The 57671-nt window shown below is 51.8% G+C and carries 45 protein-coding genes and 1 tRNA gene (1 of these 46 running past the window's edge); 34 read left to right on the top strand and 12 right to left on the bottom strand.

All coding sequences use genetic code 11. The features are described 5' to 3' along the window. Window positions 1–786: the 5' end (the start) of a DUF4153 domain-containing protein gene (locus tag NGM62_RS14105; RefSeq protein ID WP_262248872.1), read on the bottom strand. Its footprint begins 1038 nt before the window's first position; the window shows 786 of its 1824 coding nt (coding positions 1–786); it begins with the start codon at window positions 784–786; its stop codon lies beyond the left edge, outside the window. A 78-nt stretch (window positions 787–864) separates the two neighbouring features. Here NGM62_RS14105 and NGM62_RS14100 point away from each other — a divergent pair, with 78 nt between their 5' ends. The 5 genes from NGM62_RS14100 (at window position 865) to NGM62_RS14080 (ending at window position 5549) form a co-directional block, all read left to right on the top strand. Continuing rightward, on the top strand, window positions 865–1461 hold the full coding sequence (locus NGM62_RS14100) for an RNA polymerase sigma factor (protein WP_262248870.1): 597 nt from the start codon (window positions 865–867) through the stop codon (window positions 1459–1461). Window positions 1462–1463: 2 nt separating this feature from the next. Further along, window positions 1464–2213 carry a HEAT repeat domain-containing protein gene (locus tag NGM62_RS14095; RefSeq protein WP_262248868.1) on the top strand — a complete coding sequence of 250 codons (750 nt, stop codon included), beginning with the start codon at window positions 1464–1466 and terminating at the stop codon, window positions 2211–2213. Window positions 2214–2233: 20 nt separating this feature from the next. Beyond that, entirely contained in the window at window positions 2234–3169 is a 936-nt protein-coding gene (locus NGM62_RS14090; RefSeq protein ID WP_262248866.1) for a hypothetical protein, read from the top strand. A gap of 37 nt (window positions 3170–3206) precedes the next feature. Then, entirely contained in the window at window positions 3207–4181 is a 975-nt protein-coding gene (locus NGM62_RS14085) for a DMT family transporter (RefSeq protein ID WP_262248865.1), read from the top strand. Window positions 4182–4388: 207 nt separating this feature from the next. Continuing rightward, window positions 4389–5549, top strand: a complete 1161-nt coding sequence (locus NGM62_RS14080; protein WP_262248863.1) for a MalY/PatB family protein — start codon at window positions 4389–4391, stop codon at window positions 5547–5549. A gap of 13 nt (window positions 5550–5562) precedes the next feature. On the opposite strand, the gene purD is transcribed toward NGM62_RS14080, so the two are convergent. After that, window positions 5563–6837 carry a phosphoribosylamine--glycine ligase gene (gene purD, locus NGM62_RS14075; RefSeq protein ID WP_262248862.1) on the bottom strand — a complete coding sequence of 425 codons (1275 nt, stop codon included), beginning with the start codon at window positions 6835–6837 and terminating at the stop codon, window positions 5563–5565. A gap of 56 nt (window positions 6838–6893) precedes the next feature. On the opposite strand from purD, the gene NGM62_RS14070 reads away from it, so the two are divergent. From NGM62_RS14070 to NGM62_RS14040, 7 genes are all read left to right on the top strand, one after another. After that, the gene (locus NGM62_RS14070) at window positions 6894–9608 is read left to right on the top strand and encodes a TonB-dependent receptor plug domain-containing protein (RefSeq protein ID WP_262248860.1); all 2715 of its coding nucleotides are present in this window, start codon (window positions 6894–6896) and stop codon (window positions 9606–9608) included. Window positions 9609–9613: 5 nt separating this feature from the next. Next, window positions 9614–10378 carry an enoyl-CoA hydratase/isomerase family protein gene (locus NGM62_RS14065; RefSeq protein WP_262248859.1) on the top strand — a complete coding sequence of 255 codons (765 nt, stop codon included), beginning with the start codon at window positions 9614–9616 and terminating at the stop codon, window positions 10376–10378. After that, a complete protein-coding gene (locus NGM62_RS14060; protein ID WP_262248857.1) occupies window positions 10378–11250 on the top strand; it encodes an SDR family oxidoreductase in 873 nt (290 codons plus the stop codon). Before NGM62_RS14065 ends, NGM62_RS14060 begins: the two co-directional genes overlap by 1 nt. A gap of 78 nt (window positions 11251–11328) precedes the next feature. Beyond that, entirely contained in the window at window positions 11329–11742 is a 414-nt protein-coding gene (locus tag NGM62_RS14055) for a c-type cytochrome (RefSeq protein ID WP_262248856.1), read from the top strand. Window positions 11743–11804: 62 nt separating this feature from the next. Next, window positions 11805–13544, top strand: coding sequence for a phospho-sugar mutase (locus NGM62_RS14050; RefSeq protein ID WP_262248855.1), 1740 nt, complete (start codon window positions 11805–11807; stop codon window positions 13542–13544). A gap of 1 nt (window position 13545) precedes the next feature. Next, window positions 13546–14088, top strand: a complete 543-nt coding sequence (locus NGM62_RS14045; RefSeq protein ID WP_262248854.1) for an NUDIX hydrolase — start codon at window positions 13546–13548, stop codon at window positions 14086–14088. A gap of 165 nt (window positions 14089–14253) precedes the next feature. Next, window positions 14254–16626 (top strand): ABC transporter permease, encoded by a 2373-nt coding sequence (locus NGM62_RS14040; protein WP_262248853.1) that lies wholly within the window; start codon window positions 14254–14256, stop codon window positions 16624–16626. 6 nt (window positions 16627–16632) lie between these two features. On the opposite strand, the gene NGM62_RS14035 is transcribed toward NGM62_RS14040, so the two are convergent. Next, the gene (locus tag NGM62_RS14035) at window positions 16633–17892 is read right to left on the bottom strand and encodes an MFS transporter (RefSeq protein ID WP_315975873.1); all 1260 of its coding nucleotides are present in this window, start codon (window positions 17890–17892) and stop codon (window positions 16633–16635) included. Window positions 17893–18218: 326 nt separating this feature from the next. Here NGM62_RS14035 and NGM62_RS14030 point away from each other — a divergent pair, with 326 nt between their 5' ends. Continuing rightward, entirely contained in the window at window positions 18219–18884 is a 666-nt protein-coding gene (locus NGM62_RS14030; protein WP_262248852.1) for an ABC transporter ATP-binding protein, read from the top strand. A 9-nt stretch (window positions 18885–18893) separates the two neighbouring features. On the opposite strand, the gene NGM62_RS14025 is transcribed toward NGM62_RS14030, so the two are convergent. Then, window positions 18894–20474, bottom strand: coding sequence for a S41 family peptidase (locus NGM62_RS14025; protein WP_262248851.1), 1581 nt, complete (start codon window positions 20472–20474; stop codon window positions 18894–18896). A 132-nt stretch (window positions 20475–20606) separates the two neighbouring features. On the opposite strand from NGM62_RS14025, the gene NGM62_RS14020 reads away from it, so the two are divergent. Next, complete coding sequence (locus NGM62_RS14020) at window positions 20607–21173, top strand: hypothetical protein (protein WP_262248850.1); 567 nt, start codon at window positions 20607–20609, stop codon at window positions 21171–21173. Window positions 21174–21191: 18 nt separating this feature from the next. Here NGM62_RS14020 and idi read toward each other — a convergent pair whose 3' ends face one another. Both idi and NGM62_RS14010 read right to left on the bottom strand, forming a co-directional pair. Then, window positions 21192–21701, bottom strand: coding sequence for an isopentenyl-diphosphate Delta-isomerase (idi, locus tag NGM62_RS14015; protein ID WP_262248849.1), 510 nt, complete (start codon window positions 21699–21701; stop codon window positions 21192–21194). A gap of 7 nt (window positions 21702–21708) precedes the next feature. Further along, window positions 21709–23022, bottom strand: a complete 1314-nt coding sequence (locus tag NGM62_RS14010) for a nicotinamide mononucleotide adenylyltransferase (RefSeq protein ID WP_262248848.1) — start codon at window positions 23020–23022, stop codon at window positions 21709–21711. A gap of 146 nt (window positions 23023–23168) precedes the next feature. On the opposite strand from NGM62_RS14010, the gene kbl reads away from it, so the two are divergent. Together kbl and typA are read left to right on the top strand one after the other, a co-directional pair. Beyond that, window positions 23169–24365 (top strand): glycine C-acetyltransferase, encoded by a 1197-nt coding sequence (gene kbl / locus NGM62_RS14005; RefSeq protein WP_262248847.1) that lies wholly within the window; start codon window positions 23169–23171, stop codon window positions 24363–24365. 81 nt (window positions 24366–24446) lie between these two features. After that, window positions 24447–26252: a translational GTPase TypA gene (gene typA / locus NGM62_RS14000; RefSeq protein ID WP_262248846.1), complete on the top strand. Its 1806-nt coding sequence runs from the start codon at window positions 24447–24449 to the stop codon at window positions 26250–26252. 57 nt (window positions 26253–26309) lie between these two features. Here the strand turns inward: typA and NGM62_RS13995 are convergent, their stop codons facing one another. After that, window positions 26310–26516, bottom strand: a complete 207-nt coding sequence (locus tag NGM62_RS13995) for a hypothetical protein (RefSeq protein ID WP_262248844.1) — start codon at window positions 26514–26516, stop codon at window positions 26310–26312. 79 nt (window positions 26517–26595) lie between these two features. On the opposite strand from NGM62_RS13995, the gene NGM62_RS13990 reads away from it, so the two are divergent. The 8 genes from NGM62_RS13990 to NGM62_RS13955 all read left to right on the top strand — a co-directional run bounded on the left by NGM62_RS13990 (window position 26596) and on the right by NGM62_RS13955 (window position 43232). Next, window positions 26596–30606 (top strand): hybrid sensor histidine kinase/response regulator transcription factor, encoded by a 4011-nt coding sequence (locus NGM62_RS13990; RefSeq protein ID WP_262248843.1) that lies wholly within the window; start codon window positions 26596–26598, stop codon window positions 30604–30606. Between the two features lie 183 nt (window positions 30607–30789). Then, a complete protein-coding gene (locus NGM62_RS13985; protein WP_262248841.1) occupies window positions 30790–33651 on the top strand; it encodes a glycoside hydrolase family 31 protein in 2862 nt (953 codons plus the stop codon). Window positions 33652–33699: 48 nt separating this feature from the next. Next, window positions 33700–36771, top strand: coding sequence for a SusC/RagA family TonB-linked outer membrane protein (locus NGM62_RS13980; protein ID WP_262248839.1), 3072 nt, complete (start codon window positions 33700–33702; stop codon window positions 36769–36771). A 19-nt stretch (window positions 36772–36790) separates the two neighbouring features. Beyond that, window positions 36791–38380, top strand: coding sequence for a RagB/SusD family nutrient uptake outer membrane protein (locus tag NGM62_RS13975; protein ID WP_262248838.1), 1590 nt, complete (start codon window positions 36791–36793; stop codon window positions 38378–38380). 1692 nt (window positions 38381–40072) lie between these two features. Next, window positions 40073–40462 (top strand): hypothetical protein, encoded by a 390-nt coding sequence (locus tag NGM62_RS13970; RefSeq protein WP_262248836.1) that lies wholly within the window; start codon window positions 40073–40075, stop codon window positions 40460–40462. 15 nt (window positions 40463–40477) lie between these two features. Then, complete coding sequence (locus NGM62_RS13965; RefSeq protein WP_262248835.1) at window positions 40478–42193, top strand: cellulase family glycosylhydrolase; 1716 nt, start codon at window positions 40478–40480, stop codon at window positions 42191–42193. Between the two features lie 74 nt (window positions 42194–42267). Next, window positions 42268–42744, top strand: coding sequence for a DUF4293 domain-containing protein (locus tag NGM62_RS13960; RefSeq protein ID WP_262248833.1), 477 nt, complete (start codon window positions 42268–42270; stop codon window positions 42742–42744). Beyond that, a complete protein-coding gene (locus NGM62_RS13955) occupies window positions 42741–43232 on the top strand; it encodes a hypothetical protein (RefSeq protein WP_262248831.1) in 492 nt (163 codons plus the stop codon). Before NGM62_RS13960 ends, NGM62_RS13955 begins: the two co-directional genes overlap by 4 nt. On the opposite strand, the gene NGM62_RS13950 is transcribed toward NGM62_RS13955, so the two are convergent. Beyond that, entirely contained in the window at window positions 43233–43772 is a 540-nt protein-coding gene (locus tag NGM62_RS13950) for a DUF2892 domain-containing protein (RefSeq protein WP_262248829.1), read from the bottom strand. It lies immediately after the preceding gene. Between the two features lie 120 nt (window positions 43773–43892). On the opposite strand from NGM62_RS13950, the gene ung reads away from it, so the two are divergent. Next, window positions 43893–44564, top strand: coding sequence for a uracil-DNA glycosylase (ung, locus tag NGM62_RS13945; protein WP_262248827.1), 672 nt, complete (start codon window positions 43893–43895; stop codon window positions 44562–44564). 2 nt (window positions 44565–44566) lie between these two features. On the opposite strand, the gene NGM62_RS13940 is transcribed toward ung, so the two are convergent. Next, window positions 44567–45037: an Lrp/AsnC family transcriptional regulator gene (locus tag NGM62_RS13940; protein ID WP_262248825.1), complete on the bottom strand. Its 471-nt coding sequence runs from the start codon at window positions 45035–45037 to the stop codon at window positions 44567–44569. Window positions 45038–45325: 288 nt separating this feature from the next. Between NGM62_RS13940 and sufB the strand changes: the two genes are divergently transcribed. The 3 genes from sufB to sufD are packed head-to-tail and all read left to right on the top strand — an operon-like array spanning window position 45326 to window position 48929. Continuing rightward, a complete protein-coding gene (gene sufB, locus NGM62_RS13935; protein ID WP_262248824.1) occupies window positions 45326–46777 on the top strand; it encodes a Fe-S cluster assembly protein SufB in 1452 nt (483 codons plus the stop codon). A 32-nt stretch (window positions 46778–46809) separates the two neighbouring features. Next, entirely contained in the window at window positions 46810–47562 is a 753-nt protein-coding gene (sufC, locus tag NGM62_RS13930; protein WP_315975872.1) for a Fe-S cluster assembly ATPase SufC, read from the top strand. A 38-nt stretch (window positions 47563–47600) separates the two neighbouring features. Continuing rightward, window positions 47601–48929: a Fe-S cluster assembly protein SufD gene (gene sufD, locus NGM62_RS13925; protein ID WP_262248823.1), complete on the top strand. Its 1329-nt coding sequence runs from the start codon at window positions 47601–47603 to the stop codon at window positions 48927–48929. 523 nt (window positions 48930–49452) lie between these two features. Here the strand turns inward: sufD and NGM62_RS13920 are convergent. The 3 genes from NGM62_RS13920 to NGM62_RS13910 form a co-directional block, all read right to left on the bottom strand. Next, the gene (locus NGM62_RS13920) at window positions 49453–49890 is read right to left on the bottom strand and encodes a PIN domain-containing protein (RefSeq protein WP_262248821.1); all 438 of its coding nucleotides are present in this window, start codon (window positions 49888–49890) and stop codon (window positions 49453–49455) included. Continuing rightward, window positions 49887–50039, bottom strand: a complete 153-nt coding sequence (locus NGM62_RS13915; protein ID WP_262248819.1) for a hypothetical protein — start codon at window positions 50037–50039, stop codon at window positions 49887–49889. The genes NGM62_RS13920 and NGM62_RS13915 overlap by 4 nt, the downstream gene beginning before the upstream one ends. Before the next feature lie 69 nt (window positions 50040–50108). Further along, a tRNA-Gly gene (locus NGM62_RS13910) sits at window positions 50109–50184 on the bottom strand. 186 nt (window positions 50185–50370) lie between these two features. Between NGM62_RS13910 and NGM62_RS13905 the strand changes: the two genes are divergently transcribed. The 6 genes from NGM62_RS13905 to NGM62_RS13880 all read left to right on the top strand — a co-directional run bounded on the left by NGM62_RS13905 (window position 50371) and on the right by NGM62_RS13880 (window position 57612). Further along, complete coding sequence (locus NGM62_RS13905) at window positions 50371–50565, top strand: hypothetical protein (protein WP_262248818.1); 195 nt, start codon at window positions 50371–50373, stop codon at window positions 50563–50565. 978 nt (window positions 50566–51543) lie between these two features. Further along, window positions 51544–52206 (top strand): carboxypeptidase-like regulatory domain-containing protein, encoded by a 663-nt coding sequence (locus NGM62_RS13900; RefSeq protein ID WP_262248816.1) that lies wholly within the window; start codon window positions 51544–51546, stop codon window positions 52204–52206. Next, window positions 52197–53447, top strand: a complete 1251-nt coding sequence (locus NGM62_RS13895; protein ID WP_262248814.1) for a hypothetical protein — start codon at window positions 52197–52199, stop codon at window positions 53445–53447. The genes NGM62_RS13900 and NGM62_RS13895 overlap by 10 nt, the downstream gene beginning before the upstream one ends. A 12-nt stretch (window positions 53448–53459) precedes the next feature. After that, window positions 53460–54395: a TonB-dependent receptor domain-containing protein gene (locus NGM62_RS13890; protein ID WP_262248813.1), complete on the top strand. Its 936-nt coding sequence runs from the start codon at window positions 53460–53462 to the stop codon at window positions 54393–54395. A gap of 222 nt (window positions 54396–54617) precedes the next feature. Beyond that, on the top strand, window positions 54618–56021 hold the full coding sequence (locus NGM62_RS13885) for a hypothetical protein (protein WP_262248811.1): 1404 nt from the start codon (window positions 54618–54620) through the stop codon (window positions 56019–56021). 37 nt (window positions 56022–56058) lie between these two features. After that, window positions 56059–57612, top strand: a complete 1554-nt coding sequence (locus NGM62_RS13880) for a hypothetical protein (RefSeq protein ID WP_262248810.1) — start codon at window positions 56059–56061, stop codon at window positions 57610–57612. Window positions 57613–57671 lie beyond the last annotated feature (59 nt).

Below are 57671 nucleotides of genomic sequence, written 5' to 3'. Positions count from 1 at the left end.
GGCCACGATCCCCTTTGGCATTTCCCATTCGACCAATATCTTGACTTCGTACACCAGCAAAATGGCCAGATAAATCGTCATTAAGGGTATGAGCACGTATTGCGTAAATATCTTGAGCCCTTTTGGATAGGATCCCGCCGCTGGCGTGGTTTCAAATGCCGTGGGCACCCCTGCCAGAAAAAACAGGGTGTTGAACCCGATAGCTACCAAAACGAAAAGGCGCCCATAGGTTTCTGAAGGCACATCGAGATTAAAAAGTTCTTCGATGCCAAATAGGGCTACCGCGAGCCCGGCGTATAACGATACCGAGTAGAGCACAGCGGTGAGGAAACGGAGGAATAACACCTTGTTGAAGTTCCAGAAGTCGCTGTTGCTGCCGCGCTTGATAAAGGGGGCGAAAGCCACAACTTGGTGGAACGCAAAAATAAATAGGCCGAATCGCACCATATCTGTTTGGTATTCGGCAGGGTCAAGCACCGTGTACAGCAGGCCGCACACGACGAATACCGCTGCCCGAAGGCCCCATTTGCGGATGCCGTTGAATGCCCTCGATTCGGCAAAAAGGTCGGTGGCGAGGCCGAGTGTAAGCAATAGATCGCACGTAGCCAATAATTGCCAAAGCTGATGCTCCACCCCATCGTCTAACGGGGGATCGCCCATTAAAAAGTACGCTAAAGCTGTAGCGAACACCACGACAACAAACAGCGTAGGGAAGCGTTTGAAAACGGCGACCGAATTTCTTGAAAGGCTGATAAGGGAAGGGAATTTCATGGTGCGTAGACTCATTAACCGATTACAGGAGTTAAAAATAAACATAAACCAACAATTATTTTTACCTTGATGGGAAATTGCCATGCAACATTTTTGAGCACTCCGCGACTTAACAATGAATCACATAAGGAAAAACTCTTGCAGCCTACGGATAAAAAGGACGAAATTGAATTAGTTGCTCTGTGCCATCATGGGCACGATACCGGCTTTACCACGTTATATAACCGATATGCCCGGCCGGTCTATAACTCCATCTGCCGTATCGTATCGCATACCGCCGAGGCCGAAGATATCTTGCAGGAGTCGTTCTACCATGCGTTTTCCAATATTCACCGGCTGCAGAATGCCAGCAGTTTCGGTTCTTGGATCCATCGGATTGCCTTAAATCGTTCGATTACCCACCTGCGGAAAAGGAAAATTATTTTTTTCGATAACGATGAACTTGATGTGGCGGACGAGGAAGCGTACGACCTAGAGGCAGACCAACTATTTGATTGCAAGGTTGAGGATGTCAAACTGGCTATAGATCAATTGCCCCAAGGGTATAAAACCATATTGAACCTGTATCTCTTTGAAGATATCCCGCAAGAGGAAATCGCTGGGATGCTGGGCATTTCACACAGTACGGTGCGGACGCAATACCACCGTGCCAAGAAAAAAGTAATACAATCACTGAAAGATAGGACATGATCATGAATGACCCGCTAAAGAAATTCGTACAACAGCACCGCGAGGCGTTCGACGGACTGGAGCCGCCCACAGGTGTGCTGCGGCGCCTGCAGATGCAGCTTAAGCCGGAAAGGCGGTATCGGCGTGCAGCCTGGCTGGTTGCAGCGTCGCTGCTGATCGGGCTGGTCTGTACATACCTGTTTTTTGATGGTGAGGCGATACAGCGCCACAGCGAACCTCAAATCGTACATCAGCCTGTTGAGCCCGCACCACGTACCGCCGATTCCTCCGTTACTGCTCAAGTAGAGCTACCGGTGGAGGCGCCCGTGGAGGAGCAGCCACAAGAAGCCCGTCATAGGGTCGCGCCCCGGGAACCGGCACCGGTACCCCTCGCTGTTCGGCTGGCCGACAGCACATCGGCAAGCACGCGGCTGGCGGCCATCTTGGAAATCGAGCAATCGGGGCGGATGAACGGACGTATCGTAGCCATGCTATCGGAAACCATGAATCGCGACGGAAACACGAACGTGCGCCTGGCTGCCCTAGACGTACTCAGCCGCCGCATCGACGATCCGCAAGTAGCCGACCTGCTGGCCGCTGCGCTCACCACACAGGATGACCCGCTGGTGCAGTTGGGGATTGTACGGATCGCCGCACGGATAGATCACGTAGGAATTGAAGAAGCGTTGTTTGCGGTGGCGCGCAACCCGTATACGTTTGAGGCGGTGAAAGACGAAGCCTATGCCGTATTGTTATATCAAGAGAAACTTTAAACATACTTAAAAAGAATACAATGAAGAAGCAAACAATCACTTGGACACTCCTTTTGGCCCTTAGCCTTCCGGCATTGGCGCAGAAGGAATATCGGGTCGACAAGCCTGCCGGCAAACTTTACCTTAACCTTAACGGCGCCCGTATCGAGGGTTATGCCGGAAATGAAATCGTTTTCAGCAATCAGGGCGTTCCTGAGGAGGAAGATGAACGGGCCAAAGGGTTGCAAGCCCTGAGCAGCTCCGGTTTTACCGATAACACCGGCTTGGGGATCAGCGTAACCAAAAAAGGGAGCGATATCGAAGTAAACCCTGTGGGAAACAGCAGCCGTGGTGATATCTTGTACATCCGGGTGCCCAACGCCTTAGACATTGTTTTCAACAACAATAAGTCCATCTTCGCCGACACCTTGTTGATCAAGAACATAAAAGGGGAAATTGAAGTCTCCACGTCGTATAATGATGTCGTCCTGGAAAACAATAGCGGGCCCATGAACATTAAGAGTCTTTACAAAAATATTGAGGCCACTTTTGCCAACGATGTCAAGGGCCCCATATCCATTGTTTCAGTCTATGGGCATGTGGATGTGGCTATGCCGGCTTCAACGAAGGCCAACCTGACCATGGGTACGAGCTACGGCAAGCTATATGCCGCGAGTGACTTCAATATCGCTATTAGGCCCGAAGCAGCTGATGAAGAAAGAGTTGCTATCAAGGCCCCGGATCGTGTGACAAGCGTTGAAGGCGGAGAGGTCAAGGTGGCCGAAGGCATTGCCGTTCCATTGGATTCCATGCGCGATATCCTGATTGCATCACCGCCGTCATCGGGTACGGGCATTTCTATCGCAACCATATTCCGCGGCGGGATAGGGGAAAACATCGAAGGCACCGTCAATGGCGGAGGCATCGATCTCATTCTGAAGTCGACCTACAAGAACGTGTATTTGCGTACCGACTGAAAAAAGCGGGCCCTACTCTGGATAAAAAATCGGACATTTGTGCAAAAAAGTTCAGGTGCATCCGGTATATCAGAAGTGGGGCCTGTTGGCCATTCTCACCCTCACTTGGGGGAGTTCTTTCATTCTTATCAAACAGGGACTATTGGTATATACACCCATGGAAGTGGGTGCTTTGCGCTTGTGCGTGGCAGGGCTGGCCCTAGTGTTCTTTGGTGTAAGGAGTTTTAAGCATATCCCGAAGAAGCTGATTCCCTGGGTCATTGCCGGCGGGGGCATGGGCAACTTCATTCCGATGTTTCTTTTTCCCTTGGCCCAGGAGCGGGTGAGTAGCTCTATGGCAGCCATCCTCGATTCCCTTGTGCCGATGTTTGTCCTTTTATTCGGGTTTCTGTTTTTCGGGGTCCGGAGCCGGTTATGGCAGGTTGTGGGAGTCATCATCGGCTTTTCCGGCGCAGCCTTATTGATCGGTGCCGACACCGATGGCGGCCGGAGCGACGTATCACATTCGCTGCTCATCATATTGGCTACTGCCTTTTATGGCATGAATGGCTTAATCATCAACCGGTATCTTTCGGGCATTCCGTCGTTCAAACTTTCTGCCGCCGTTTTTACCATCTGGTTCGGTCCTGCGCTCATCATACTGGGGTTCACTGATTTTTTCTCCACGTTTGCCGGTACACCAGCGCAGTGGAAAGGCCTCGGATATGTGGCCATACTCGGGTTGGTGGGCACGGCCCTGGCGATGATCCTTTATTACAAGCTGCTTCAGCTTACCTCCGCACTGTTTGCGTCGATGGTTACCTATCTCATACCCATCGTTGCTGTGATGTGGGGGGTGCTCGATGGAGAACGGCTGGGGTGGTCGCATGCCCTGGGGGGCATGCTGATCTTGCTGGGGGTCTACCTGATCCAGCGGAAACCCAACACAGGCCCCGCAACCCTAGTGGCAGCCCCCTCGGTGCCCGATGAAGCACTTAGCCAAAGAGATAACCCAGCAAGTAATAGAGGATAATAAAAATGATGATGGTGCCGAAGCATCCGAAGCCCATTTTTTTCGCGCCCCACCCGGCAATCAGTGGCCTGAATAATTTGTTCATAGTCGTTACCTAATTGGGCTTATAACAACAAAACGGCGATAAGGTTTTGGTTGGGTGCCGCTGGTAGCCTTGCTGTTTTATATGCTTAATCCTATATTAGCCGGCATAGACAGCGAAGAACCATGGATAATCATTTTGATGAGTATGTAGACAGAAAAGGAACCGATAGCATCAAGTGGGATGCCGCCGGACACGATGTGTTGCCCATGTGGATTGCGGATATGGATTTCAAGACTGCGCCAGCCGTCCAAGCGGCTTTGGAAAAACGGGTGGCCCATGGCGTCTTTGGCTATACGCAGACCCCCGACCGCTTCTTCGATGCCATTATCGGCTGGTGGCAAAAGCGGCACGGCTACATGCTGCAGAAAGAATGGATCCGACCGGTTACGGGGGTAATACCCGCCTTGTCTGCCATCATCAGGGCACTTACAGGCTCTGGCGGGAAAGTGTTGGTGCAACCGCCGGTTTACAACCATTTTTATATAGCTATTGCCCATTGCGATCGGGAGGTGGTCGAGAATACGTTGCTTTTCGAAGATGGCCGATACCGCATCGACTTCGGGGATTTGGAAGTAAAAGCGTCAGACCCAGCAGTGAAACTCTTGATGTTATGCAACCCCCACAATCCCGCGGGACGTGTGTGGACAGCGGAAGAACTCACCAGAATAAGGGAGATATGTGCACGGCACGACGTATTGGTTCTATCGGATGAAATCCACTCCGACTTGGTTTACGACGGGTATAAGCACATTCCGTTCGCCTCATTGGGCAGCGGCGACGGACTCCGGTCGGTTACGGTCAGTTCGCCGAGCAAAACGTTTAACCTAGCTGGATTGCAGGTTGGCTATTTATTTTGTGAGCACCCCGACCTTATGAAGCGGATTCAGCATGTGCTCACCGTACAAGAGAGGGAGCTGTTGAGCCCGTTTGCGATAACGGCATTGATTGCGGCATACGAGCAGGGGGAAGCTTGGCTCGATTCGCTCAAAGCATACCTCAGCAGCAATTTTGCTTATTTGACGGATTTCTGTTCGGAGCGCCTGCCCCAGATTAAGGTCGTACCCTTGGAGGCTACTTACCTGGCGTGGTTGGACTGCCGTGCCGTCCTCACTTCGTCGGCAGATTTTTCCGATAAACTGGTAGGGCAAGAGAAGGTGTGGCTTAATCCGGGCACGCTGTACGGCAATGCTGGCGAAGGTTTTCTGCGCATGAATATTGCTTGCCCCCGGCCGTTGCTCGAAGAAGGGCTTGAACGCCTCGCCAAAGGCGTTAAAAAGGCCTGATCCCCAACCGGGGTTATATCAGATCAAACCCGATATCCCGGCGGAAGTTTTTGCCCTCGAAATAGATGCGCCCCGCATCGGCAGTGGCTTGCTGCAGCGCATCGAACAATGTGTCTTCCAATGCGGTGACCGCGATTACACGTCCGCCAGCAGTCTTTACCACGCCATTTTCCGTGGTCGTGCCTGCGTGGAAAACGATGGAATTTTTCACACTTTCGATGTTGTCGATTGTCTTGCCCGATTCGTATGTGCCGGGGTATCCGCCCGACACCAGCATCACGGTTGCCGCCGTTTTGGGCGAAAGCGTGAACGAACGGTCCTGCAGGTTCCGCTGAGCCACTCCCTGGAGTAGATCTAACAAGTCGCTTTCAATACGGGGCAATACACTTTCGGTCTCGGGGTCGCCCATACGCACATTGTATTCGATTACGTAAGGCTCTCCGCCCACATTCATCAGGCCGAGGAAAATAAACCCTTGGTATGGGATGCCGTCTTTTTTCAGGCCCTCAATGGTCGGTATGATTATGCGTTCTTCGACTTTGTCGAGAAATTCATTATCGGCAAACGGTACGGGCGATACGGACCCCATCCCCCCGGTATTGAGGCCGGTATCCCCCTCGCCGATGCGCTTATAGTCCTTGGCTGCCGGCAGTACTTTGTACGTATCGCCATCCGTGAGCACAAACACAGACAATTCGATACCGGAGAGGAACTCCTCTATGACTACCGTACTGCTTGCCTCGCCGAATTTGGCATCGGCCAGCATAGCCTTCAGCTCAGTACGGGCTTCGTCGAGCGTCGTACAGATGAGTACGCCCTTTCCACCGGCCAGCCCGTCGGCTTTCAGTACGATGGGAAGCTTCTGCGTTCCAAGATAGGCCAGGCCTTCCTCCAGGGTGGTCTGATTGAATGATTGCGAGGCAGCAGTAGGGATACCGTGGCGCACCATGAATTGCTTCGCGAAGTCCTTGCTCCCCTCCAGTTGGGCACCCGCCCGCTGTGGGCCGATGACCGGAATGTGGCGCAGGTCCTCCCGTTCGAGGAAATAATCGTGGATACCTTTTACCAAAGGCTCTTCAGGACCAACAAGCACCATGTCGATACCATGCCCGAGCGCAAAATCAGCAATACCGTCGAAATCGGTCACTTTAAGGGCGATATTCTTTCCATAGCGGCCTGTACCGGCATTACCCGGTGCAATATACAGCTGGTTAAGTTGCGGACTTTGGGCTATTTTCCAAGCGAAGGCGCTTTCCCGGCCGCCTGAACCTACGATAAGGATATTCATCTTGCAAAGATATTTTTTTTACCTATATTTACCATATTAGGTTCACCAAATGAATTATGGGCTTACATCGTTTTCTTTCGATATTGGTGATATGTTGGTTTACCACACCGATGGCCTCTGGACAAGGCACCCCCATAATCGAAGAAGTCTTGTCCAAGCTGGAAAGCCATGCCAACCGATACCCGCAAGAAAAAGTTTACCTACACTTAGATAAGCCTTACTATGCCGTTGGTGATGACATCTGGTTTAAAGGCTATGTAACCATAGGGGCCTATAACCAGCTTTCGGGCCTGAGCAAAATCCTATATGTCGATCTGGTTGGGCCTGAGCAGACCGTCGTGCAATCCGTCCGGTTGCCGCTTGTTGCCGGGGTGACCATGGGCGATTTCCAACTGGCTGATTCGCTTAGCGAAGGAAACTACCGGATACGTGCGTATACCAATTGGATGCGCAATTTTGATACCGATATTTTCTACGACCGCATACTGCCTATCGGCAATGCCCGCACCGATAATATTGTTGCCCATAGCAGTTTTTCTTTCGAAAACTCCCCGGAGCACCAAGTCCATGCCGAAATCAAGTTTACCGATCTCCAAGGTGGCCCCTTTGCAGATATGGATGCCAACTACCAGGTGGTGATGGAAGGGCGGAACATTGCCCGCGGGCGGGAAACAACCGACGGTGACGGACGTATCGCGTTTGACTTCGTCAATAAACAGCCCTTCAACCTCAAATCGGGCGAAGTGCTGCTCCGGCTGTCTACGGCCGACCGGCGTACGGTACATAAACGGATACCCTTAAAAACGACATCGAACACCAATAGCATCCGTTTTTTTCCGGAAAGCGGCCAAATGCTGGCCGGCAACCTCACCAAAGTGGCCTTCAAGGCACTGGCATCCGATGGTATTGGGATCGGCGCGGCTGGCTCTATCTACGATGGTGCAGGCACCCGGATAGCCGAATTCGAAACGGACTACGCAGGGATGGGAAACTTCAGCTTCATACCAGAGGCCGGGGCCCGCTATACTGCCAGCATAATGTACGCCGATGGGAGCGAGAGCAAGGTAGACCTCCCCGAAGTGCAGATCTCCGGATATGCCCTAGCGGTGAACAACCAGCTCGATAGGCAGCTCATTGTGCAGGCCTACGCATCGGACGACCTTGTACAGGGGCAACAGGTTTCCGTCGTCCTCCACCGGAATGGCGAGGTGTTTTATGCGTCGACGAATAAGCAGGCAAAAAACGAAGCTGTTTTCGCCATTCCAAGGGAGCATTTGCCCGCAGGGGTTATCCAGATAACGCTGTTTGCCAACAACCGGATACCGGTGGCCGAGCGTACCATCTTTAATACCAACGATGCTTCACTGTTGCCACTGACGATTGAAACGGACTGGGAAACATACCGCCGGAAAGAAAAGGTAACCGTAAAGCTCACTGCCGGGCAGCCTTCGGACACAAGCCGTATTGCCGCGCTTTCTGCCGCTGTAATCGATATGGCCCGGGTACCGATCGATAGTGGCGTGCATGAAGGGAGCATATATCCAAGTCTATTACTCAGCGCAGATATTAAAGGATATGTTGAAACACCGAACCGTTATTTTAAAGATCCCGATTTTGCCCGTGGGCTGCAGCTCGATAATGTGATGCTTACCCAGGGTTGGAGCCGCATCGATTGGCAGGACCTGGTGGCAGGTAAAAGCCCAACGGTTACTTATTCACCCGAGCAAGCCCTACGGATTAGTGGTGTAGTAACCAAACGAAACGGTAAAATACCCGTGCCCAATGCCAAGGTAACCATATTGTCTACAGGGAATGTGCTGGCGGTGGTGGATACGGTGACCGATGCTGAGGGTCGTTTCAACTTTGATCGGCTGTTGTTTTACGACGATACAAAATTCGTTGTGCAGGCACGGGATGAGCGTGGCCGAAAAAATGTAGACGTTGTGTTGGACGAAGTGCCCCGGCAGCAAGTGACACGCAGTAAAAACGCACCCGACGCCACCGTCGATGTGAACCAATCGATCCAAACGTACCTCAAAAATACCCAACAGCAATTTGAAGAGCTGGAAAAATACGGACTCAAAGAGAAGACCATCCTTCTGGAAGAAGTAAAGGTTACCGAGCGAGCCGAAAAGAAGGTCAAGCATTCAAGCAACCTGAACGGACCGGGCAATGCCGATCAGGTCATCACCGCCGAGGAGTTGTCCATGGGTTGTTCTACCTTGGATATTTGCCTGCAAGGACGGTTGCATGGGGTGATTTTCCGGAATGGGGTACCCTATTCGACTCGCTCACCCAACCAGCCGATGCAGATCGTCTTGGATGGCATGTATATGGAGGCTGAGGCCCTTCCGATGATCAATCCGTTTGATGTGGAAACCGTGGAAGTATTGCGCGGTATCGGTAATACAGCCGTTTACGGAAGTATGGGCAGCGGTGGCGTAATCATCATCACTACGAAACGGGGCGACAGCGGGGGGTATGGCCGCGATATATACACCCCCGGTATTGTTACCCATAGCCCGCAGGGGTATTATGAAGTACGTGAGTTTTATGCACCAGACTACAGTGTCTCGGCCGATTCGCTGGCAGCGATGAAAGACCTACGTACCACCATCCATTGGGCCCCCAGTATCGTTACGGGTGATGATGGGATGGCATCTTTCGAATTTTATACCGCCGAGTCGCCGGGTGTATACCGTATTATGGTGGAAGGGCTGGATATTTCCGGCCGATTGGCACATGCGGTGCACTACATAACCGTTGAATAGGAAAAATGGACTTTATTAAAACAACAGCTGAAGATCGGATATTGCACATTTACCTCGACCGTGGCCGGTCTAACGCGCTTCACCAACAGATGCTCGAAGAGCTTAGTACAGCCGTGACCGAGGCACAGAATGACCCGGCTATAGAAGGGTTGATTTTGCATGGTAAGGAAGGGTTTTTCAGTGCGGGGCTGGATCTCATTTCCCTATACGATTATAACGAGGCGGAAGCCCGTCGCTTTTGGCATACCTTTATGGACGTAATCCGGCAACTTGTGGCGTTTGATAAACCCGCTGTGGCTGCGATCAGTGGACATAGCCCTGCGGCAGGATGTGTGCTGGCGAGCTGCTGTGACTACCGGGTGATGGTTGAAGGCGATTTCATTATCGGTCTTAACGAAGTGCCGGTGGGCCTCATCGTGCCCGAAAGCATCTTCCAATTATATGGATTCTGGCTTGGTCCGGCCCGCGCATACCGATACTTGCTGGAAGGGAAGTTACTGAAACCGCAGGAAGCCCTCGAAGCGGGACTGGTGGATGAGTTGGTCGACAGCCGGCGTATCCGGTCGGCCGCGGAGCGCCAGCTCCGTACTTATACCCAATACGAGCGGAATACGTGGCGGCAAAGTAAGCGGAACATGCGGCAGGCATTGGTTGCAGCGTTTGAGGCTAACCAAGAAGAAACCATCGACGCGGTGTTAAAGCAATGGTGGTCGCCCGCCACACGCTCCATCGTTAAAACAATTATCGACAACTTAAAAGGAAGTAAGTAATGGCGGTAGCAGGTGCTTTACGTGATGATGCCCTTCGGGGTAAAACCATCGTGGTAACGGGTGGCGGTACCGGACTGGGTAGGGCCATGGCCACTTATTTTTTGCGATTGGGTGCCCAGGTGGTCATCGCCAGCCGCAAGTTGGATGTACTGGAAGCAGCTGCCAAGGAGATGGCGGCCGATACCGGCGGTGAAATATTGCCGGTGGTGTGTGACATCCGGGATAGCGGCCAGGTAGAGCAGCTATTGGCCAAGTCGCTGGAACGGTTCAGCCGGGTGGATGCGCTGCTTAACAATGCGGCGGGTAACTTTATCTCACCTACCGAGCGGCTTTCAGCCAATGCGTTCGGTACCATCATCGATATCGTACTCAAGGGGACGGCCAATTGCACGCTGACCTTCGGCAAGCACTGGATTGCCCACCAGCAATCCGCTAGCATATTAAACATCGTTACCACCTACGCGTTTACCGGCTCGGCCTATGTGGTGCCCTCGGCGGCAGCCAAAGGGGGTGTATTGGCGCTCACCCGATCACTGGCCGTGGAGTGGGGTAAGTATGGTATCCGCAGCAATGCCATTGCTCCCGGCCCGTTCCCTACGAAGGGGGCCTGGGAGCGGCTGTTGCCGGGCGACCTCGCCCAGCAGTTCGATTTCAAAAAACGTGTGCCGCTCAAACGGGTGGGCGACCATCAGGAGCTGGCCAACCTGGCGGCTTTCCTGCTTTCGGATTTTGCTGGCTACATCAACGGTGAGGTCGTCACCATTGACGGAGGAGAGTGGCTGCAAGGGGCCGGGCAATTCAGCGGATTGGAGGCGGTGCCCGGCGACTTGTGGGACGACCTGGAGAAAATGACGCGGCAAGCGAAAAGTTAAACCCATTCTAAATAGCTTTTTCTTTTCGGTGTTCGGATGGTAGATTGCTATATTTACCCTATATAAACTGAACACTATATGACATATCGAATGATTGCCGCCGTCGTGGCTGTATTCGCGGGCATTTTTGCGCTGAGCTCATTTGCACCGGAGACCCAGCCGCAGCCCCAGGAATGGAAAGCAACCAATCTCAAGGTGCTTCCCAAAGACATCACCCAAGAGGAGATGAAACAGGTAATGGATGATTTTAAGGTTGCTCTGGGCGTTAAATGCGGCTTCTGCCATGCCCAAGATGCCAACGACCCCAAGAAACTGGACTTCGCAAGCGACGCCAACCCCCATAAGGAAACTGCCCGCTGGATGATGAAAATGACCCAGCGGATAAATAGAAAGCACTTCAAGCACCGTGATGAGAAGACCGGGGAACTCACGCAGATTACCTGCATGACGTGCCACAACGGTAAAGAGCATCCGGCAACGGTAACGCGATAATTTGTGCTTGTATGTAACTGGGTTTTTGCATAAGTTTGGCACAATAGGAAAATTTTCACCGCATGACAACACCGCAAATAGACCCAGCGATAAAGGCAAACGCTGAAGTTTGGCTAAAAGCCCCTTATGATGAAGAGACTGTCCAGTCTGTCAAGCAGCTTTTTGACACCGAGCAGTATACTGAGCTGACCGACAGTTTTTATAAAGACCTGGAGTTCGGTACCGGTGGACTGCGTGGCATCATGGGCGTTGGCACCAACCGGATGAACAAGTACACCATCGGTAGGGCTACGCAGGGACTGAGCAACTACCTGCTCAAAACCTATCCGGGGAAGCAAGTCAAAGTGGCTATCTCATACGATAGCCGTAACAACTCGCAGGCGTTTGCACGGTTGGTGGCTGGTGTATTTTCCGCAAACGGCATAAAAGTTTATCTATTTGCCGAATTGCGCCCCACGCCACACCTTTCCTTCGCTGTGCGCCACCTCGGGTGCCAAGCCGGCGTGATGCTGACGGCTTCGCATAACCCTAAGGAGTACAATGGCTATAAAGCGTATTGGAATGATGGTGGCCAATTGGTGCCGCCGCACGATAAAAATGTCATCAAGGAGGTATACGCGATCAAAGATCCGAGCGAAATCCGCTTCGGGCCGGTTGAGGAGAATATCTCGCTGCTAGGTAAGGAGCTCGACGATGCGTACCTTAATGCCATTTCAAAACTTATTATCCGGCCGGATGTGGTGACGAGGCAAAGCGATCTCAAAATCGTGTACTCACCCATACACGGCACGGGGATTACCTTGGTGCCCCCGACGCTAGCACGATGGGGGTTTACCCATGTACATGTCGTTGAAGAGCAAGCTACGCCGGATGGTAACTTCCCGACGGTGATTTATCCGAACCCCGAGGAAGAAGAGGCGATGTCGCTTGCGGTGAAAGCAGGGCAACGCATCGATGCCGACGTCATTTTCGCTACCGACCCGGATGCCGACCGCGTAGGGGCAGCGGCCAAAAACATCCGCGGTGAATACCAGTTGCTGAACGGCAACCAAATCGGGAGTTTGCTCGTCGATTACGTGCTTTCGTCGAAGAAGGAACAAGGTGATCTGCAGCCGGACGACTACGTGGTGAAAACCATTGTGACGACCAATCTCATCGCGGATATCGCCAACCGCTACGGGGTCACCTATTACGATACATTGACCGGATTTAAATATATCGGTGAACTAATCACCGGGAAAAACGGCAAAGGCCGGTTCCTTGTGGGCGGCGAAGAAAGCTATGGCTACCTTGTAGGTGAGCTGGTAAGGGATAAAGACGCTGTGGTTTCGGCCGTATTCATCGCCGAGATGACGGCGTATTATAAAGATCAGGGTAAAACCCTTTTCGATGCGTTGATCGACCTCTATGTGCAGCACGGTTTTTATAAGGAGAAGTTAATCTCGTTGACGAAAAAAGGTAAAGCCGGAGCTGAAGAGATCAAGGCCATGATGGAGCGGTTGCGGAGCGAGCCACCGCAAACACTCGGAGGCATCGCCGTGGCTGAGATTAAGGATTATGCATCCAGCGAGTCGTACAACCTCAAAACAGGCAAACGGTCGGTCATCAACCTGCCCAAGTCGGATGTGCTGCAATTCATCACGGTAGATGGTGATGTGATTTCGGCAAGGCCGTCGGGCACGGAACCCAAAATAAAATTCTATTGCAGCGTGAGGCAACCTCTGGCCGATCGGGCAGATTTCGAACGCGTGAGCCGCGAGCTCGAAGGGCGGGTAGAGCGTATCATGAAAGATATCGCCTGATATGCAGTGGGAAACCTTGTCGTCCGAATACCTTGTGCGGGCACCGTGGGCTGTATTGCGCAAAGATGTATGCCGAATGCCCAATGGCCATATCGTACCCGAGTATTATGTATTGGAATATCCCGATTGGGTAAACATGGTGGCACTTACAGACGACAACCGGTTTATCCTCGTGAAACAATACCGGCACGGTGTGAGGGAGAATGTACTCGAGATTCCCGGAGGTGTTATCGACCCCGGCGAGGATGCTGTTGAGGCTGCACGCCGCGAATTACTGGAAGAAACGGGATACCGGTTTGATACCATCGAGGAATTATCCACGCTCTTTCCCAACCCTGCCACCAGCACCAATAAAACAACGACCTACCTGCTCACGGGCGGCGTGAAAGTGCAGGAACAGGACCTCGACGACCAGGAAGAAATCGAGGTCGTGTTGGCATCACCCGCAGAACTGAAGCAGTTGCTACTCGATAACCGATTTGGCCAGGCATTGCACACTGCTGCGCTTTTTTATGCGTTGGTGAAGCTGGGTTTGCTTTCGTAATACACCGAGTCAAGGTTTTTTTGTCAATGAAGCTTAGTGTCCGATATCGAACACCACTGTTCGATACCGGACACTTTCGTTATGACCTCCTTTTTTTGCTTATTTGAAAAACAACAAGTTAACTGTTTGGTAGTGAATTTGGTGGGGTAATATAAATGAATAACCATGAGTTTGAATAACCTGAAGATAGCATGGCGGAATGTACTCCGGTCGAAGGTGCTTACATCGCTAAATGTCCTCGGTCTGGCACTGGGTTTCGCGGGATTTATCCTGGCATACCTGTATATCAACCGCGAGACGAGCTACGACCGCTGGAACCCGAACTATGAAAATATCTATTTGGTGGGGCTCACTTATCAGGGAACGAACACCGACCTGACACCGCCGGCACTGGCTACGGCCATCAAAGCGAAGCTGCCGGAAGTCGAGGAAGTTGGCAGGGTGTCTTATTTCCCGTGGGAAATGGCGTTTATACATGATGACGGTGAAGCCATGGTGAAAGACTGGAAATCGGCCGACCTCTCCATTGCCAGGATGTTTGGTGTCGAAGCCTATGGTTTAAACCTTACGGATGAAAATCAAACCGAGGTAAACCTGGTGACATCCGGCATTGCAGATGCGATGTTTCCGCAACACCCTGAACGGGTATTTGAACCTCGGCAAATTGCGCTTCAGAATGAGCAAAGCGGTTTTTTCCCATACGTACACGGGGTTGCCAAGGCACGTGGATTGTCCAATCTTACCTATGATGCGATTTTCTTCAAGGCAGACCTCGCCGGTGACGCCGAGGGTGATCCACTCCCGTATCAAACCTATATCCAGGTAAAACCGGGCACCGATGTCGCGTCATTAGCCCACAAGATCAACGAACTCTACAGACAGGAGGTTTCGCAACAGCATCATACCGTTACTTCGGCATTTGCCAAGGGTGAGACGTACCTTAATCCCCTGAAAAATCTACATTTGCAACCCCGACATGGTTCGAACACCGGTTACATCACAGTGTGGGCATTGGGGATATTGTCGGGGGTCATTTTACTGTTGGCCGGAATCAATTTCGCTAACCTCATGATTGCGCAGGCAAATAGGCGGGCCAAGGAAATCGGCCTGAAAAAAGTATTCGGGGTGAGCCGGAGTAGGTTGACCATCCAATTCATGGGGGAGGTTTTGCTTCAATGTTTGCTGGCCGCGTTGCTTGCGTGGAGCTTGGTGATTCTTTGCAGGAACGGACTGCAAAAATGGTTGGCGTATGACCTTGCAGCATTTGCCGTAAATGGCCGGATTGCCTGGCAATTGCTGACAGCAGCCGTGCTCACAGCCCTGGTGTCAGGCATCTATCCCGCTGTGATTCTTTCCGGCTATCATCCGGTTACGGTATTAAAAGGCAGTTTCCAGACCAGCCACCGCACGGCTTGGTTCCGCCACGCACTATTGACCTTTCAGTTCGTTATCGCACTTGTATTCATTTCGGGCATGCTTATCCTCAATCGTCAATTGAATTATATGCGGAATGGAGACAAAGGGTTTGACCCGGCACAGCTGGTGTATATCAAGAACGCGATGCTGCTCAATAACCCCGCGGATTTCAAACCTTTTCGCGATCGGATGCAGGCATATCCCGGCATTGTAAATGCCACGGCGGCGACCAGCACACCAGGAGGCATCAGCCCTGTTGAGAAGGAGTTCCAGCATGTGGACGAGGTGCGTAAAGCAAACCACGTAGCCGTGGATTTCGATTATATGGAAACGATGGGTATGGAGGTGTTGAAGGGAAGGTCATTTACGGAGACTTTTGCGGCCGACTCTACGAAAGGGGCCATTGTTAACGAAACGTTGGTCAAGGTCTTTGGAATGCAAAATCCCATCGGGCAGACCATCCGCGGCTGTGATACCGACTTCGAGATCGTCGGTGTGGTGAAAGATAGTAAAATGCAGGGTTTTGAAAAGTTGGTGCACCCCACCGTTTATTCGATCAATAGTGTATGCGGGCAATTTAAAACAGAGATACTAATCAGGATTAAACCCGGTACGGCACAGCAAACACTTGCTGCATTGGAAAAAGACTGGAAATCCATTAATCGGCTCGACGGTGAGCATTTCCGTTATGAATTCGTGGATCAGAAGTATGCAGCGTTGCATGCCCAGCAGGAACAGCTCGAATCGGCATTCAGCGCATTCACCGTTCTTTCCATTGCCATTGCCATGATGGGGCTGTTCAGCATGTCAGCCTACAGCATCAGCATCCGCCAGAAAGAAATGAGTATCCGTAAGGTGTTGGGAGCGTCGGTAGGCCAGTTGTTTATGCAGCTCAATAGACCATTCTTCCGTATTTTCGTGGTAGCCAACCTGATCGCCCTTCCCATGGCTTACCTATTGGTAAATCGATGGCTCGCCACGTTCGCCTACCGCATTACCGTGCATTGGTGGATGTTCGCGTTGGCTGGCACCGCAGCATTGCTCGTCGCCCTGCTTACCGTCGCGTACCAGTCGGTACGTGCGGCACGGGCTAACCCAGTGGATAGCCTGCGGGATGAGTAGCGGCCGCTAGCAGACCGGCTCGGGCTCTTCGGCTACGGTAGTGTCTTCCATCGCCGGTTGTTGCTCAATAGGGAGGGCGGTTTCCATGGATTCCGGCACCATTGCCAAACGCGCTGCCCGTTTTTGATGGGCAATAAAGGCCAAAGCAAACAAAGCCCCACCCCCCGCCATGGCCGCGCCCACCCATTCCGGCGAACTATAGCCATAACCCATGGCGATGGGCAAGCCGCCTAAAAAGGCGCCCAACGCGTTCCCGATGTTGAAGCTTGCCTGGCTTACCGAAGCGGCCAGCATTTCTGCCCCTTTGGCCGTATTGATCATCAACATCTGTATCGGTGCACCTAACGCGAAAGAAGTACCGCCCAAAAGGAATGTCATCACCAATGAGGGGATGGGATAGACCGCCACGTAGTGCAGCACAACCAGTTCGACCACCATCGCAGTGAGCAATATAATGGAGGCTTTGGCCGGCGAAACGAGGTCGGCCAAACGGCCACCCAATAGGTTGCCGAAAAACATGCCGAGGCCGGCCAACATCAGGATGTAGGTCATCGACGACTCGGAGAAACCCGCAACCTTGGTCATCAACGGCGAAATGTAACTATACCACGAGAACAGGCCACCCGTTCCGATAGCGATCATGCCCACAATCAGCCAAGCTTCGCGCCGTTTGAAGAAACGTAATTGCGTCTTCACGCTGGCCGCTTGCTTCGCAGGCATGTTGGGCATCCAGAATTTTAACGCAAGCAAGGTGATGATGCCTACCAGTACTACGATGGCAAACGAATAGCGCCACATGAAGTGGTGGCCGATATAGGTACCCAGGGGCACACCAATGAGGTTGGCAATGGTGAGGCCGGCAAACATGACGGAAATAGCTTGGGCGGCTTTGCCCGGTTGCGCCAGTCGGCTGGCTACCACCGAGCCCACGCCGAAGAATGCACCGTGTGGCAACCCGGCAAGGATCCGCGAAATCAATAACGACCCGTAGGTCGGCGCAAATGCCGTAAATGCATTGAAAATGGTAAACAGCAACATCAGTCCGATGAGGATGCGCTTTGGTGGATACTTGCCGGCAATCACCACAAGCAGGGGAGCCCCGATGACCACACCAACCGCATAAGCGGCGATCAGGTGACCCGCAGTGGGAATATCAATAGTTAGATCAAGGGCAATCTCTTCCAGCAAACCCATCATCACGAATTCCGTAATGCCGATGCCCAGACCGCCAAATAAAAGCGCAAGTAAGCTTTTCTTCAATTGCATATATCTATTGTTCTACAGCCTTAGTGTAAAACGGACACAAAGGTACGTCATTTTCCGATGTGTTTTATAGGTAGCAATAAAACAACAAAAAAATGATATTATATTGATATGGAGGCAGCCACGTTGAACGAGACAGTGTCCGGAACCGGACATAAAGCTGTTCGGAACCGGACACTTTGCTGTTTCTGTTTTTGTGCAAACCGCTTTCCATTAGCTTGTTATAATAATGGATGGGTTTTGGCAGGCGCTTACGCGATATATTAATATATTTGAGCATGGGCAGTTGACAACGGAGCGGGCTAACTACTAAGTACTAAATACTCATAATGATTCAATTAACTAACATATTCAAATGGTACAATGTGGGTGGGACCCGTGCATTTGTATTGAAAGATGTCAACCTCCACATTAAGGAAGGAGAATTTGTATCTATCATGGGCCCCTCGGGTTCGGGGAAGTCCACCCTCCTCCATATCCTGGGTTTGCTGGATGAGCCTGATGAGGGCGAGTACCAGTTGATGGGCGACAGCGTGCTGCGGCTGAAGGAAAAACAGCGTTCCGCACTGTATAAGCAGTACATTGGCTTCGTCTTTCAGGCATACCACCTCATCGATGAGCTCACGGTCTATGAAAACATTGAAACGCCGCTTATCTATAAGAACCTTAAGAGCAGTGAACGCAAAGCCATTGTAGCCGACATGCTCGACCGCTTCGGAATCGTGGGCAAGAAAGACCTGTTTCCCACACAACTTTCCGGAGGGCAGCAGCAGTTGGTGGGCATTGCCCGTGCGTTGGCTACCACGCCCAAGCTGTTGCTGGCTGATGAGCCAACAGGGAACCTAAATTCGAAACAGGGAGACGAAATCATGAACCTGTTCAAGCAGCTCAATGAAGAAGACGGCGTTACCATTGTGCAGGTGACCCACTCGGAGAAAAATGCGGCATACGGCAACCGGATCATCGAGTTGCTTGATGGGCAGATTGTGAAATAACCCCGGCGGTTACTCGCCCTGTAGGGCGAGCAATGCTTGGGCCACCACCTTATCCGAGCGGTTCTTCACCTTGAAAAACGCCTCACTGCCGAAATAATAGCGGCCTAACAACGCTTCGATATCGGAGCGTACCATTGATTGGGTGGCATCCACCTCATCTGCACTGTATTCCAATCCATTATCACGGATATACTGTAGGAAACGACCGTATTCCTCCTCGGGCAGGAAGTAGCCTTTGAGGTAATTTTCAACCGAGTAGGTTGGCACAGATTTCGTCAGCCGGCTATAAACATAGGTTTCAATGAGGCTTGCCTTCCGTATCTTGCGGTATAAGGTACTAGCCCGGTTACTGTCTGCCGGTACGAATACATCCGGCGATATGCCGCCACCGCCATAAACATGCTTGCCCGAAGTGGTGGTGTACGTTACGGTGTCGGGTTGGCCCAGCGCCGGCAGATGGGCAGTGTATAGGATGCTGTCTGAATTTGCTTTATACGATTTCTGGATGCACCGCCCCAACGGGGTGTAGTACCTGGCCACCGTCAGGTTCAGGGCAGAGCCGTCGCCAAAGCCGAACTGCTCCTGTACCAAGGCTTTGCCATAGGACTTCCGGCCCACAATGATGCCCCGTTCGAGGTCTTGGATCGCTCCCGCAACAATCTCACTTGCAGAAGCCGAGTTTTCATCGATCAATACCGCCAACTCACCGTTGCCGAATAAACCATCGGCGCTTGAATAATAATCTACCCGCGGTTCGTGGGCCCCTTCCGTATAGACAATCAGTTGCTTGCTATCGAAAAAATGGCTGGCCAACGCCGTTGCGGCGTTGAAGTAACCCCCGCCGTTTTCGCGCAGGTCCAGTACAAGGCGCTGTGCGCCCTGTTTTTTGAGGTTGCTGAGCGATCGCTCGAAATCCTCCGCCGTGCGGGCCCCGAACCGCCTGATTTTGATGTAGGCCGTCACACTGTCAATCAGGTATGCCGCGTCGATACTGCTCACTTCTACACGGTCGCGCATTACCTTGAGGGGTAGCCCTAGGTCAGTGCCGTTGCGGTGTATGGCAATCTCGATAGCCGTACCCCGGCGTCCGCGGATTTTTTTTTCAAGCATTTTTTCGGAGATGGGCTTTCCGGCGATGGTGTCCCCGTTGATAGCCAGAAGCTTGTCGCCCACACGCATACCCGCCCGTTGGGCAGGGCCGTCGGGAATGAGGCCAACGGTCATCAACGTATCATTCAAGATGTAATATTCGATGCCGATCCCCTCAAAACTGCCCTCCAGGGTCTCGTGCTGTTGGAGCGCTTCATTGGGACGGAGGTATTCGGAATGGGGATCCAGCTGGTCTACAATCTCGTCGATGGCCAGCTCCTGTAATGCGTCGACACCGACACTATCCACGTAGTTTTCGGCAATCAGATCAATCATGCGCTGTACCTTGCTGGAGTTATCGATAATGCCCAAGGGAAATAAATTGTTCCGCCCGGTACGTGAGTTCTCGTCAGTGAAATTCTTTCCCAGCAACAACCCCAGAAACAACACAGCACCATAGGTGCCAGCCACAAACAAATTTTTTTTCGTCTCTCTGCGCATATCCTTAGATAACAGACGCTAAATTAAACAGTTTTCGCCATTTTCCACAGCTAACACGCAAAATTTACAATGTCCTCACGCGGCTTTAAGTTGTCACGGAATATTCCGATTTTTGCAGAAAATGGAAGAGCGATGCACGAGATAGAGCCATATTACCGCTGGAGGGATGATTACATCGCTGCCGAAGATGAACATTCCCCGTTTTACGGCATGGAGTACAGCGAATTTGAGTTTGATAAACAGGTCTATAACTTCCTGCTGCACCCCCAGTGGGACAGCTTCGGCTCCAGTACCCTGTACCTGAAAGTCCTATTCGCCGATTATTCCCGGCATTACGCCATCATCGAGCTGATAGGCGAGTGGAATGATGCCATCTATAATGATATTATGCTGCTCAAAAGGGAGGTAATAGACCTTATGGTGCGAGCCGGAATACATAAATTTATCGTTATTGGCGAAAATGTGTTGAATTTCCATGCTTCCGACGATTGTTACTACGAAGAGTGGTTTCAGGACATCGAGGATGGATGGATTGCGGGTATCAACTTCCGCGACCATGTAGTTGAGGAATTTAAGACGGGTAATATTGATTATTTTATCAATTTCGGTGGTGCACTGGATGATTTAAGTTGGCGGAACCAAAAGCCACTACAGGTATTCAAGGCTGTGGAAGAACAGTTGGTAAAGCGGCTGTACTAACCGGAACCGTCGCGCGGCCTAACGCCAATCGAATGCCCGTTGATAAATCAGCTTGAACCATGCGGTATACCGTTCGGGGTGGGCATGGATATCAGCTTCGATGGCCCGTTGGTCCAGCCATCGGTAATTAGCGACTTCTGCCGGGTTGGGCGTTGGCACATCGTTGCTATGGCCGATGAATACGTGGTCTAGCTCATGCTCTATCAAACCGTTGTCAAACGCCGCCCGGTACTGGAAGGCGAATGCAAAAGAAAGCTCGGTTTCCATGCCCATCTCCTCCTGCAACCGGCGGTGCGCGGCATCGATTGCAGCTTCGCCCGGTAACGGATGGCTACAGCACGTGTTGGCCCACAGGTTTGCCGTATGGTATTTATGAGCAGCACGCTGCTGGAGTAATAGCTTCCCCTCAGTATCAAAAATGAAAACACTGATGGCCCGGTGCAGCAACCCCTCGCGGTGGGCCGCTAGTTTCCCCATTGTGCCAATTGCACGATCCTGTTCATCAACCAATATAACCTGCTCTTCCATACGCTGATCACACGGTTTTTACGTGCCGCTCGTCATAGTTTTCAATGTCGATAATATACTTGTTTTGCACGAGGAAATCAAATAGTGGGCGCGCTTCAGCCGAAACCGGCATATTCGCCGTGGTGATGATTTCATTGCGCTGTCTCTGGAGGTACGGGTAGGCGTACAGCTTGACGTTCTTGCTGAACAGCCCGCTGACGTATGACAGTAGTTCGTCTGTATAATTACCCTTCGTATACTGTTTGGAATTGAAAATATTACGGAGGTTCGATATGTTGGTAGAGATTCCTACGTTGCGGGGCTTAAACTGGGCCAGGTATTCCGCTAGATAATGGTTCCTTGTAAAGTTTGATACTAAAATGTGGTTGCCCGTGCTGCAGAGGTATTCGGCGCGCTCGGCAAAATAACACAGGTCGTCGGCAGTAAACTCCGGTGTCCGGTCGAGCACATTGCTCATAAGCACTTCAATCATCACCACGAGGTTTTCATCCTTTATGCCAACATTGCGCTTGAACTGGTCTACCGCCAAATTGAATAAGTCAAAGTTGGGGTTCGACTTCTGGCGGTACTTGGTCCGCAAGATCATGATGTCTTTCTTATACAGGAAATCTTTGCTCTGGTACGCCAACCCTTCCGGGTTAAAGATTGCGGCCTTTGAGAAGCCTTTGGCAATGAGGTATAAGTTGATGAGCCGCTCGTTTACGCCTTCGAAAACAGGGCCGTTTACTTTCACGAGGTCTATTTCCACCGCACCGGCCGAGAGGTTGTCGGCCAGGGATTCAATCATCGTCTGCACATCACGGATGTAGTAGTGTGCTGCGAAAACGAGGTTGACGCCCAAGACGCCCAGCACTTTTTGCTGAAGGAGGTTGTCGCTGTCGAGCAGCCGTACATGGAAGATGATATCGTTTGGCGCGCCGCCCACCTCATGCTGGAAACGGAGGCCGATCCAGCCATGCGGCTCGTTCGTTTTGTTGAAATTGAGTGCTGCGACGGTGTTGGCAAATGCAAATAATCGCTTATACTGGTATTTCTCGCCCACCAGCCGTTCGGTGAGCAATTCGTATTCATGTTCGAGCATCTTACTCAAGCGCGACTGGCTTACATAGCGGCCCGACTCCTCAGAACCATAGATTGCATCGCTGAAGGCCATATCGTACGCCGATATCGTTTTGGCAATAGTGCCCGATGCCGCCCCTGCGTTGAAAAAATTCCGGGCTACCTCTTGGCCGGCACCGATTTCGGCGAAGGTGCCGTATATTTTCTCATTGAGATTGATCTTTAGCGCCTTCTGTTTGGTTTCATAGATTTCTCGTGCCATGCCGCAAAGATAGCTAATGCCGCGGATTTTGAATTAGCGATTTAATTTTCGACTTTTGACGCTGCACACGGGGCCCGCAACAGAAGACTTTAACTAGCACTTACGAATAGCGGCTGCCAACTTACGATTTTTGACTTATAACTATCATGTACAAGACCCTCCAACCCACATTACAGAAGGAGCTTCAGGCTATTAAAGACGCCGGCTTATATAAAGATGAACGGATAATCGTCTCCCCACAGGGGGCTGATATCCGCATCGACAGCGGTGCGGAAGTGATTAATTTCTGCGCAAACAATTATTTGGGGCTATCATCGCATCCAAAGGTCATTGAGGCCGCCAAACGAGCCATTGATACCCGTGGTTATGGCATGTCGTCAGTGCGTTTCATCTGTGGTACGCAGGATATACACAAGGCATTGGAGGCCAAGATTTCCGAGTTTCTGGGCACGGAAGACACCATCCTCTATGCCGCAGCCTTCGATGCCAACGGTGGGGTGTTCGAGCCATTGTTCGGCCCTGAAGATGCAATCATCTCCGATGAGCTGAACCACGCCTCGATCATAGACGGTGTACGGCTTTGCAAGGCCCAACGGTTCCGCTATAAGAACTGCGATATGGACGACCTTGAAACGCAGCTCAAAGCTGCTCAAGGGACACGCCATCGTATCATCGTCACGGATGGTGCATTCTCCATGGATGGCAGCATAGCGCCGTTGGATGCCATCTGCGATCTAGCCGATAAGTATGAAGCACTTGTGATGATCGATGAGTCGCACTGTACCGGATTTATCGGCAAAACCGGCCGCGGCACGCACGAACTGCATAACGTGATAGACCGCGTAGACGTCATCACGGGGACCCTCGGCAAAGCACTCGGTGGGGCCTCCGGCGGATTCACGTCGGGCCGTAAGGAAATCATCGAAATGCTGCGGCAGCGCTCCCGCCCATATCTTTTTTCCAATACGTTGGCACCCGCCATAGCGGGAGCATCGATCGCCGTGTTGGAGATGCTCAGCGATACGACCGAATTGCGCGATAAGTTGGAATACAACACGAAATACTTCCGCGAAAAGATGACTGCGGCCGGGTTCGACATCAAGCCGGGGGTACACCCCATTGTGCCCGTCATGCTATACGATGCGCCTTTGGCGCAGGAATTTGCGGCCCGGATGCTGGCAGAAGGGATTTATGTCATCGGCTTTTATTATCCCGTGGTGCCGAAAGGGAAAGCGCGCATACGCGTACAGCTGTCGGCCGCCCATGAACAGCGCCATTTGGATAAAGCAATAGCCGCTTTTACGAAAATAGGGAAGGAACTGGGAGTCATCACGGCAGGATAGCTCCATAAAAAATAACAAGGGGCAATAAAATTCCATAGATTTTCCGTACCTTCGCACCCTCAATTTTAATACCCGTACGGGATGCAGAAAATCAGAAATATAGCCATTATCGCCCACGTGGATCATGGTAAAACGACCTTGGTGGATAAAATCCTTCATTTCACCAATCTCTTCCGCGACAATGAACAGTCTGGCGAACTCATATTAGACAACAACGACCTCGAACGTGAACGCGGCATCACCATCGTTTCTAAAAACGTCGCCGTAAAATACAAAGATGTCAAGATAAATATCATTGACACACCCGGCCACGCCGACTTCGGCGGTGAGGTGGAGCGCGTATTGAAGATGGCCGACGGTGTCATCTTGTTGGTCGATGCCTTCGAAGGCCCCATGCCGCAGACGCGTTTCGTAACCCAAAAGGCACTTGCATTAGGGCTTAAGCCCATTGTGGTGGTCAATAAGGTCGATAAGGAAAACTGCCGTCCCGATGAGGTGTACGAAGCGGTCTTCGAATTGTTTTTCAACCTTGATGCTACCGAAGAGCAGCTCGATTTCCCGGTGCTGTACGGTTCATCCAAGCAAGGCTGGATGGGTACCGACTGGAAACAGCCTGCCGAGGATTTCACCCCATTGCTGGAGGCGATATTGGAGCACATACCTGCGGCCCCTTACCAGGAGGGAACGTTGCAGATGCAGGTGACATCATTGGACTATTCGTCGTTTGTAGGCCGGATTGCCATCGGCCGCGTGGCCCGTGGGTCTGTCCGTGAGAACCAACCCGTATCACTCGTCAAACGCGACGGCAAGATCGTGAAATCGCGGGTCAAAGAGCTACATACCTTCGAAGGCTTGGGCCGCGTGAAGGTGCAGGAAGTAAAAGCCGGCGATATCTGTGCGGTGGTGGGCATCGATGGGTTCGATATCGGTGATACCCTAGCCGACTTTGATAACCCCGAGCAATTGGAGGTCATCCATATTGATGAGCCTACAATGAACATGCTCTTCACCATCAACAACTCACCGTTCTTTGGTAAAGAGGGCAAATTCGTGACCTCGCGACACCTCCAGGAGCGGTTGTATAAAGAAACGGAGAAAAACCTCGCACTAAAGGTCGTCCAGACCGATTCGCCAGACTCGTATTTGGTGTATGGACGGGGGATTCTTCACCTGTCTGTGCTGATTGAGACCATGCGCCGTGAAGGGTATGAGTTGCAGGTCGGCCAGCCGCAGGTCATCATCAAGGAAATCGACGGCGTAAAGTGCGAGCCTATCGAAACACTCGTGGTCGATGTGCCGGCAGATGTTTCGGGCAAGGTAATCGAGTTGGTAACCCAACGCAAGGGTGAATTGCTGATTATGGAGACAAAGGGTGATATGCAGCACCTCGAATTCGACATCCCCGCACGGGGTATCATTGGGCTGCGCAATAACGTGCTTACTGCCACAGCCGGCGAGGCTGTGATGGCACACCGCTTCAAGGCCTATGAGCCTTGGAAAGGCCCTATTCCCGGTCGCATGGCGGGTGTACTGGTTTCGATGGAAAAGGGGCAGACAACTGCTTATTCCATCGATAAGCTGCAGGACCGCGGCCGTTTCTTTGTCGACCCCGGCGTAGATATCTACGAAGGCCAGATTGTGGGTGAGCACATCCGTGATAATGATTTGGTGGTCAACCTGGTGAAGGGCAAACAACTCACCAACATGCGGGCCTCGGGCAGTGATGATAACGTGCGTATTGCACCTGCCGTCAAGTTTTCACTGGAAGAGTCGATGGAATATATCCAAGCGGACGAATACATCGAGGTGACCCCGAAGAGCATCCGGCTCCGCAAAATATACCTTACGGAAAACGAGCGGAAGGTGAACGCAAAGAAATTCCAGTAGGTGAACACTTGTTAAGCCGGGCTTCTTCCAAGTCGAGACTACCCTCCAGATCGCGGATTACCTCCTCGTCGTAGCGGCTCTCTTCGCCGATCCGGTGGAGTTCGGCGCTGTAGTTAAAGTAGCTCCAGCGAGATTTTCTTCTGCAGCCTCCGCACGGAGGCGTAGCCGGATGGACTCCATTTGGTCTACCGCTTCATCTATCTCTTCTTCCTTGAGCCAACGTATAAATAACGGCAGTGTGGGCCCCTGGAAAACCAGTGTCATCAAAATCACTACAAAAGTGATGAAATGAAGCTCATGCGTTAGCGAAATAATTCGTAGGTTTGGCTAAAGTCATCGAGCCATGTTGCGTTTTTGCTGGATTATATTAGCGGTCGCGGGGTACTGGGGATGGTATATGCCTGCCGCTGCCCAAACATTGCAATTCCAGCAACTGGATGTAGATGACGGACTGTCGCACAACCACATTACCGCGATCGTTAAAGATGAAAGGGGCTTCGTATGGTTTGGCACTCCCGTTGGCCTGAACCGCTACGATGCACATGAATTCAAGGTGTTCCGACACGTGCCTACCCAGGAAAGCAGCTTGGTCGATAACGGTATAAATGATTTGTTTCTAGGGCCCGGCGGGCGGCTGTGGGTACGCACACCCTTGGGGGTGAATATCTACGATCCCGGCCGGGAGAGCTTTATCCGCCGTGCCGACAGTGTGCTGCGTGAAATGGGCATGCCGGGGGGCGACGTGCTGTCTATCGAGCGCGACCCTCATGGACGGTATTGGTTCCTCTTGGCCAACAACACGCTGTATCGCTACGAAAGCCAGTCCGATAGCGTCACCGCCGTACTTACGCCAGAGCGGCCGGGCCTGACTACAGGCGTGGCATTGGGTGTCGACGGTGATGTCTGGACGGTCGATGACCACGGCTATGTGAAGCGGTTAGATGGACAGTCGCTCTCGGTCAAGTGGTCGCAATCGTTATATCCTGCCGGCGCAGCAACCGTCGCCGACTATCAGGTATTTATTGACCGCGATGGGCGCCCCTGGGTTTATGCCGATAACCTGCCCCTGGGCGTATTCTGGTGGCCCGATACCCAACGGATACCCCGGCATCTTTCCACCACCTCCGACGGTATGCGGCTGAACAACATGATCGTCTTCAATATCAGTCAGGATATCCAGGGGCAGCTATGGATTGCTACCGACCATGGCGGTGTCAATCTGGTAGACCCGCAAAGCGAGCGGGTTACCTATCTGATGCATGACGAGTTCGACGCGCGGTCGCTGAAACACAACAGCGTTACCGCGTTGTATAACGATGGCGACGGCATCATGTGGGTGGGTACCTTCAAAGGTGGTATAAGCTATTATCACCCCCACCAAATCCAGTTTCCTGTTTTCCAGCACCATAGCGGGGCACCAGACGGGCTGCCTTTCGACGATATCAACCGGTTTGTGGAAGATAGCCTGGGGAACGTCTGGATTGGGACCAACGGCGGCGGACTGCTCTATTTCAACCGGAGTACCGGGCAGTTCACCCAATACCGTAACGACCCCGCCGATCCCCGCAGTATCGGCAGCGACGTAATCGTGAGCCTTTTCCTCGATGAGGATGGTACGTTGTGGATAGGCACGTATCACGGTGGGTTAAACCGGTTCGATGGCAAACGGTTTACCCGATACCTGCACGACCCTGCCGACGCCCGTAGCATCAGCGATAACAGTGTGTGGGAAATTTACCGCGACTCGCAGGGGCGGCTTTGGGTAGGTACGCTTTCCGGCGGGCTTAACCTAATGGATAAGGAGACCGAAACATTCACCAGGCCCGAAGTCGGCGATCCGGGGTTTACTCCGGCCGGCTATATTTCGGCAATCCGGGAAGACCATAACGGGGCGGTGTGGTTTGGTACAGCTACAGGCGTGGAGCGGCTGTCGGCCCAAGGGGATTACAGCCGCTATGCCTATAATCCACAAGACCCGCGGAGCCTGAGCAACGATTACGTAACCGATATCGCGGAGGACAGCCGGCAACGGCTGTGGGTAGCAACCCGTGAAGGGCTCAATCTGTACGATGAGGCAACAGGGACCTTCCATACCTTCGGGGTGGAAGATGGACTGCCCGATAATACGGTGCTGACCATCCTCGAAGATCGTCAGGGCACCATCTGGGTGAGTACGGCAAAAGGCCTTTCGGCCATCCATGAGTCGCCGGCCGACGCCACCCGGTGGCGGTTCCGCAATTACGATCGGCGCGACGGATTGCAGGCCACCGCATTCAATGAAAATGCTGCACTCTTATTGTCGACGGGTGAACTGCTCTTCGGTGGCCCGGCGGGCTTTAATATTGTCGACCCGCTGCAAATCCAACATACGGCAAGCCTGGCCGTGCCCATGCTGGTCGATTTCCAATTGTTCGACCGTAGCATCGACGTGGCGGAGTGGCGAACAAAGGAAAACATCACACTCTCGCACGACGAGAACGTGCTGGGCTTGGTGGTTGCATCTTTACAGTTCCTGAACAAAGACCGCACTACCCTGCGTTACCAACTGGAAGGGTTTGATGACACGTGGTTGTCCCTGGATCGCCAGAGTCGTAAGGCGACGTTCACCAACCTCGATCCGGGGACTTATCGCTTCCGGGTTATGGTATCGGCCGACGGTGAGACATGGAGCGAGCCTTACACCCTGGCCCGTATTACCATCTCACCGCCATTCTGGAAAACCGCCTGGGCCTACCTTATCTATACGGCACTTTTTGTAGGAGCTATCCTCACCATCCGCCATATTGAACGGACCCGCGAGAAAACCCGGTTCGCGCTGCAGCAAGAGCGGGAGCAAGCCCGGCAGATTGCGGCACTCGATCAAATGAAAACCCGGTTTTTCACCAATGTGAGCCATGAGTTCCGTACACCTATCAACCTCATATTGGCCCCACTCGACAAATTGATGCGCGAGGCGTCTTCTGAGCCGACAACGCGCCATCTCACCGTGGTGCAGCGCAACGCAAAGCGCCTCCTGAATTTGGTCAATCAGCTGCTGGATTTCCGGAAGATAGATATGCAGGCGCTGAAGCCGAATCTTGAAGATGGGGATATCGCAGCTGCAATCCATCTCCATTTCGATGCATTCACCGATCTTGCGGAAAGCAAGCATGTAAGGTACCGGCTATCCATCAATGAGACACATTACCGCGTATCATTCGATCACGATAAACTCGAACGGATCTTGTTCAACCTGCTTTCCAACGCATTCAAGTTTACACCTGCAGGCGGTGAAATCACCGTTGAAGCGGTCCTCGGCCCCATGCTTACCCTCACCGTAAGCGATACCGGTATTGGTATACCGCCAGCGGATCGCGAACGCATTTTCGACCGTTATTTCCAGCACGATGCGCCTATCGGGATGCTCAATCGCGGGAACGGTATCGGACTGGCTATCACGAAAGAATACATCGAATTGCTCAATGGTAGCATTGCAGTAGCAAGCACCGGTGATAATGGAAGCACATTTACCGTCAAACTGCCCTTGGTTGCCCAACCGCGGCTCTCGCCGGAGCACCCCGGAACATCATCGCGGCAGCCTGATAAGGCGCAAAAGACGGGCCTGAAGCGCGTGCTGCTCGTGGATGACGACGATGATTTCCGTTTCTACCTGAAAGATAACCTGCGGGCTTCTTTTGCCGTGTATGAGGCCAGTGACGCGGCGACAGGATGGACACAGGCCCTGGCACTGCACCCCGATATCGTCGTGGCCGATGTGAGTATGCCCGGCGACGATGGGATTGCGCTGTGCCGCCGCCTGAAGGGCGATAGCCGTACGCGGCATATCCCGGTAGTGCTGCTCACGGCCATGGCCGAAGACAGTATGCAGCTGGCAGGCATCGAAGCGGGTGCTACCGATTACATCACGAAGCCTTTCAACTTCGAGCTGCTGCGCTCCAAGCTCGGTAGTATCCTTAAACAGCAAGAATCCATGGAGCGGACGTTCAAGAAGCGTGTCGATATCCAGCCGATGGCCAAAAAGGTGGTTTCAGCCGATGAGCGATTCATGCGTAAAGCACTGGAGGTGGTGGAAGAACACATGGGCGACACCGACTTTACGGTAGAACTACTGGCCGATAAGATGAATGTAAGCCGGGTAGGGCTGTACAAGCGGGTGCTTACCCTGACCGGGCACAGCCCGTCGGAGTTTATCCGCATCGCACGGCTCAGACGTGCTGCACAGCTGCTGGCCCAATCAGGTATGACCGTAGCGGAAGTCGCCTACGAGGTTGGCTTCGGAAGTCCCAAGCAATTCAGCAAATATTTCAAAGCATTATATAATACATCGCCTTCGACATACCGAAAAGAGGCGTAAAGCCTACTCTGAAACCGTATTGTTAACAAAACTGCCCCCAATTGTTAACGTAGATAGCCCCTGGTAAACAGTACACCATACTAGCTTTGTCACTAGCTAATAGCTACCTCGCCAATGCGGGGACGCGCTATATTATGATAGCCAAATGTTAAACCGGTGCGAGCCGTCATTTTTAGTATGATCATGAAGTTTGTCGTTTTTGCCGCAACTATTATTGCAAGTCTAGCGTTTATTGTGCCAACGATGGCAGCCCCACCGGGGGTTACGGTAAACCGCACCGACCATGGGATAACGGTGATTTACCGAGATGTGCCGACTGCGATAAGCCAACGGTTGGAGCTCGATATCATTGCAGACAACATTATCCATGTGCGGGCCACACCCCTGGGGAGTGGGGTGCTACCCAGCGAGCCATTAACTATCGTAGACTCGCTGCGGCGTACTGCCGGCCCCTGGACGTGCGACGAGGTGGGCGACACGCTCAACGTGTCGACCGCCGACATAGCCGCACGTATTTCCCTGCTCACCGGAGCGGTTGATTTCCGCGATAAAGCGGGCAACCGGCTGCTTGGCGAACGGAAGCGCGATGCGGCAACCTTTGAACCTGGTGCCTATAACGGCGATACGTTTTACCGTGTCCGCCAGCAGTTCGTGGTAACGGAAAACGAAGGACTATACGGCCTCGGACAACACCAGAATGGCGTGATGAACTACCAGGGTAGGCAGGTAACGTTATTGCAATACAATACGATGACGGGCGTGCCTTTCCTGCTTTCTACCAAGAACTATGGCGTGCTGTGGCACAACTACTCCATTACGAAGGCTGGAGACATCCGCCCGCTTCTGCCGCTTTCGGCATTACGGCTTTTTTCCGAGGATGGGCAGCAAGGCTGGCTTACGGCCACCTACCGTGATAAAGCTAACCCCGAAGCGGTATGGGCACGGCGGCCGGAATCGGAGATATCGTATTTGTACTTGAGCGACCAGCCCAAGTTCCCCGAGGGTATCGACCTGGCCAATAGCCTCGTGGAGTATAACGGGCAGGTGGAATCACCATATAGCGGCTTGCACCGGTTGCATTTCAGGTACTCTGGCTATATAAAGGTATGGATAGCCGGGGAGCTCAAGGAAGACCGCTGGCGCGAATCGTGGAACGCCGGGTCTTTTGAGGTTGATATCGACATGGAGCAGGGCAAGCGCTATCCGGTCCGGATTGAATGGCTGCCCGATGGTGGACAATCATACTTGGGCATCACATGGCAGACCCCTATACCGGAGGGCGACAGGGGTACGTTCTCCTTCGACTCAGAGGCCGGCGCGGGCGTGGACTACTACTTCATCGCAGGTGACGATATGGACGACGTAATCGGCGGGTACCGTCACCTCACAGGCCGGGCACCGATCATGCCGCGGTGGTCATTCGGCTTCTGGCAAAGCCGCGAGCGGTACAAGACACAGCAGGAGCTCGAGGCGGTAGCTGCCGAATTCCGCAAACGCCGCATACCGATAGACAACCTGGTGCAGGACTGGTCTTATTGGCGCGAGCACGACTGGGGGAGCCATAACTTCGACCCGGCCCGGTTCCCCGACCCCGACGGGATGGTAAAACGGCTGCACGACAACCACTTCAGATTGATGATATCAGTATGGCCGAAGATCAACGAGGAATCCAGCGTCTATGCCCGTTTCCGCGACAATGGCTGGCTGTATATGCGGAATATCTACGATGGACGTAAGGACTGGATCGGTAAAGGGTATACTTCGACGTTTTACGACCCATTCAATGCGGAAGCCCGTGCCGGGTTCTGGGAACTGATGAATGAGAAATTGTATAAAAAAGGAATCGATGCTTGGTGGATGGATGCCAGCGAGCCCGATGTCCACTCCAATATCAACATTGAAGCACGCAAATCCGTGATGCAGCCGGCTATTGGCTCCTCGGTGCGGTATTACAATGCCTTTCCGTTGGAAAATGCACGTGGTATCTACGAAGGCCAGCGGCATACCGATCCTAACAACCGGGTGTTTATCCTCACCCGCTCCTATTTTGCAGGGCAACAGCGCTACGCTGCTGCCGCTTGGAGCGGCGACATCTCGTCGCGGTGGCACGATATGAGCGACCAGATCGCCGCCGGCATCAATTTCTCCATGTCGGGGACACCCTATTGGACCATGGACGTGGGCGGGTTCCTGGTGGAGCGCCGTTTCCATCAGCCGGAGGCCCGTGACCTGGCCGAGTGGCGTGAGCTCAACACCCGCTGGTACCAGTTTGGCGCATTTCTCCCCATATTCCGGGCACACGGGCAATTCCCCTTCCGCGAGCCGTTTAGTATCGCTCCCGAAGGGCATCCTGCCTACAGTAGCATGGTTTACTACATCAACCTGCATTACCGGATGCTGCCCTACAATTATTCGCTGGCGGGTGAAACCTACTTAACCAACTATACCATGATCCGGGGGCTGGCTATGGATTTCGCAAACGATAGCCGCGTCTTCAATATTGGCGACCAGTTCCTTTTAGGGCCGTCGTTGTTGGTCAATCCGGTCACCCGTGAAGGGGTGACCTCGCGCAGCGTCTACCTGCCCACGGGCAATGGCTGGTATAACTTTTACAACGGCACATTCCATACCGGAGGTCAATCGCTGGATGCTGCGGCGCCATACGAACGGATACCGCTCTTCGTCAAAGCAGGTAGCATCATCCCCCTTGGCCCCGAACTGCAATATACCGATGAGAAGCCGGCTAAGGAGATTACCCTGCTGGTTTATGCGGGTAAGGACGCTTCATTCACGCTATATGAGGATGAAGGTACTAACTACAACTATGAAAAGGGCGAATACAGTACCATCACGTTTACATACGACGATGCGGGAAAAACGCTGCAAATCGGCGATCGGAACGGGTCGTTTGCCGGGATGCTGAAAAACCGTACGTTCAAGGTGGTCTATATCAATCCCGATAATCCGCAGGGCTACGACGGACTCCCCTGGCAGTCTAAAAATATCAGCTACCGGGGGAAAGCGATGCGCATCGCGGTGGAGTAAGCGAGTGTAATACCAACAATTAGTAATCCATATAATAAACTGACAAAAATGATAAAAAAACAACTCAACAGAAGGCTATGGCTTGTTACGCTCCTGTGTGTGATAGGTGCCACGGCATTCGCCCAATCCCTTAGCGGTACGGTGGTGTCGGCCGACGATGGCAGCCCCATTGCCGGGGCCAGTGTAACGGAAAAAGGAGGAACGGCCGCCGCGGTAACCAATGAGCTCGGCCGGTTTACCATCGCGGCACCGGCGGGGGGCTCACTCGTGGTCTCTTACATGGGCTATGCCACGCAGGAAGTAGCAGCACAGGATGGTGTTACCGTACGGTTGATTTCTACCATCTCTGACCTTGAAGAGGTCGTTGTAGTGGGCTACGGCGTGCAGAAGAAGAAGCTTGTCACTGGGGCCAACCTGCAAGTAAGCGGCGACGACCTACTGGCCCAAAGCCAAACCAACGTGCTGCAAGCCCTCCAGGGGCAGGCACCGGGGGTACAGATCACCACAACGTCGGGCCAGCCCGGGTCGGGCCTTAATGTCATCGTGCGCGGGCTCGGCACCATCGGCAATGCCGGGCCGCTATATATTGTGGATGGTGTACAGACCGGCAGCATCGGCTATCTCAATCCGGCGGATATCGAATCGATCGACATCCTGAAAGACGCAGCCTCAGCAGCGATATATGGGTCGCAGTCTGCTAATGGTGTTGTGTTGATCACCACCAAGTCGGGCAAGGCGGGGCGGGCACGTATTACCTTTGATGGATACGCGGGGAGCCAGCAGGTGGCCTCCAAAGCCCGCCTGCTCAATGCCGCCGAGTATGCAGCCATCATGAATGAGGCCCGCATCAACTCGGGTAATCTCCCTTATTTTACGAATGAGGAGGTGGGCGCCATGGGCCAGGGCACCAATTGGATCGATGAGATGTTTGTCGACAACGCACTGACACAAAACTATACACTGGGCATATCGGGCGGTACCGAACAGTCTGTGTATTCGTCGTCTGCCGCCTATACCTCTCAAGAAGGCGTCGTAGGGGGTAAAAGCTCTTCGTTTTACGAACGCTACAACTTCCGGTTCAACTCCGAGCATAAACTCTATAAAGACATTATTACCTTTGGACAGCACCTTACTTATACGTATACCAACAACAACGGTATCGGTGTGGGTGGTCAATACAATAACACGTTGCGCGGGGCATTCAATACCAGCCCATTTGTGCCTATATATGACGAGGCAGGTAACTTCTTCGACAACAGCAATTCCACTTGGAACAACGGTGAAGCCAACCCCTACGCCACCATGGTGCTCAATAACCAGAACCGCAATAACGACCAGAAACTGCTGGGTGACGTTTACTTGACCGTCGAACCGCTGGAGGGGCTAACTTTTAAGACGATGGTGGGCCTGGACTATTATGCCAATGAAGGCCGTTCGTTCCAGCCGATATACCGCCTTTCGGTCTACTCATTCAACGATTTTACCCGTGTAAACCAGTCGATGGGCAAAGGCAGGTCCCTCATGTGGGAGAATTTCCTTACCTACGATTTTGATGTGGAGAACGGCCACCAGTTTACGGTGATGGCGGGCACATCGGCTTATAAGTTTGACAGTTCGGGGATTTGGGGTGGCAATCGCGACCTCATCATCAGCGGGCTAGGCTATGCGTGGTTAAACAATGCAACCAATACCGACGGCACCAACATCACCATCGGTGGTGCGCCGGGCGAACCGGAGCGCCGGATGTCGTATTTCGGACGGCTCAATTACAACTTCAAGGAAACCTACATGCTCAACGCCACCTTCCGCGCTGACGGCTCTTCGAAGTTTGCGCCGGGTCACCAATGGGGTTATTTCCCCTCGGTGTCGGTCGGCTGGATTGCCACCAACGAAGCATTCCTTGCCGGTACGGAGGCTTGGCTCGATTTCTTCAAACTGCGCGCGAGCTGGGGGCAAGTAGGGAACCAAAATGTCTCGGGCTTCCAATACCTCGCGCCCGTGAGCTTCGGAATCAACTATAGCTTTGGCCCAGAAGAGGGTGTGCTCACACCCGGGGCGCATCCGAGTAGGTTGGGTAATGAGCAGCTCCAATGGGAAACATCGGAGCAAACCAACCTAGGCTTTGATGCCCGCTTCCTCGGCAACCGCTTGGATGTGGCGTTCGATTGGTACACCAAGAACACAAAAGACTGGCTTATACGGGCCCCCATCCTGGCAACGGCGGGAGCGGAAGCTCCATTCATCAATGGCGGTGATGTGCAGAATACCGGCATTGAACTCGCATTGTCGTTCCAGGACCGCATTGGTGAAGTTAGCTATTCCATCGGGCTGAATGGCGCTTATAACAAAAACAAAGTGGGCCGGATACCTACGTCAGATGGTATTATACATGGTAACACAAACTCCCTGTTTGATAACTCCCTGGAGTTCTACCGCGCGCAGGATGGTTTCCCGATCGGTTATTTCTGGGGATTGGAAACCGCAGGTATTTTTCAATCAGAGGCAGAGGTGGATGCCCACCGCGCATCGGGCGGACAGCTTATACAACCCAGTGCACAGCCCGGTGATGTGCGGTATGTGGACCTAAACGATGACGGGGTGATCAACGACCTGGACCGGACGATGGTGGGCAACCCGAATCCCGATTATACTTTCGGGATAAACCTGTCGTTGGCATACCGCGGTTTCGATTTCTCGCTCCTAGCATCCGGTGTAGCCGGAAATGAGCTGGTGCAATCGTGGCGGAACCATGCAAACCCGAAAGCCAACTACTCGTCGGCCATCCTCGACCGATGGCACGGGCCGGGCTCATCCAATACCATACCCCGCGTTACCGAAGACGGACGTAACTGGACACAGTTCTCAGATTTATACATCCATAGAGGCGATTTCATGCGCATCAACAATGTCACCATCGGTTACGACCTGGGACAGGTGTTGAAACAACCTTACCTCAGTAAGGTGCGTGTTTATGCGTCAGCGCTCAACCTGTATACCTTCACTTCATATAATGGAATGGATCCCGAGGTGGGTTATGGCGAAGGGTTCTCCTCGGGGGTCGACCTTGGTTACTACCCGCGCCCACGTACGTTTATGGTAGGGGCCAACATCTCGTTTTAATCCGATAACAGTTATGAACATGAAAACACTGATAAAATATACAGCGCTTGCCGCGATACTGGTTACAGGAGGCTGCACCAAGGGTTTCCTGAATGTGGAAGATGTAACCAACGTGACCGAGCAAAGCTTTTACCGAACCCCGGAAGACGCCTATCGGGCGTTGGTAGGGGTTTATGATGGATTGCAGACCATTTGGGCCGAAGGCGTGGCCCTCCCGGTTGCTGCGGAAATTTTTTCTGACAACTGCTTCGGCGGTACAGGTGCTTCCGATGGGTTCGGCTACCAGATGATTGACGAGTTCGACCGCGGCCGGTCACCATCCGATCAGAACCTGTTTGGCGGCAATTGGGAAGCCTACTACCGTGCTATTTACCGCGCCAATATGCTGCTGAGCAAGCTCGATGAAATCGATTGGAGCAACGAGCCTGCCCTGCGTGCGGTATACGAAGGGGAAACACGCTTCCTGCGCGCATACCTCTATTTCGATATGGTACGGCTGTGGGGTAATATCCCGCTGCTCACGGAGCCATCTGCGGATAACATCCCGCAAGCACATCCCGACGAGGTATATGCCGTCATCGCCGCCGATCTGGAATATGCCGCAGCTAACCTACCAGCTGTGGCCTACGTGGCCAACAACCCCGACGCGGGGCGGGCCACCAAATGGGCAGCCCAATCGATGCTAGCCCGGGTATACCTATATTATACCGGTTACTACGGCAAAGCCGACTTGGTGGGAGTGGTTACCAAAGCCGAAGCACTGGCAGGGTTGGAAGAGGTCATCGCCAGCAGCGGCCATGGGTTGGTGGCAGACTTTGCTTCACTATGGCCCGCAGCGTCGGTTGCAAACTACGCGGGAGAAGACAACGAAGAAACCATTTTCGCAGTCAAGTACACCTATACGAGCGATTACGATGGTAATACCGATGGTAACCACTGGATGGTCATGTACGGCATGCGCGAACAATGGAGTTATCCCTACGGCAATGGGTGGGGCGGAGCTACGGTAAACCCCAAGTTGTGGGGGGCCTATAACGACAACGACACACGCAGGGGAGCGTCGATCATCTCCATAGCCGATGAAGGTATCAACTTCACCAATCAGAGCCGCCAACGCGAATATACTGGGTACTATGTCAAGAAGTATTCGCCTATGGTAGATGAAGCGGGCAACAGCTTGCCGGTGAACCAGGGGGCTACCAACTTCATGATCGGCCAGTACCAAGATTACGTAGCTATCCGGTACGCAGATGTATTGCTGATGGCAGCCGAATTGGGGAGTGCCAATGCGCAGCAATACTTTGATGCCGTGCGGCAACGTGCCTATGGCACAAATTTCTCCGCACTTACCGTAAGTACTGAAAACCTGCAGCGTGAGCGCCGATTGGAGTTTGCTTTCGAGGGTATCCGGTATTGGGACCTTCTACGGCAGGGCGTAGACGCCGCGGCGGCGGCCATTGCCGAAACCACGGTAGTGCAAAATGCGGGTGCAGCCACCGATAAGGTGATTGCCGCATCGAATATCATAGGAACAGAAGGCCTCCAGCAAATACCCTACACCCAGATTACCCTATCGAATGGTACTTTGGTGCAAAATAAGGGATGGTAGTTGGACATAACTAATTTGAAACATGAAAAGATTGATAATAGCCATCATGCAACTAGCGGTGCTCCTGGTGGTCACAGCAAGTTGCCAGAAGTTGGATGCCGAACTGGGGCGACTTTTGGACAAGTCCGAGGTTCAGTTCGACGTAGTACAAGACTTAGCTACCGACCCCGGCGGGAATACTGTTATACTGATCAACAATACGCCGGGAACGGTGTCTATGTGGGATTATGGCACCGGGCGCTCCAACCGCGCTCGTGACACGATACAGTTTGCCTTCAAAGGGGAATATACCATTAAGTTTTCGGCGATGACTGCCGGCGGTGTAGTGGAGATGGACCCCGTGACGATAACCGTAACGGACGATAACCTCAATTACGTGAACGATCCGCTTTGGATAGCGCTGTCTGGAGGGCCGGGCGAAGAGAAAACCTGGGTGCTCGACATCGATGCCAAGTATTTCCTCGGGCCGCTCTATTTTTACGGTACCACCAACGGTTGGCTCGGCGAAGGCGGAGCTTGGGACGGTGGAGAAACGGGATGTTACGGCGACGACTGCTGGAACTGGAACCCCGACTATGCGGGCAATACGTGGCTTATGGACTATGGCGACTATGGAACGATGACGTTTAACCTGAAGGGTGGGCCCTTCGTGAAGGTGGAACACCCTATGGTCTCTGCCAGAGGCACCGAACAGGGCACATATGCGCTCGACATAGCCAACAAGACTCTTACCATCACCGATGCCACGCCGCTGCACGATGCGGGACGTGATGCCGTAGTGACCAAGTGGGGCGAAATCAAACTGCTCTCGCTTACCGAAGACGCCATGCAGCTTGCGGTGCTGCGCGACAACGACCCTAACGAAGGCCCCTGCCTGTTGGTGTACAATTACGTGACTAAAACGTACTCCGATAATTGGGTGCCCGGCGAGCAGCCCGACCCCGAGCCGCCGTACGAAGGGAATGCCAACGACGACCTGACGACATCTACCAGCACGACCAAGCGCTGGACACTGTCGTTGATAAATCCCTATGACTGGACAGACCTCGCCGGTGAGTTCCTCAACCGCTGGCAGGCCCCGGGAGACTACCTAGCCACAGGCTGGGCGCCGTATGATGAGGCGATGATCAGTAACGTATCGCTGACGTTGACGAAAACAAGCGACAACGCAGGCGATTATACCTTTACCGATGCGACGGGAACAGCCATCAACGGGAGCTATTCCGTTGATGAGAAAAACAATATCATTTTCGACCGCGCCATATCATTTGCCATTTCAGGGTGGGTTAGCTTGGCCACCACAGCAGAGAACAGCTTGCGGCTGATCCGGACCGAAACCGACGCCTTGGGCAACATTTCGGGCATGTGGCTCGGCCAGCGCGCCAGCGATAAAGCAGAATATGCCGCCTACCACTTTGTGCCGGCGGCATCGTCGGGTACCGCCGATCCATTGGCGGCATGGAAGTCGGCGCTGGTGGGCAAGACATTNCAGAATATGCCGCCTACCACTTTGTGCCGGCGGCATCGTCGGGTACCGCCGATCCATTGGCGGCATGGAAGTCGGCGCTGGTGGGCAAGACATTTAAGCCCGATGCCAACTGGTTTGTCGACTGGGTCGGCTTCCCCCCGGCATTTTCGGGTGGTTGGACGTCGGCAAGTACCTTCGGTGATGATTTCACCAGCAACAGCTGGGTGTGGGATGCCAATGTCAGGGCAGTTGCCGAAAGTGCCACGCTACGGTTCTTCGTGACCGGCGACCAGCTCCAGGTGGAACTGAAGCAGACCAAGGCGGGCCAGCCTTATAGTGCCACCGGAGATGTCTCGATAGATACTGAAGGAAACATCCTGAATATAGGTATCCCGCTGGTTGATTATAGCGGCACGGCTGCCGAATGGGTAGGCTCTACCAACGACAAGTCGGTTACAGGCTCTACCAACGACTGGTATTTTGTTTCCCACGGTGGCTCCAACCTCGGCAATATCGATGCGCAGGGATTCTGGCTGGGCAGGGTCTCCCAAGCTAAGACCCAAGGTGACAATAATGATGAGGTGCTGGTTTTCCATTATGTTTTGGCCGATTAAGTAGGGATAATACGGATGGAGAAGACACACTATTATTGGATGTTCTTGTTAGTGGCGGCCCTCGTGGCAGCACATCTTTCGTGTGTGAAAGATCCGTTGGAACCTGAGCCGACACTGGCCCTATCGATAGACGAGTGGACGGCCACGAATGACGGGGGGACCAAAGAGGTGCGTATAACCGCCAATCGGGCATGGACCGCATCGAGTGCCGAGTCATGGTGTGCCGTTTCCCCTGCATCGGGCAGTGGAAGCGTATCTGTTATCACGATAACGGTGACGCCGCATACTGCAGCAGGGGCACGCAGTACGACCGTTTCGGTAGTGGCCGGAAGCCTTGTTAGGGAAATTACCATTGTTCAGGAAGGCGCCGATGTGCTAGACATTTCGGATAGTGAAGTCGACGTTGATGTAGCTGGTGGCGACTTTACCCTCACCGTCAGCGCCTCGGGAGCGTATGAGGTCTCGGCACTACCCACATGGATAGAGCGGACCACCACAGGAACAGTGCAGCCGGGCCAGGAGCGTGTCGAAACGTTCCGCGTAGGGACTAATGGTAATGTGCTCGCACGTGAAGGCACTGTGGTGTTTGTTTTGGCAGGCATTACCCAGAAGGTCACTATACGGCAGGCCGGCCAGCCTGCCGTACAGGATGCCGACAAGGCCGGTATGGACCGTGATGCGCCGGCACTTGCAGGGCAGCTCCGAATAGGATGGAACCTGGGGAATGCCCTGGAGGCCGCCAGCAGCCCCTTTGTGGCCGGCGAGACCCTTTGGGGTAACCCCCGGACAACCCAGGTGCTGATTAACGCCGTGAAAGGTGCAGGTTTCAATGCGGTACGTATCCCCTGTGCCTGGAGCGGCTACATGGAAGACCAGGAGACCTTCCGGGTAAGCGACTCATGGCTGGCGCGGGTGAAGGAGGTAGTCGATTACTGCGTGGCAAATGATATGTATGTCATCCTTAATACACATTGGGACGGTGGCTGGCTGGAGGAGCATCCCCTATATGCTCACCAGGAGGCAGTTACCGCCAAGTTCAGTGCGCTGTGGCAGCAAATAGCCGTCTATTTCCGGGATTATGATGAACATTTACTGTTTGCCGGCACGAATGAGGTCCACGCCGACTACGGTACCCCCACGGCAGAGCACCTCGCCGTGCAAAACGCCTACAACCAGACCTTTGTAAATGCGGTGCGGGCTACCGGAGGGAAGAATGCCTGGCGTAACTTGGTGGTGCAATCTTACAACACAAATATCGACCACGCTGTAACGCACTTAAAGATACCAACCGACCCGGTGCCCAACCGAATGATGGTGGAAGTACATTACTACGATCCCTATGACTTCACACTTGATGATAAGAGCGACAAATACCTATGGGGGGAAGCATACGCCGGACAGCCGAATGCCTCCAGCTGGGGGCAGGAGGAGTGGGTGGACCAAGCGTTCGGCAAGATGAAAACGCACTTTGTAGATCGGGGCATCCCGGTTATTTTAGGAGAGTATGCGGCAATGCTGCGCTCAGGCCTCGCGGTTGGACTTGCTGACCACATCGCATCCCGCAACCATTACCTCCATTATGTTACTGCGGCAGCCTATGAAAACGGTGTGGTGCCGTTCTATTGGGACAATGGGCATACGGGGAACCTGGGGTCCGGCCTGTTTGACCGTGCTGCCGCTACGCCCGTGCACACCGATGCCATCGAAGCCATTATCACTGCAATACCATAAGGCACGCAAACTTAGGCGTTGTTTTTAAAAACAACAATGCCTAAGTTTGCGTTGTTATTTTAGCAATTGCACGTATGATTCAACGTATCCAGAGTGTTTGGTTGTTCTTGGCTTCGGCCACTATATTTGCCCTTTTCCTCTTTCCTTATCTGCAATATGCCGATTTGGATGGTATAGGCAGGGCGCTGAAAGTGACTGGGGCTTACCAGGGTTTGGAAGGGCAGGCAGTGCGCACCGAGTTTTTTGTGCTCCAGACCATTGCCACGGTATTACTAGGGCTATTCCCGTTATACATCATATTTAAATTCCGGCAGCGCAAACAGCAGTTGTGGTTGATAGCACTTGAAATCATCCTGCTGTTGCTTTTCGGTATCTGGCTGTATGGCTCGGCTAGTGCTACACTCACGGCGGAGGGGCAAGCCCTCTCTGCACGGAATATGGGTGTAGGCCTTTTCCTTTTACCGGTCAGCATCATTTTCCTGTGCATGGCCATAGGGGGCATCCGCAAGGATGAGAAATTAATTAAATCCGCAGACCGGTTGAGGGGATGAAGAAAATAGGTTTGTTCATTGCTTTGGCGCTGCTTTCGGTGTCTGTAGCCGTTTCCGCGCCGCTTAAGGGTGTGCCGGCTGAGCAGGATTCCAGTGTGCTGATCATGGACGACATCCGTTTTGAAGCCATAGCCTATACCATCGATTCGGCCACTAATACCGCTTCGGTTACCCTTACCCTAACTTGCCTTTCGGAGCGCTCGCGCGAGCTGAAGGTGAATGTGTGCGGCACACAGTTGGTGGACGACCAGCGGAATGCCTATTATTTCTCAGCCCTTACGATGGGCCGCGTGTTGATGCGGTTTGAAGACCGCCAGAACTATCTACACTACCTTCTGCAACCCAGCGCCCCCGTGGAGCTGACTATTACAGCACAGGGCATCTCACCGCAGGCTAAGGCCATACACATGGTGAAGGTGGTCTTCGAAGATCGTAAAGATGAAGGACGGTTCTTGGAGGCATACCTCCTGGCTCCGGCAGCCGAATAGCTAGCGGTACCGGATTTGCTGTTGCCTGTCCAGCATGCCCATCTGGTCTTTCATCATTTTAATCTGGTCGGCCAGAAGCTTGTTTTTATCGGCTCTTTTCGCTTCCTGGAGGTATTTGGTTGCCTCCCGTTTATTGCGTTTGGCCATCGCGATGCCGGCCAGGCTTAACTTGGCAAGAGCCACATTGTGGCCCATATGCAGCCCCAATGACAGTGCTTTCTTGAAAAATTTCTCCGATTGCATAGGCGATTTCTGCGACTCCATCAACCCCAGCAACAGGTGGTAGTAACCATGCTGTGCACGGATAAGCTGCTTTTCGTAGTTTTTGATGCGGCCCAGCCAGCCTGCAGCTTTTACCATGTTCTCCTTGCGCAGGTAAAACTGGGCAACAAGCATATTCTCATTGAAAAAGACAGTAACAAAGGCGATTATGGTTATCAGGATACCTAAAATACCCCATCCCCATTCGCCGTAGACAAACAAGGCCACTGTGGCGACCAGCAAGAGGGAAGAAAGGACAATCCGAACGAGATTAGACATGTGCCGCTATATTAGTTGACAAACTTCTTTATTAAAAACTTAACGCAAATATCCGTTTATTTCAGCGCTTTATCAACTAGGTGGTGGGACATTTTACAATAAAGTGTATTTTTGCTTCTCATGAGCGTACAATTGGAACCGGGATGGAATGAGGTGCTGGGCGTCGAATTTGGAAAACCCTACATGCAGCAGCTTAAACAGTTCTTAGTAGCTGAAAAACGTGAGCATACGGTTTATCCACCGGGAAACCTCATCTTCAAAGCATTTAATCACACGCCGTTCGGCGACGTGAACGTGGTGATACTCGGACAGGACCCCTACCATAATGTAGGGCAGGCCCACGGATTATCTTTTTCCGTGCCACCGGGCGTGGCCATACCGCCGTCATTGCGTAACATGTACCAGGAATTGAGTACCGATATCCCCGGATTCCGGGTGCCGGGCCATGGGGATCTTACTGCATGGGCCGACCAAGGGGTGTTGTTGCTTAACGCCACGCTCACGGTAAGGGCACACACGGCGGGCTCGCATCAAGGAAAAGGATGGGAGGAATTTACCGATAGGGCCATCGCGGAGTTATCGGTCCGCCGCGAGGGGATTGTGTTTCTATTATGGGGGCGGTATGCCAAGAATAAGGCAGCGCTTATCGATTGCCGCAGACACCACGTTCTAACGGCCGCGCATCCATCACCATTTTCAGCGTACCATGGCTTCTTTGGCTGCAAACACTTTTCCAAAACGAATAGCTTCTTGGAACAGCGGGGGCACAAGCCCATTGACTGGCAGGTGTGATTTCAGTATTCCATCGGGACGATGGGCTCTTTCTTGCTGGTAGACATGATCATCATCGTCTGGAACGTCTTCACGTAGGGGATTTTACTGATTTTTTCCATGATGACCGCCTCGTATGCCTTGATGTCTTTCACGTATACCTTTAGCATGAAATCACACTGGCCCGTTACGTGGTGGCACTCCGTCACCTCTTTGATGTTCTTTACGGCCTCGACAAATTCGGGGATGGCATTATGCGTATGGAAATCAAGCGATATCTGGATGAACGACTTGATGCCCAAACCGAGCTTCTCTTCGTCTACGAAGGCGTGGTAGCTCTTGATGTATCCGGAATTTTCTAACTTCCGTACGCGCTCTAACGTCGGAGCAGGCGAGAGGCCGATGCTGGATGCCAGCTGGAGATTGGTAATCCGGCCGTTTTCCTGTAGGAGTTTCAGGATTTTAAAATCCGTTTTGTCGGGTTGAAAAGGCATATCTCAACGATTTGGATAATAACTGTACTGGCGCAAAGCGTTTGCCAAATTATATTTGGCAATGGTACGATTTATTTTCCATATAGTTTGTCTGGAAACGAAGATTCCGTGGTGCTTTGGTTGAATCACGTTCATTATCACTGATTTGTAAAAAATAGGAAAAGCGCGGGTATTCCCCGAAATGTTGGGTCAATGGGCGAGGTTTATTGCTGCATTAATCGTAACTTTGCGACACAGAAAAGCAAGGCGGTTGCCTAGCTGCTTAATTGATCACGTTGTGGAGGAGTTATGAGCACAAAAGATGACGCGTTATTGAAAGAGCTTGCGCTCGAAGAATATAAATACGGGTTTTCCACAGATATCGAAATGGATATCGCCCCCAAGGGGCTAAATGAGGACACAGTGCGGCTGATTTCGGCCAAGAAGAATGAGCCGGAATGGCTGCTGGAATGGCGGCTGAAAGCACTGAGGCATTTTTTGCAGATGGAGATGCCGACCTGGCAGAACTTTGAAACCCCGGAGGTAGACTTCCAGGATATTTCATATTATGCTGCACCCAAGGCGAAGCCCAAACTTAACAGCTTGGATGAAGTGGATCCCGAGTTGCTCTCGACCTTTGAGAAGCTTGGTATCCCCTTGGATGAACAGAAAGTATTGGCCGGTGTGGTTGCCGTGGATGCGGTATTCGACAGTGTATCGGTAAAGACAACATTCCGGGAGAAGCTTAAAGAGCAGGGGATTATTTTCTCATCCTTTGGTGAGGCTGTCCAGGAGCATCCCGAGCTGGTGAAGCAGTATCTCGGTACGGTGGTGCCACAAACGGACAACGTATATGCCGCACTTAATTCCGCAGTGTTCTCAGACGGATCATTCGTTTATATCCCCAAGGGCGTGCGCTGCCCCATGGAACTTTCCACCTATTTCCGTATCAATGCGGAGAATACCGGGCAGTTTGAACGCACGTTGATCATTGCCGATGAGGGGGCTTATGTGAGCTACCTCGAAGGGTGTACTGCCCCGAAGCGCGACGAAAACCAGATGCACGCGGCAGTCGTGGAGTTGATAGCGCATAAGGATGCGGAAATCAAGTATTCGACGGTGCAGAACTGGTATCCCGGCGATAAGGACGGAAACGGGGGCATCTATAACTTTGTGACCAAGCGCGGTATATGTAAAGGCGACCACAGTAAAATTTCCTGGACACAGGTCGAAACCGGATCGGCAATCACGTGGAAGTATCCCGGTGTTATCCTGAAGGGTGACCATTCCGTAGGGGAGTTTTATTCGGTAGCGCTTACCCGCAACCAGCAGGTTGCCGATACAGGCACCAAAATGATCCACTTGGGCAAGAACACCCGTAGTAAAATCATATCCAAGGGTATCTCGGCGGGTGTGAGCCAAAACAGCTACCGCGGTTTGGTGAAAATCGGCCCCGGCGCCGACAATTCCCGTAACTTTACCCAATGCGACTCGCTGTTGATCGGCGACCGCTGCGGGGCCCATACCTTCCCTTATATCGAAAACCGCAATAAAACAGCCACATTGGAGCACGAGGCTACTACGTCGAAAATCGGTGAAGACCAGCTATTTTACCTTACCCAGCGGGGCATCGATCCGGAAAAGGCGGTAGGGTTGATTGTGAATGGGTATGCCAAAGAGGTGCTGAACCAGCTGCCCATGGAATTTGCCGTAGAGGCACAGAAGCTATTGGCCATATCGCTTGAAGGAAGTGTAGGCTAGCAATTTAATAAAAGAAGAGTAGTGAGATTATCATGTTAAGTATTAGGAATTTACACGCATCAGTAGAAGATAAAGCGATATTAAAAGGCCTGGACCTCGAAGTGAAGGCAGGCGAAGTACATGCCATTATGGGGCCTAACGGCTCCGGCAAGAGCACCCTTGGCAATGTATTGGCCGGCCGGGAGGATTATGAGGTAACCGAGGGGGAAGTGCTGCTGGACGGGAAGGACCTCCTGGAGCTTTCGCCCGAGGACCGCGCCCGTGAGGGGGTGTTTTTAGCATTCCAATATCCCGTGGAGATACCAGGGGTATCCAACATCAACTTCCTGAAAACGGCGCTCAATGAAATCCGTGCCTATAAAGGGCTGCCACCATTGGAAGCACGGGAATTCTTGAATAGGGTGAAAGAAAAGCAAAAGCTGGTAGAGTTTGATGCCAAACTGGCCAACCGCTCCTTGAATGAAGGTTTTTCCGGGGGCGAGAAGAAGCGTAATGAGATTTTCCAATTGGCTATGCTGGAACCGAAGCTGGGTATCCTGGATGAAACGGACTCAGGGCTGGATATCGATGCCCTCCGAATTGTCGCAAATGGCGTAAACCAGCTGCGCACCGAAAACAATGCGTTCGTTGTCATTACCCACTACCAGCGGTTGCTGGAATACATTGTGCCCGACTTTGTGCACGTCCTGTATAACGGGCGTATTGTCCGCTCGGGAACGAAAGAACTCGCATTGGAATTGGAAGAAAAGGGGTACGACTGGATTAAGGAAACAGTTGATGCCTAGGCAACGGTTTTTAATGAATTAGAAAGGAAGGAGAGGCTATGTTGGATGAAGTGGCTGCAGATACCATGATTACACAAACGAGTGATTCACTATATACCCAATTGATTAAAACAGCTGGCGAGCGCCTGTCGTCCGGTACCACGGGGTCGCTGGATGAAATCCGTAAGCAAGCACTGGAGCGCTTTAAAGCGGCCGGTTTCCCTACTGTAAAAAACGAAGACTGGAAATATACCAACATACAGCCGCTGGTCAACCAGCCTTATGCACTGGAGGCCGAGCCCATTTCTGGTGGGGCAGCGTGGGAGAAGGCACGTATTCCCGACCTTGACGCCTACCGTGTGGTGATGGTGAACGGGCAGTACAGCAGCGAGCTGTCTTCCGACGAGGAAATCCCGGGCCTGCAGATCATGCCCATAGAACAGGCTTTCGAGCGGCTCTGTTTCGCCAAGTATTTTACGGCCTATGCCGATAAAACGGATAATCCATTTGTGGCATTGAATACGGCGTCATTCACCTCGGGCTTGTTTATTGAGGTAGGTAAGAACACTCAGCTGCAAAAGCCTATCCATATCATCCACGTGGCGGCGTCTGCTAATCCATTTTTCAGTCAAACGCGTAATCTCTATGTGATGGGCGCATTTGCCGAAGCGGAGATCATTGAGTCTTTCGTAACGGACGATGCTGCCGAGCGGAGCTTGAGCAACCACGTTACCGAGATCATGGTACGTGAAAATGCGAAACTGCAGCATTATTACCTGCAGGTTGCGGGTGAGCAAAGCAATTACTTGAACCATACCGAGATACACCAGGAAAAACACAGCCTTTATAACAATTATAATTGCTCGTTTCCAGGAGCCGCCTTTGTGCGTAATAACATCAATGTGCGGTTGGGCGACAGCGAGGTAGAGAGCCACCTATACGGTATTGCCCTTACCGCGGGCAGCCAGTTGGTGGATAACCACACAATTGTGGATCACATGAAGCCGAACTGCGAGAGCTACGAGTGGTATAAAAATATTACCCAAGATACATCGACGGCGGTATTCAATGGCAAGATATTCGTACGCCTTGATGCACAGAAAACCAATGCATTCCAGCAGAATAACAACATGCTCATCGGTGAGAAATCGGCAGTGTACACCAAACCGCAACTGGAGATTTTCGCTGACGACGTAAAATGCAGCCACGGATGTACCATCGGCCAGTTTGACAATGAGGCCTTATTTTACCTTAGGGCCAGGGGTATCAGTGAGGCGCAAGCCCGGATACTGTTGATCCATGCGTTTGCATTTGATGTGACCAGCCGCTTTGCCAACGATACCGTGCGCCAATATGTGGAGCATCTGGCGGAAGAAGGGCTGCAGTAAAACGTTTGTTTCGTTCACCGGGCGGAATGGTATTGGTTTTGTCGTAACTATCCTGCTTGTACAGCGATACACAAGTAAGTTAACAAGGACTTTTTGTCACATAAATATTTGTGAGTAAATTGTTGTGAGAAAAAGGATTGATGACACAATAATAAGAATAATGATTATCCAGTTGAATAGGATATCGCTGTTCTTTTCATTCGCTAGGGGTTTGGTTTGTAGCTTGTTGCTATTAGGGGAGGTAAGAAGATTTCATGCCTCCGCAAACATCTTTAAATCAATCGGTTAAAAATCCTTTTGAAGAACCGCTCACCTTTTTTCTCACATATAGTTTGCTCGGTGATTAGTATAAAGATAAGGATTTAAACCAACAAAAAGAAGCAATCGACTACAAATTTTATTGGCTGGCGAAAGAAAGGAAAAGCCTCGCATGACACGAAAGAAGTTCACCGTAAATACCCCAAGCGAGAACAGCCACGGGCAAGAGCGGTGGGATTTCGCAAGCCACTAATGAACGAGGGGATTATTTTTTATATAGACTTTTCTTAATCTCCGTTGTAGTTATACAGATGTTATAACCTTTTTTCTCTAACCCTTTTCTAAGTTGGGTGTCGAGTGTCCAAATTTTGTAATGTGTATATCGGTTCAATGCTACGAAAAAAATGTCATCGAAGTCTATGTCGATTACAATCTCATAGGCTTCGAGATAATATTTTTTTGGAATGTCTTTGGTTTCTATTATCGTGATAGTTTCCTTAAAAGCTTTTATTTCAGCCTTTAGCTGTCTTCTGTTAAGTGGGGATAATTCTTCTATTTTAGCCAAGTGTCTGTTCACTTCTTCAAACAGATAACTCGGCGCAAAAAAATGTAACCTGCTCTTTGCTTTTAAGATTTGCGCCACCGTTCCATTAGGGGTTATCAACGCACTGAAAATGATATTACTGTCCGTAATAACAATCATGCATCAATCAAATCTTTAAACATCCGCTTGGTCATATTTCTATTAGCCTTTTTCGATAGTTCCAAAATCGCTTTATTGATTTCCTTTCTCGATTTAGCGGGGACTTTTTGCTCTGTTTTCTTTTTGACCTTTTTTTGCTCTGTATTCATAACACATTCCTTTATACAAAGGTACTTAGTCTTCCCTATACAAATCCTCGCGTACTGTGAGGATAAAAATGGAGCGAAAGACGAGGTTCGAACTCGCGACCCTCAGCTTGGGAAGCTGATGCTCTACCAACTGAGCTACTCTCGCTTTGGTTGGTACAAATGTAATGCAATCCGTGAATTTTCACAAATTACTTTGCTGAGAGTGTGGTATCTCCATTGCAATTGGCCGATCCGGTAAAGCTTATCCGGGTTGACTAAGAATATCCCGACCTCCTCTTGTTTCCTTGAGCCATTATTCGTATATTTAAATTTACCTGGTATTTGATAAGGTATGCGTGAAAAGACAATAGAACTTGATTTTATCATTGATAAATTGACAAATTCTATTGAAAATGTGATTACCGGCGATAGTTTTGAAACGGAAATATCATTAGCAACTACGGCTGACTTAAAACGCGTAAATAAGGCTAATGGATGGTTATTTGATTGGAAGTTCGAACTAAAGCAGCCTGAGAGAGGTTTATAAACTAACTATTCCGAATAACAGTTCGGTTGTTCAAGGATTGGTTAGCTTAGAGATTAAAACGGACTATGTGTATATGCATTTGGTAGAAAGTGCCGGATTTAATAAAGGTAAAAATAAATGCCGGTGTACCGGGTAATCTGGTTGCTTTTGCTTGCAGGCTGTCTTTCCAACGCGGATTCGAAGGGAATGTATCCTTCGTTTCGAAAACGCAGTTAATTTAGCCACTATGAGGAATCGCTTGGCGCATTCCATTTCGGTGGCAGAGTGATGATTATAGAAACGAAGGCAGCAACGAAGTTGATTGACAGGTGTTTTAAATCGTTCAGATAAGATGAGAAGCGCGAAGAAGGAACTTAATGTGGACTTTATAGGTGGTCAGGAGCCACTAACCGCTGCCGAAGCAGCAGCCATCAGCAACTATTTGCAAACAAAAAAAAGCAAACACGGTTGAAGGTTAGCAATGCCAAAGAAAGGCAGAAAATTTCCGTGGTTTCAGAGTGAACAAGTAATCATCGCCTCCGACCGCGTGGTTTCAGACCGTTAGCGCATCTGCGCAATTCATCCCATCAATCGCCTCCGACACGATACTGCCGGGCATAGCCAGCGCCCACGCCACCTAGTTCCCCTTCACTCATAGGTTGGCAAGAGCGCATTGATACAAAACGTCTTTTTAGACGAGTTTTCGTCCATTTTATGCCGGTAACCCCATTTTGTAACCAAATTACCTACTTTTTGAAACATTCCTTCTAACATTTTTGCACCTCTTTCTACAACTTTGCTATTCCGGTGACCATATAAAGAAAGAAGTAAATATAAACCGTAATTCCACCCAAGTAAAATGAGGCCAAACAACAAATCCAAGGAAAGGAAACTTCGGATATATCAGCTCCGCGAAATAATCTTCGGACTGCTATTTCTGATTTTCCTACTGGTACTTGTTCTCATTCTCTGACATAGGAAATTAAAAACAGAATTTAAATGACGATGCTTAGGATTTTCCCTTTTTGTTTCTTATTACTAATTACCTCGGCCCAGTTTGGGTTTGCGCAAGGACTAGCCATTCGCGGGAGGGTTATCGACGGAACAACGCATGGGCCGTTACCGGGCGCCTCCGTATCCATCATGGGCGAAATTGCGGGTACCGCAACCGATGACGACGGTGCATTCACGTTACGTGTCGGCCAACGAGGCGCCCAAGTGGTAGTGATAAACTTCATGGGATTTGAGCCGAAACGGATCAACGTGGATATTGGGAATCAAGATGTCGATCTGGGTACAATCGAGTTAGGCGCAGATGTGACTACATTAGACGTGGTGCAGGTCCGCGGATCGCTTGAGGGCCAGCAGCGTGCACTCAACCAACAGCGCATGGCCGATAACATCAAGAACATCATTTCAGCAGACCTTATTGGGAGGTTCCCGGACCTCAATGTCGCTGAAGCGATGCAGCGTGTGCCTGGTGTTAATATCCAGCGCGACAAAGGCGAGGGATCTACGGTATCGATACGCGGTACCCCGCAGCATTTTACCACCATACAGATCAATGGCGAACAAATCCCGAGTGTGCAGCAAAGCGGCGCACGGAATGAAGCGCTAGATTTAATCCCCGCCGATCAGCTCGGTAGCGTAGCATGGAGATAACCAAAGCACCCACACCCGATATGGACGGGGACGCAATCGGTGGGGTCATCAATTTGAAAACGCCTGTGGCTAGAAGGCCGGAGCTTGGTGTCCGCATCGAAAGTTCGTTGGGGTATAACGATATCTCGGGTGCAGCGAATGGGATAGGAAAGCTGAGGTTGGACAAGCGTTTTTTTACAGACAATCGCAACCCGATGGGCAAGTTAGGGCTGATTCTCAGCGGGAGTTACTACAGTACCGATAACGCCGAGGATCGTATTGATGCCGTGTGGCAGGGGATTCCCAGGCCCGTTGCTAGTCTAGGGAACGAAAGCACCATCGTGATGGATAATTACCAGTATCGCCATGCGAAAAACGTACGGGAGCGGATAGGTGCCACCGCAACGGTCGACTATCGGTTCAACGAAAACCACGAGCTCGTATTCAACTATATGTATAACCGGCGGGAAGATAATGACTTGAGAAATCGTTTGCGGTTTGATATGAATAACGGCCAATTCCATGCATTGGATTCGATTGAAAACGGCCGTGTGCGGCGTGACATCAATATCTGGGACGAACTGAAGACCAACCACAGTTTTGGTTTGCAGGGTTACCATACACTCGATGTGTGGAAGGTTGATTGGTCGGTAAACTACGTGCTATCCGATCGGCTGTTCACGTCCGACAGGGGTGACTTCGCCACCAACACAAGTTCAGGCGGAACCACCATCGTTGCAGATAATCCGGGTGGAATGTACGCAGACGTCCCCCGGTTCCGGCCGGCATCGTTCGAACAAAGTATGTACGACCCTTTTTTCTACCGGGAATTCAGACGGTATGAAGAAGATTATGAGACCACCGAGGCTACGAACCTCGTAGGCCGGATCGATATAACCCGCTTTCTGAATATATTCGGCAATTACCCCGCCCATGTGAAGTTCGGCGGAAAGGTGAGGTCGCAGACGAATTCAAAATATCGAAAAAACCAAGTGCTCGGGTTCAACGATCCGAACAACCTCATCAATAGAAACGAATCGTTTTTGCGCGTGTTGTCCCAAACGGAACCGATCAGTTTCCTCCAGTCGGACTACCGGTTCGGTCCGCTGATCGGGAGATCGGAGTTTCAGGGATACATTGATGATATCGCGCTGCTGCTTACCGAAACCGATGACGCATGGGATTCGAGGAGGATATCCCTTAACGATACCTACGATGCTGCCGAGGATATTTATTCGGGCTATTTCCTGGGGCGGGCATAACTGAACAAATTGATGGTTCTGGCAGGAGTGCGTTACGAATACAACGACGTCCGCTACGATGCATTCGAAGTATTCCGGGTGGGTACAGACGTGCGGGGTACCCCTATTTCAGGCGGCAATGAATACGGGTTCCTGATGCCGCATTTGCACATGAAGTATAGTTTGGATAATTATACGGCTTTCCGGTTTTCGGTGTTGATGAATTATGCGAGGCCGAACTTCGCCGATATCGTTCCGTTTGTCAATTACGATAGTGACGCCGTCACGTTACGGCTCGGCAATCCCGACCTCGCACCCGCTAGGGCATGGAACTTCGATCTCATGTTCGAGAAGTATTTCGCTAACGTCGGCATTCTCTCGGTGGGCGCATATTTCAAAGACATTGATAAGTTCCAGTTTTCACGTATCGACCCCTCGTTGGCTACCGATTTTCCCGGATACCCCGGCACGGCTGGATTCATTTTCCGGCAGGAGCAGAATGGTGAGAAAGCGCGGGTGATGGGGGTTGAAGTCAATGCAGTAAGATCGCTTGATTTCTTGCCGGGCTTTTTCAAATACTTGAATGCCGACTTCAATTACACCTTCGCTTATTCGGACGCGTTTACGAACGATCGTACGGGGATTTCTTTGCCGGGACAGGCACCGCATACTTTCAATGCCTCCTTGGCGCTTGATTACCGCGGTTTTTCCGCCCGGATTATGGGCAACTACAACGGGACTTTTGCCAGTTCGCTGGCCTCTAGTGCGCAAGATGATATTTATCAAGAACACCGGTTCCACGTCGATGTCAACGCATCCTATAACATTAATAAACGATGGCGGGTTTTTGGCGAATGGGTCAATATCACCAATGCGCCAAGTATACGTTACCAAGGGGAACGCCAGCGGATAAGCCGTATCTCTTATTACGGCTGGTGGACGCGGGTAGGATTAGGTTTTAGGCTCTGACTGATATGCAAATGATAATGAAACGAAATTGGATATATATACTATTGATACCGGTTGTACTCCTATCATGTGAACGCGAAAAAGCATTCGAATTGTCGCCCCCGACTTTGTTGGTAGGCCAAGAAGACGCATTTGAAATTGTGCAGGAACCTGGTAATGACGTTTTTCTCGATTTTTCACTCCAGGCTGCACGAGGCATCCGTGAGTTTGTGGTCTTAAAAGATGGGGCGACGCTTCAAAGAACCCCCTACGAAGAAGCCATTTCAGCTACCTTCAATTTTGAATACACCGTGCCTGAGGAGGCCGCGGGTTGGTACCGAGACCATTTTTACATTCGAGCTTTACGACAACGACGGGGTAAAAGCAACACATCAATTGAGACTGGTCGTCCGGCGTACATTCAGCGAGATTGACGAAGTCATCAACGGTGTCAATGTTAAAGTGGTAAAAGGAAAGGTTAACAGTGATTTCACGATGGAAGCCGATCAGGTATACGTCATCGATAGCACATTTTCAATTGAAAATAACAGTACCCTGACGATAGCCGAGGGTTCCACCGTCTATTTCAAAACCTATAACGAGAATAATTTGATGTCACGGCTTGTCATTGCACGGGGCTCACAAATCATCGCCGAAGGCACGGCCGACAACCCGATTGTCTTTACGAGCGATAAGGTCTTGCTGGGCCAGACCCCCACTTCGCAGGATTGGGGCGGCATCACCATCTATGGCAATGCACCGACCAACCAGGGCGCGGTGGTGGTGGATGGCAGCTACCGGTACGGCGGTACGCGTAGCGGTGAGAGCTCCGGGAGCCTCCGTTATGTGCGTATCGAATACGTTGGAAAAGGGGAGACCGGTGTACATGGCCTCACTATGAACGGAGTGGGCTCCGGCACCCGTGTGGAATATGTCCAGGTGTTCAACGGTGATAACACATCCTTCCGGCTGAGGGGCGGGCGCGTCAACCTGAAGTATATTGCCGGTATCGGGCATGGAGGTTATGGAATCTGGGCAGACGGCGGATGGCAAGGGAACGGGCAGTTCTGGCTCTTTCAGACCAACCGCCAGGCTACGCTGGTACCGGTCAACTTCTGGAATATCGCGCGGTCTATCGAATTTAGAAATGACGACAGTAACTACTCCCGTGCCCCGATTACACAGTTTAAACTGGCCAACATCACGTTAGTCGGCAATGGGTATGAACCGAATGTAAACAATGGCACCCGGCGGGGCGTGCGCGTGCGTACGGGCTCGAAAGGGCATATATACAACATGCTGGTAACCGAATTTCCAGATGAAGGCGTTCGGGTGGAGGATTTGCCCGTGGAACTGCTGGGTAATGAAATGACAGTCGATAACGTACGGTCATATAACAACCGGACGGACTACGCGCAAGACGCCGAATGGTTTTTCTTTGAAAGTGGCAACTTCAACGTGCTGAATACATCCACGTCCGGTGTCACGAAGGCTAATTTCATCGACTCAGAACCGTCCAGCTTCAATCCATCAGCCATGGGTGCGTTCTTCGACAGCGCACCGTTCATCGGTGCAATACAAGATGCAACCAATGACTGGACAGCTACAGGAGCATGGTTTAGAAACCTGGATGGAACAATCAGGTAATTAAGTATAAATTTTATTCATCATAAAAATGGAAACAATGAAAAGAAACCAAATGAGGGCACTGAAGCTCGTGGGGGTTTTGGTGGTGGTGTTTTTGACACTCTCCTGTAAAAAGGATAGTGAAAAGCCGATTTTGACCGACCCGATAATCAGCTTAGCAGGCGGCGAACGGATCGATGTGAAACGTGGCGAACCTATTTCCGTTACGTTTAATTTGGAAGCTGACGGAGGCAACAAGGAATTGCTGGTTTTTTTCGGTGGCGGCCTGTTGGACAGGGTGGCGCTAAACAGCACCGCAGCCACGTATACCTACAGCAACCAGACGCTGGGCTCCGATGCCGCAGAGGGTGAGGAATTTGAGTATGAGTTTGCCTTGGTCAATACGCAAGACACCCAATCCGAGCGCATTGCGCTGACAGTGGTGACGGTAGCATATGATGAGATCAACGTGGGTGGAGAGACTTTGTATGATGTGGAAATACCTGCCGACGGTGTGGTTGAGGGTGGTGAATCCATTAAGTTTATTAATGGACGGAACTACTACCTATCCAGTACGCTGGTTTTCCAGGATGGGGCATCTCTCACCATCGAAGAAGGGGTGCACGTTTACTTAAAAGCAGATCCGGAGAATCCAGTATCAATTGACATCACGGCTGGGGCAGACATCCAAATCGCCGGGTCGGCTACGAATCCGGTTGTTATCACATCAGAGAAATCGCTTACCGATAATGCAACCCCGGGCGATTGGGGTACCTTCACGCTGCGTGGCAACACGGGATCAATCAAGTACCTGCGTTTGGAGTACGGGGGCGATCGCAATTTTAGGTTAAATGGTGCCGGGTCCGATATCCTCATCGAATATGTACAGGTTTTTAAGGCACTGGAAGAGTCGCTCATGATTACCAATGGCAATACGAACCTTAAGTATATTGTAGTTACGGATAATGCTGAAGGCAGCAGTGTGCGGATCGGCGACGCGTATTCGGGGGATATCCAATTTGCTATTATCACCGCTTCACCCGAAGCGGTCGGCGGGGATGAGCGGGACGAGTTCGATATCCGTGAAACATCGTCGCCCCGTATTGCGAACTTAACGCTGATTGGCCCGGGTGTGGATGAGCCTAACACGCACGGTATGCGGATCCGCGCGAGCAGCTCAGCGAAAATTTATAACACGGTTGTCGCCGATTTCCGTCGCCGGGGTGTACGGTTGAATGACCAGGTTGTGGTGACAGACCTTACAGGTCCTACAGTTTTCGCCTATTCTTACGTATTTAACGTGCGTACCGACCCGTTCCGGGATGATACTAATAATGGAAATCCGTTTAGGGGTTACCTGGACGACGACGGAAGCCTGCAGAACCCTTTCCATAACAACGTAACCGGGTTCGAAGATGATAAGCCGATTTTAGTAACGATTCCCGGAATAGGTGTGGGCAGCTTTATTCCGGATGCTGCACAAACAAGTGCGTTCGATCCCACCAGCTTAGGCAGCTTCTTCACGAGTGCACCTTTCGTCGGGGCCGTAAAGGATGAAGCAAGCGACTGGACCCGCGGATGGGTTAAAAACGCAGACGGTTCCCTCCGTTGATACGGATTGAAGCGTAACTAGTCAACCCTTAAAAAGCCCAATATTTCTTTTTTGAAGTC

The organism is Parapedobacter soli, from assembly GCF_025460835.1.
Classification (GTDB): Bacteria; Bacteroidota; Bacteroidia; order Sphingobacteriales; family Sphingobacteriaceae; genus Parapedobacter; species Parapedobacter soli.
The sequence above is the reverse complement of the archived record's forward strand: the minus strand, read 5'-3'. Positions and strand labels throughout refer to the sequence as shown.

Bases quoted from the DNA above. Each gene is read 5' to 3' on its own strand.
- NGM62_RS14095 (WP_262248868.1), top strand. From the start codon at position 1,464: ATGAATGACCCGCTAAAGAAATTCGTACAACAGCACCGCGAGGCGTTC.
- NGM62_RS14090 (WP_262248866.1), top strand. From the start codon at position 2,234: ATGAAGAAGCAAACAATCACTTGGACACTCCTTTTGGCCCTTAGCCTT.
- NGM62_RS14080 (WP_262248863.1), top strand. From the start codon at position 4,389: ATGGATAATCATTTTGATGAGTATGTAGACAGAAAAGGAACCGATAGC.
- purD (WP_262248862.1), bottom strand. From the start codon at position 6,837: ATGAATATCCTTATCGTAGGTTCAGGCGGCCGGGAAAGCGCCTTCGCT.
- NGM62_RS14070 (WP_262248860.1), top strand. From the start codon at position 6,894: ATGGGCTTACATCGTTTTCTTTCGATATTGGTGATATGTTGGTTTACC.
- NGM62_RS14065 (WP_262248859.1), top strand. From the start codon at position 9,614: ATGGACTTTATTAAAACAACAGCTGAAGATCGGATATTGCACATTTAC.
- NGM62_RS14060 (WP_262248857.1), top strand. From the start codon at position 10,378: ATGGCGGTAGCAGGTGCTTTACGTGATGATGCCCTTCGGGGTAAAACC.
- NGM62_RS14055 (WP_262248856.1), top strand. From the start codon at position 11,329: ATGACATATCGAATGATTGCCGCCGTCGTGGCTGTATTCGCGGGCATT.
- NGM62_RS14050 (WP_262248855.1), top strand. From the start codon at position 11,805: ATGACAACACCGCAAATAGACCCAGCGATAAAGGCAAACGCTGAAGTT.
- NGM62_RS14045 (WP_262248854.1), top strand. From the start codon at position 13,546: ATGCAGTGGGAAACCTTGTCGTCCGAATACCTTGTGCGGGCACCGTGG.
- NGM62_RS14040 (WP_262248853.1), top strand. From the start codon at position 14,254: ATGAGTTTGAATAACCTGAAGATAGCATGGCGGAATGTACTCCGGTCG.
- NGM62_RS14035 (WP_315975873.1), bottom strand. From the start codon at position 17,892: ATGCAATTGAAGAAAAGCTTACTTGCGCTTTTATTTGGCGGTCTGGGC.
- NGM62_RS14030 (WP_262248852.1), top strand. From the start codon at position 18,219: ATGATTCAATTAACTAACATATTCAAATGGTACAATGTGGGTGGGACC.
- NGM62_RS14025 (WP_262248851.1), bottom strand. From the start codon at position 20,474: ATGCGCAGAGAGACGAAAAAAAATTTGTTTGTGGCTGGCACCTATGGT.
- NGM62_RS14020 (WP_262248850.1), top strand. From the start codon at position 20,607: ATGCACGAGATAGAGCCATATTACCGCTGGAGGGATGATTACATCGCT.
- idi (WP_262248849.1), bottom strand. From the start codon at position 21,701: ATGGAAGAGCAGGTTATATTGGTTGATGAACAGGATCGTGCAATTGGC.
- NGM62_RS14010 (WP_262248848.1), bottom strand. From the start codon at position 23,022: ATGGCACGAGAAATCTATGAAACCAAACAGAAGGCGCTAAAGATCAAT.
- kbl (WP_262248847.1), top strand. From the start codon at position 23,169: ATGTACAAGACCCTCCAACCCACATTACAGAAGGAGCTTCAGGCTATT.
- typA (WP_262248846.1), top strand. From the start codon at position 24,447: ATGCAGAAAATCAGAAATATAGCCATTATCGCCCACGTGGATCATGGT.
- NGM62_RS13995 (WP_262248844.1), bottom strand. From the start codon at position 26,516: ATGACACTGGTTTTCCAGGGGCCCACACTGCCGTTATTTATACGTTGG.
- NGM62_RS13990 (WP_262248843.1), top strand. From the start codon at position 26,596: ATGTTGCGTTTTTGCTGGATTATATTAGCGGTCGCGGGGTACTGGGGA.
- NGM62_RS13985 (WP_262248841.1), top strand. From the start codon at position 30,790: ATGAAGTTTGTCGTTTTTGCCGCAACTATTATTGCAAGTCTAGCGTTT.
- NGM62_RS13980 (WP_262248839.1), top strand. From the start codon at position 33,700: ATGATAAAAAAACAACTCAACAGAAGGCTATGGCTTGTTACGCTCCTG.
- NGM62_RS13975 (WP_262248838.1), top strand. From the start codon at position 36,791: ATGAAAACACTGATAAAATATACAGCGCTTGCCGCGATACTGGTTACA.
- NGM62_RS13965 (WP_262248835.1), top strand. From the start codon at position 40,478: ATGGAGAAGACACACTATTATTGGATGTTCTTGTTAGTGGCGGCCCTC.
- NGM62_RS13960 (WP_262248833.1), top strand. From the start codon at position 42,268: ATGATTCAACGTATCCAGAGTGTTTGGTTGTTCTTGGCTTCGGCCACT.
- NGM62_RS13955 (WP_262248831.1), top strand. From the start codon at position 42,741: ATGAAGAAAATAGGTTTGTTCATTGCTTTGGCGCTGCTTTCGGTGTCT.
- NGM62_RS13950 (WP_262248829.1), bottom strand. From the start codon at position 43,772: ATGTCTAATCTCGTTCGGATTGTCCTTTCTTCCCTCTTGCTGGTCGCC.
- ung (WP_262248827.1), top strand. From the start codon at position 43,893: ATGAGCGTACAATTGGAACCGGGATGGAATGAGGTGCTGGGCGTCGAA.
- NGM62_RS13940 (WP_262248825.1), bottom strand. From the start codon at position 45,037: ATGCCTTTTCAACCCGACAAAACGGATTTTAAAATCCTGAAACTCCTA.
- sufB (WP_262248824.1), top strand. From the start codon at position 45,326: ATGAGCACAAAAGATGACGCGTTATTGAAAGAGCTTGCGCTCGAAGAA.
- sufC (WP_315975872.1), top strand. From the start codon at position 46,810: ATGTTAAGTATTAGGAATTTACACGCATCAGTAGAAGATAAAGCGATA.
- sufD (WP_262248823.1), top strand. From the start codon at position 47,601: ATGTTGGATGAAGTGGCTGCAGATACCATGATTACACAAACGAGTGAT.
- NGM62_RS13920 (WP_262248821.1), bottom strand. From the start codon at position 49,890: ATGATTGTTATTACGGACAGTAATATCATTTTCAGTGCGTTGATAACC.
- NGM62_RS13915 (WP_262248819.1), bottom strand. From the start codon at position 50,039: ATGAATACAGAGCAAAAAAAGGTCAAAAAGAAAACAGAGCAAAAAGTC.
- NGM62_RS13905 (WP_262248818.1), top strand. From the start codon at position 50,371: ATGCGTGAAAAGACAATAGAACTTGATTTTATCATTGATAAATTGACA.
- NGM62_RS13900 (WP_262248816.1), top strand. From the start codon at position 51,544: ATGACGATGCTTAGGATTTTCCCTTTTTGTTTCTTATTACTAATTACC.
- NGM62_RS13895 (WP_262248814.1), top strand. From the start codon at position 52,197: ATGGAGATAACCAAAGCACCCACACCCGATATGGACGGGGACGCAATC.
- NGM62_RS13890 (WP_262248813.1), top strand. From the start codon at position 53,460: ATGGTTCTGGCAGGAGTGCGTTACGAATACAACGACGTCCGCTACGAT.
- NGM62_RS13885 (WP_262248811.1), top strand. From the start codon at position 54,618: ATGGGGCGACGCTTCAAAGAACCCCCTACGAAGAAGCCATTTCAGCTA.
- NGM62_RS13880 (WP_262248810.1), top strand. From the start codon at position 56,059: ATGAAAAGAAACCAAATGAGGGCACTGAAGCTCGTGGGGGTTTTGGTG.